Genomic DNA, 53515 nt, shown 5'->3' with positions numbered 1-53515 from the left:
GGCGATTGCGAACTGGTCATCGAAGCGGCGACGGAGCGCGAGGCGATCAAGCGCCAGATCTTCGCCGATGTCAGCAAGGTGCTCCGCGCCGATGCGGTGCTGGCGTCGAACACCTCGTCGATCCCGATCACCCGGCTGGCGCAGGCTGCGCCCGACGCGGCGCGCTTCGTCGGCGTGCATTTCTTCAACCCGGTGCCGGTGATGGGCCTGATCGAACTGATCCGCGGCCTCGCCACGTCGGACGACACGGTGGCGGCGGTGGAGCGCTACGCGCAGGCCCTGGGCAAGCGTGTCGTGCGCGCCAACGATGCACCGGGGTTCATCGTCAACCGCGTGCTGATGCCGATGCTGAACGAGGCATGCTTCGCGCTGGGCGAGGGCGTCGCGACGATCCCGGATATCGATGCCGCCTGCCAGTTGGGCCTTAATCATCCGATGGGGCCGCTGACGCTGGCGGATTTCATCGGTCTGGATACGTGTCTGGAGATCACGCGCGTGTTGTTCGAGGGGACGGGCGATCCCAAGTTCCGGCCCGCGCCGCTGCTGGTGAAATATGTCGAGGCGGGTTGGTATGGGAAGAAGACCGGGCGCGGCTTCTATGACTATTCGGGCGAGACGCCGGTGCCGACGCGCTGATCTTGCGCGCGGGTAACGCACGTTGCCCGTACGCAAAGTTGCTTTGCATCAATAACCATGAGCCGTCCGTATCTCCTCCGCGTCGCTGGACGGCGCGGAGGAGAGCAGCATGAACCGGAATATCCTGAACGCAGTGGCCGTGGTCGCGATGGTCGCGGGCGGCGGAGCGGTCTACGCGCAGAAGAATCCCAAGGTCGGCGGTGCCGCGATGTACCCGACCAAAACCATCGTCGAGAATGCTGCGGCATCGAAGGACCACACGACGCTGGTCGCGGCGGTGAAGGCGGCCGATCTGGTCGGCACGCTGTCCGGCCCCGGACCGTTCACCGTCTTCGCGCCGACCAATGCGGCGTTCGCGAAGCTGCCGGCCGGGACCGTCGACACGCTGGTGAAGCCGGAGAACAAGGCGACGCTGACCGGCATCCTGACCTATCACGTCGTTCCCGGCCGGATCACGGCGAAGGAGATCGCAGCAAAGGCGAAGGCGAACGGCGGCACCGCGACCTACACGACCGTGCAGGGTGAGCCGCTGACGTTCCACAAGGCGGGTGCCGGCTGGGGCATCATGGACGCCAAGGGCAATATGGGCCGGATCACGATCGCCGACGTGTATCAGTCGAACGGCGTCATTCACGTCATCGATACGGTGATGATGCCGTAACAAACGGGGCCTTGGTGGTTCTCCGGCTGGTGCCGAAGAACCACCGAGGGCCGCGGGAGTCTTCGTCCCGTCGCTGAAGCGTCATGGGCGCGTCATCGCCATCCTGTCTGGCCGAACGGTTAACAGGAGTGAACCATGATGCGCCGTATCGCTACGTTACTGATTGCCGTTGCCATTCCGGCCCTGCCGGCCCACGCCGCCAGCTTCGTCTCCAGCCTGTCGATCGCCAATGGCACCGACCTGTCGGGCTTTGCGGGCATCGGTAACAACCGACTGGGCGGGTTCGGGTCGGACCTCGTCTACAACGCCACCGACGGACTATTCTATGGCATCACCGATCGCGGGCCGGGCGGTGGCGTGCTGTCCTATGCACCGCGCATGCAGGCATTTTCGCTCGACATCGATTCGACCGGCGCGATCGGCGGGTTCACGTTGCAGCGGACGACGGTGTTTACCGACATGACCGGTCAGGCGTTCAATGGCTTGAACCCGCGCCTGCTGAACGGGAATAGCGCGACGCTTGGTCGCTCGTTCGATTCCGAGGGGCTGGCGCGGCTGGCGAACGGCAACTTCCTCGTATCCGACGAATATGGTCCGTCCTTGTACGAGTTCGACGCGAATGGCCGGATGATCCGCAGCTTTACGACACCGGCCAACCTGCTGCCGAAAGAGGCGAACGGAACGCCGAACTATGTCGATGGTCGCCCGACGATCACCAGCGGTCGTCAGGACAATCGCGGGTTCGAGGGGCTGACGGTGACGCCGGACGGCAAGACCGCCTATGCGATCCTCCAGGACCCGCTGGTCGAGGAAGGCCGCGCCAACAACGGCACCGCCGACGGTCGCTTCAGCGGCAACGTCCGCATCGTCGCGTTCGATGTCGCGACCGGCCAGTCGACCGGTCAGTTCATTTATCAGCTCGAGGATCGTGCCGACATCAACGCGCGCGTGACGGACACGTTCGGGGCGAACAATCAGGGCCGGTCGATCGGCGTGTCGGCGATCCAATCGCTCGGCAATGGCAAGTTCCTGGTGCTGGAGCGGGACAACCGCGGCCTGAGCGTCGACGATACGGCGTCGACCGAAGTCGCGTCCAAGCGAATCTACCAGATCGACCTGACGGGTGCGACGAACGTGGCCAACATCAGCCTGGCGGGCACCAACACGCTGCCGGCGAACGTAATCGCGGCGAAGAAGGATGCCACGCCGTTCATCGACATCGCCGCCGCGCTGAAGGCGCGTGGATTGCAGGTGCCCGAGAAGATCGAGGGCTTCACCTTCGGACCGCGCACTGCGGATGGCGGCATCACGCTGATCGTCGCAACCGACAACGACTTCTCCGTCACGCAGAACGGCAGCGGCACGCAGTTCGACGTGTGCGTCAATGCGACCAACACGGTGCGGTCGCAGGTGGCGCTGGGCGGCGCATGCCCGACCGGCCAGTCGCTGATCCCCAATCTCGTCTACAGCTTCAAACTGTCGCGCGCCGAGTATCTGTCGCTGACCGGCGCGGTGCCGGAGCCGGCGACGTGGGCGATGATGATCGCGGGCTTCGGTCTGGTCGGCGGGGCGATGCGGCGCCGGCGGACGGCAGTGCTTTTCGCCTGAAGCATAAAGGGGGAGGGCTATGGCCCCTCCCCCCGGTTTCAGCCGATCAGCAGGCCGGCAAGCGCGGCGGACATCAGGTTCGCGAGGCTGCCGGCGACCAGCGCTCGGATGCCCAATTTCGCAATCATCGGCCGCTGATTGGGGGCGAGGCTGCCCGTCACCGCCATCTGGATCGCGATCGACGAGAAATTCGCGAAGCCGCACAGCGCGAAGGTGACGATCGCGACCGTGCGCGGCGACAACGCCGCCGCCTGCTGCCCGAGCGAGATATAGGCGACGAACTCGTTCAGAACTATCTTCTGCCCGAACAGGCCACCCGCGATCCCGGCCTCGCGCCACGGCACGTTGAGCAGGAACAGCACGGGCGAGAAGACGTAGCCGAGCAGCCCCTGGAACGACAGGCCGGTCAGCCCGATGATGTTGCCGAACCCACCGAGCAGCCCGTTGGCGAGCGCCACGAGGGCGACGAACGCCAGCACCATCGCGCCCACCGCCACGGCCAGTTTGACGCCGGTCTGCGCACCCTGCGCGGCGGCCATGATGAGGTTCGCGGGGCGCTCCTCGTCATGCGTGGCGTCGGGTAGCGGCTCGCCCGGCGTTCCTTCGGGCAGCAAAGCGGCGGGGCCGACGCCGCTGATCCGCGCCTCGGCAAGGTGCACGTCGTGCGCGTGGACATCGCCGAGCGGCAGTTCGCCCTGCACCGGGACGCGTGCATCCGGCATGATGATCTTGGCCATCAGGATACCGCCCGGCGCGGCCATGAAGCTGGCGGCGAGCAGATATTCGATCGAGATGCCCATCGAGGCATAGGCCGCCAGGATCGTGCCCGCGACGCCGGCCATGCCGCTGGTCATGACGGTGAACAATTGCGGCGGGGTAAGGCCGGCGAGATAGGGGCGGATGACCAGCGGCGATTCCGACTGGCCGACGAAAATGTTCGCCGCCGCGCAGAGCGACTCGACCTTCGACACGCCGATCACCTTTTCGATGCCGCCGCCGATCCAGCGCACGACCAGCTGCATGACGCCGAGATAATAGAGGATCGACACGAGGCTGGCGAAGAAGATGATGACGGGCAGCGCCGCGATCGCGAAGCTGTTGCCGCCGATCGCCGGCGTCGCGAGGGGGCCGAACAGGAAGTCGGTTCCCGCCTTCGCGTAGCTCAACAAGTCCGCGACGCCGCCTGACAGGAAGGCGAGCACCGACCGGCCCCAGGGAGCATACAGCACCAGCACCGCGATCCCGACCTGAAGCGCGAAGGCCGCACCGACGACGCGCAGCCGGATCGCGCGCCGGTCGCTGGACAGGAGGACGGCGATACCGAGGATGACGACTATGCCGGCGATACCGATCAGGAAGCGGCTCACGAACGGCCCGCCCGGCCGGAAAACGCGCGATTGGTCCCAAACGTCACGGCAAACAGCCCCTTCTTGAGACGTTTCGCACGCCCCGAACCTCGATATTGCCGCACGTTATGGCAATAATCGCGGGCGTAGGACAGCCCCGTGGTGGCGGGCAGCCGGCAATGCAGGAACAGGGAGCGCGCAAAAGCATGAACGGCGATGCCATGGCCGAGATTGTGCCCGTCGACGGTGGACGCTAGCACTCCGGCGATGGATACCGCACTCCGCATCCCCCGCTCGCTGTTCGCTTTTTCGATCTTCTACGGCGGGATGGTGTGCATCGCCGGCGTGCTCGGCAATAAGCAGGTGGCGCTCGGGCCGCTCGCGGTCGAGGCGGGGATCTTCGCCTTCCTGCTGCTGGTTGTGACGTCGTCGGCGGTCGCGGAACTGCACGGGCGCGACATCGCTAACCGGCTGGTGCGGATCGGCTTCGTGCCCTTGGTCGTGTCGATCCTGCTGGCGGTCGTGGTGCTGGCGGTGCCGGCGAGCCCGCAGATGGAGCCGGCCAGGCGTGACGCGTTCGCGCTGATGATGGGCGGCACGCCGCGCATCTGGGTGGGCGGGATCGTCGCCTACGGTATCTCGCAGACGCTGAACGTCACGATCTTTTCGTGGCTGAAGGGGCGGGAGGGATCGACGCTGCTGTGGCTGCGTGCCGGGATCGCCAGTATCCTGAGCCAGATCGTCGACACGCTGCTGTTCGTGTCCATCGCGTTCCTCGGCGTGTTTCCGATCGGCGAGCTGCTGGCGGGTCAGATGCTGGCGAAGGTGGTGCTGTCGGCGGTGTTGGTGCCGCCGGCGATCTACCTGTTCGTTGGATTGGGGCGGCGGCTGGACCGGTAGCGGCGGCGACCTCTCCGGGATGGCCGATCGACGCGGAATCGGCGGTGTGGCGGCTTGTCGCACTGCACGCCTCATATGTCGCCCCTCGAATACCGACATCCGCTTTCGTCTCCTCGTCGCGATCGTTAAGGGCGCAGCATGACCGACCATTCACCCGACGCCGCCCTGCTCGCCAAGGCGGAGACGCTGACCGAGGCGTTGCCGTATCTTCAGCGTTACGCCGGCCAGACCTTCGTCGTGAAATATGGCGGCCACGCGATGGGCGATCCGGAGTTGCAACGCGACTTCGCGGAGGACGTGGTTCTGCTGAAGGCGGTCGGGATCAATCCGGTCGTCGTCCACGGCGGCGGTCCGCAGATTGGCGCGATGCTGAAGCGGCTGGGCGTCGAGTCGCAGTTCGTGAACGGACTGCGCGTGACCGACGCGGAGACCGCGAAGATCGCCGAGATGGTTCTCGCGGGATCGATCAACAAGGATATCGTCGGCTGGATCGGACAGGCGGGCGGACGCGCGGTCGGCATCTCCGGCAAGGATGCCGGGCTGGTGCTGGCGGAGAAGGTCGGCCTGCGCGATCCCGATCCGTTGCAGGGGATCGAGCGGCATGTCGATCTGGGCTTTGTCGGCGAGCCGATTGCGGTCGACCGGCGTATCCTCGACACGCTGTCGCACGCGGGCATCATCCCGGTCGTCGCGCCGGTCGGCGTTGGCGCGGACGGGACGACGTACAACATCAACGCCGATACGATGGCCGGCGCGATCGCAGCGGCGATGGGGGCGTCGCGGTTCTTTCTGCTGACCGATGTCGCCGGGGTGCTCGACAAGCAGGGCGAGTTGCTGACCTCGCTCGACCCGGTCGCGGTGGAGCAACTGCGCGCCGATGGGACGATCACCGGTGGCATGATCCCCAAGATCGAGACGTGCGTGGCGGCGGTGCAGTCCGGCGTCGACGCTGCAGTCATCCTCGACGGCCGCATCCCTCACGCGATGCTGCTGGAGATCTTCACGCGGCAGGGTGCGGGCACGTTGGTGAGCGCGAAGGCGGCGCGATAGCCGACGCTATCGGCCGCCCCTTCACTCCCGCACGCTAGCCGCGAGCGGCTTTGACGGCCTTGATGAAGCTCCACACCTCCGGCGAGAAGGGTGGCTGGCGGTCACCCCGCCATTCCGGCATCGCATCGTAGAGTTTCGTTGCGCCCTTCATCATCTCTGGCGTCGCGACGGCCGTGAACGGCGCGAGCAGCGCCTGCCACGCATCGTAGAGTTCGCCGGCCTGCGGCGAGGCGGGGTCGAGCGGGAGGGCGGCGGCGATGCGGGTACCCAGCGCCTGCCACTGGTCGGCATAGCCCTGCTGGTCGAAGCCGGTCGGCATGCGATCGGCCCAGCGGGCCTGTTCTTCGGGCGTGTAGTAGCGGTCGACGACCTGTTTCCAGTCGGCGTGCGTCATGATCCTGTCTCCTTGTGAAATCAGCAAGCAGAGGGTCGCGGCATCGAGCGGCTCGCCGCGGTCGAGGCGGGACTGGGCGGCGATCAACACCGTGCGGGCGGCGGCGAGATCATCGATCCGCCGGTCGAGCGCTGCGAGTTGTGCGGCGACGATCCCGGCGATCGGGAGCGGACGGTCGGCGAGCACCGCGCCGATCTGGGACAGCGTGAACCCCGCCGCCTTCAGCGCAACGATGCGGCCGAGGCGTTCCAGCTCCGCGGCTCCGAAGATGCGGCGACCGGCGGCGGTGCGCAGCGGGCGGACCAGTCCGCGCGCCTCGTAGAAGCGCAGCGCGCGGGCGCTCAGCCCGGTGCGGCGGACCACGTCGGCGATGTCGAGTGGCGCGATGTCGGGTGGCGTGTGCATGATTCGCCGGGTAGCGGATGACGCTGCGTCAGCTTCAAGCGGTTTTTGCATGGCATCGGGTGTTCGCGCCGCCCGGGACACCCTATAGATGCTGGCGACACCCGTTTCGGAGAGTTCCCGCCTTGATCGCCATCCTCCAGATCGTCCAGCTGCTCCTCAACGTCCTGTGGTGGATCATCGTCGTGCAGGCGATCCTGTCGTGGCTGATCGCGTTCAACGTCATCAACACGTACAGCGACTTCGTGCGGACGGTGTGGAATGCGCTGCAGCGGATCACCGAGCCGCTCTATCGGCCTATCCGGCGCATCCTGCCCGATTTCGGCGCACTCGACCTGTCGCCGATGGTCGTGCTGCTGATCGTGTACATCCTGTCCAACATCGTGCTGCCGAACATCATGATGAACTACATGGCGGCCACGACCGCGGTCTGAACCTCGCACCGGTCGGCATTCGCTACGCTGGCGAAAACGACGCCGGGGCTTTATGGGACGGCCATGACGGCTCCTATTTCTTCCGCCACGATCATCGACGGCAAGGCGCACGCCGCCGCCCTGCGCCAGCGCGTCGCGGAGGGTGTCGCGACCTTCACCGCCGCGACCGGACGCCAGCCGGGACTGGCGGTGGTGCTGGTGGGCGAGGACCCTGCGTCTGCGGTCTATGTCCGCTCCAAGGGCAAGGCGACGGCCGCCGCGGGCATGAACAGCATCGAGCATCGCCTGCCGGTCGACATCGACCAGACCGGGCTGCTGGAACTGGTCGCCGAACTCAATGCCGATGACGGCGTCGACGGCATCCTGGTGCAATTGCCGCTGCCGTCGCACATCGACAGCCATGCGGTGATCGCCGCGATCGATCCGGCGAAGGATGTCGACGGTTTTCATCCCGTCAATGCGGGGCGGCTGGCGACCGGATTGCCGGCACTGGTGCCATGTACGCCGCTGGGCTGCATCATGATGCTGAAGGCGGTGCACGGCCATCTCGCCGGGCTGGACGCCGTAGTGGTGGGACGGTCGAACATCGTTGGCAAGCCGATGGCGCAGCTGCTGCTAGCTGAGAGCTGCACGGTCACGATCGCGCACAGCCGCACGCGCGACCTGTTCGCGGCGGTGCGGCGGGCGGACATCGTCGTCGCGGCGGTCGGGATTCCGAGGATGATCGAGGGCGGCTGGATCAAGCCAGGCGCGACGGTGATCGACGTGGGCATCAACCGCACCGACGACGGGCTGGTCGGCGACGTCGACTTCGACAGCGCGGTGCAGGTCGCAGGGGCGATCACGCCGGTGCCGGGCGGCGTCGGGCCGATGACGATCGCCTGCCTGTTGCGCAACACGCTGGTCGCGGCCAGCCGCCGCGCTGGCGTCGCCGAGCCGGAGTTGTGAGCACGTCCGGCCTGCTCGAGCTGTTCGTCTCGTCGCTGATCACGTTCTTCGTCGTCATCGATCCGCCCGGCTGCGCGCCGATCTATGCCGGCCTGTCGGCGGGCGCGACGCCGATCCACCGGCGTACGATGGCGGTGCGCGCGGTCGGTGTCGCGGCCGCGATCCTCGTCGTGTTCGCGCTGTTCGGCGAGGCGCTGCTGCGCGGGCTGGGGATCAGCCTGGCCAGTTTCCGCATCGCGGGCGGAATCATGCTGTTCCTCATCGCGCTGGAGATGGTGTTCGAAAAGCGGACGCAGCGGCGCGAAGACCGTGCCGCCAACATCTCCTCCGACGAAGCGGAGGACGTGTCGATCTTCCCGATGGCGATGCCGATGATCGCCGGACCGGGATCGATCGCATCCGTCATGCTGCTGATGAGCCGCAACGACGGGCTGGAACGCTCGGCGGTGGTGATGGCTGCCCTGGCGTCGATCCTGCTGCTGACGCTGGTAAGCTTGCTGGCGGCGGGGCCTTTGATGCGGATGCTGGGTGCGAAGATCGAGGCCGTGATCACGCGCCTGCTCGGCGTGTTGCTGGCGGCGCTGGCGGTTCAGTTCGTGATGGACGGGCTGGCGGTCACGCTGCGTTGACGGCGGGCTCGGTCCCCGGCGGGGCGTAGCCAAAGCCGGTCAGCTGTTCGAGCGCGTCGTTCAACCCGATGCCGACGCGGTGCAGCCCAAGCGAATCGGCGAGCGACAGCGACTCGGCAATCATCGCTGCAAGCTGCCTGTGCTGATCGGTGGGGCTGAACGTCTGCATCGGAAAGCGTATACGGAGAAGTCGATGGTTAAGGGCGTCCCGAGGATGAAACGGATCGTTTCCTAGTCGATCCGGTACAGCCGGTAGGGCGACCCGCGCACCAACGGCACGGGCGTCAGCCAGTCGAACGTCCGCCCGTTCGCCAGCCGGTCGTAGAAGCCGCCGGGATTGCGCGCGCGATAGATCGTCGCCTCCGCCATGTTCGGACAGACCAGCAGCATCGTCGCACCGTGGCGCTTCATGATCGCACGCGCCTCCATCGGCGAGCGGCCGAAGGCATGCTGCACGTCGAGGATCGCGTCCCCGTTGCGGTGGTACGGGCCGGCGATGGCATCGTGATGCGTGACGACGATCAGGCGCGGGCCGAGATCGACGAACGTGAACAGCGTCGCTTTCGGAATGCGATCGAGCGTCATCAGCCGCGACGTGCGCAGGCACTCCCCCGTCGCGGCATTGACGCGGCGGGTGTATTTGGTCGGCCGGTCGATCGGCAGATACTGGATCGCGAGGCCGGCGAAGAGCCCCGACACGACCAGAAAGCCGATCACGGTGCCGAACACGCGCACCGGCATCAGGCGGTGGTTGAACAACCACGGCAGCAACAGCCACGCGAGCGCCACCGCACCCGGGATCGCCAGCAACTGCGCGGCGGGGCCGGCCCGTGCCTGCCAGAACAGCATCGCCACCGCGAACGCGCTGAACAGCGCGACCGCGGCCCAGCCGACCGCCTGCGGGCCGCGGCGGGCGCGCCACGCGGCGACGAACGCGCCGATCAGGCCGACCACGGGCAAGGCGACGATCGGGAAGGCGACGCGGAACGGGTGTTTGTAGATCGGCTTCGCCTCGCGGACATTGTCCAGCCAGTTGCGCGCCAGTTCGGGCGAGACGCCCTCTGGACGGCCGAGGCATTGCGGGAAGAAATGCACGAAACCTGCGGCGATCACCGCGCCGGCGGTCAGTGCCAGTCCGAGCCGGATACCCGCCGAACGCGGCGACACCAGCGCGAGCAGCAGCAGCAGCGCGCCCGCCGCGACGACGACGCTGAGCCAGACCGGCGTCAATGCGTCGCAGCGCATCGCGTAATTGGCGTTCGAGGCGAACAGCGCGAAGCCGATCCCGCCGCCGCCGCCCAGCGTCAGCGCGTAGACGGCCAGCCGCCGCGCCTCTCGCGCGTCCCATACCCAGCGCAGCGCGATGATCGCGCCGGCCATCGCCGCATAGGGCAGCAATTCCAGCCCGATCGCGAGCGACATCGCGCTGGCGAGGCCGACGAGCGCACCGCCGCGGGCCCCGCGATGATCGCCGAGGCCGGCGACGGTCACCGCGAGGCAGGCGAGCTGCCAGCCGTGGTGATCGATGCGTTCGGGCATGAACATCAGCATCGTCGCGGTCGCGCCGGTGACGAGGATGACGAGCGCCAGCGTCCACGCCATCGGCGCGACGAGACGGCGGACCATCGCCGACAGGGCGACGAACACGATCGACAGCGGCAGCAGCGGCGCGATGCCGCAAGCCAGCCGTTCGGCCCACGCGTTGCTGGTGAACTGGCGGAAGAACAGGATCAGGCCGGCGATCGGCAGGTCGACGATGCGGCTCCAGTGGATGTCGAAGCCGGCGGGCGGGTTCAGCCGGTACTGGCGAAGGTCGGACCAGTCCTGCCCCGCGAGCCACGCGCGCACCTGTGCAAGGCGCATATTGTCGTCGGTATCGCCCAGCGACAGCCAATGGATGCTGGTCCAGCGATGGAACACATACCATGCGGCGACGACCGCCCATGCCAGCAGCGCGAAGCCGAGCCAGCGCCGTTCGAGGTCCCGGACCAGCGGGCCGGATACGGGGAGGATGCCGGATTGCGGCCGCACCTGCCGGGACCGATCTTCATTGGCGATCAAGACGCTGCTTCCCCGAACCCTGTCCGCCCCCCGCGGTGTGGCCTGTCGCTCTAGGGAGTGTCCGGGCCGGGAGCAACGGGCGGCGGCGAGGTGTCGACGTGCGGCTGCGGGGCCGCGATGTTGCTTCTATCAGGCGGAATGCCCGTGATCGGCTATGTCCCGAAGCGCTCCATGGCGCACATTCAGGCTGCCGATCCGGGCTCCCGATCATGGTCGTCCGCTAAGTGCAACCTTTCCCATTTCTCCGTCCCCAATCGGCCATTTCGGGAAAGAGCAATCGGGAACAGATTTTTAGAAAACGAGGTGATCTCGATGGCTCTCGGAGCAATTGCTCGGGCCACTGTCCCGCCATTCCTGCGTTTTTGGGAAGCAGCGGCTTGCGGGAATAGCAGTCGCCATTAACCTGCATCCATCGCACCCCGGATGATTCTCAACCGCGGGTTGCGCCTTCAGAATTGGAGATCGGATTTGTCGCGCTTCCGGTTTGTCGGGCCGTCGCTCCTCGCACTTGGCCTCGCTGGAGCGGCCTGCGGCCAAGCCAGCAAGAACGACAGTTCGCCAGACAGGATTGAAGTTCCGAAGGTGGAACGAAAGGGCGTGTGGCAACCGACCGCTGGCGGCACGCAGGTGCCGTTATGGCCTGCGAACGTCGCTCTTGCGAAGCCGGACACCGGCGTTGAGGCCGAAGCAACGGGCAACGGCTCACCGCTTGTTGGTGGCAGGAAGTGGCACTGGGCGAGCTACGTCACCCGGCCGACCATGACCATCTACAAGCCAAACGGCCGTAATACCGGCGCGACGATGATGGTTCTGCCAGGCGGCGGCTTCTACGCGGTCGCGACCGACTTGGAAGGCACCGAGATCTGCGATTGGGTAGTCGAGCAGGGCATGACCTGCGTCATGCTGAAATACCGGACGCCGCAGGTATGGCCACAGGAAAACGGAAAGCAGCAGCGGCCTAAGGTGCTGTTGGGACTGGAAGACGCTCAGCGCGCAATGGGGCTACTGCGACAGCAGGCATCGACCCATGGGATCGATCCGCACAAGATCGGCGTGATTGGTTTCTCCGCAGGTGCTTATCTGGTAGCAAACATTAGTAACACCGAAGAGCGTACCTACCCGCTTGCTGATGCAGCAGATCGGCAATCTCCCCGACCCGACTTTGCGATTGTCGCCTATACGGCGCGTATGCTGGACAACAGCAAGAGCAGGAACAATCTCGAACTTAAGCCTTGGGTGAAGATCAGCCCCAAGGCACCCCCCACATTCATCATCCACGCAATGAACGATCCCGTCGACGATATCCGGGAGCCGATGGCTTACGCGCTGGCATTGAACGATGCTGGCGTGCCGGTTGATATGCGCCTGTACGCCAAGGGTGGTCATGCTTTCGGAATGCGGCCGACCGCTGATCCCATCACAAGGGAGTGGCCCGGCCAAGTCAAGCAGTGGCTGCAAAATATCGGCGTGCTGTAGGGCTGCTACCGATCACGACGGCGAGATAATGCTTCTCGTCAAACCAGAGTTTTCCCATTTCACCATCGATTCCGAGAACGCTCATGCCTTCTCGCCCGCCGTTCCTTTGCGAGAAAGACGCCTCGCGCCACGCATCGCGATTTTTTTGATGATTCACTATAGAAGCGCCATCTGGGAATTCCGGCAGGAGCGATATCAAAGACATGGTAGATATCGCGCTGGCAACGTTCCTGTTGATCGGCATCCCTATGCTGGTAGTGTGGCGGGAACGATCCGGTATTCGTCGCTCTCGTATCGCGCGTTATCGTTCCGCAATTTTGATGATCTCAGGCTGTCTGAGCATTTTGGCCTTACGATGGGCTTTCGCGAGAAGAAGTGCATCCTTATTAGGATTAGGACTTCCACCCACAAAGCTGGGATGGATTTGCCTGCTTGGCGCGGCGTTGCTTCTGGCAGTTCTAGCTGTAGCCGCCCGGCGCAAAGAGAACGTGAGCGCGGAAGACGCTGACGATCCGTTTCCGCAAACCACAGTCGAACGTGCCGCCTATATCCTGTTCGCATTTGCAGCGGGGTCGGGTTGGGAAATCCTATATAGGGGGTTCTTGCTGTGGTTCCTGACACCGTTAGTGGGAATCATTGCGGCCGTAGGAGTGGCAGCGCTTGCCTACGGCGTCGCACATGGTGTGAAAGATCGCCGGATGATGATGGCGAGCATCGCATCTGCTCTTGTCTTCACCACCGCTTTTTCGGTGACGCACGAACTTTGGTGGCTAATGCTCATCCACACAGGGTTGCCGCTGATCGCTTTGACAACGTCCCCGCGAGTGACGACTATAAACCCGTAAGTTCGACTTCCCGATTTACCATCCTTGTGAGAAAGCCCGCGCCGTCTCCCTCCCCTTCGTTTTCGGGAAGGCAGGTGACAGCCTGAAGCGGCCAATTGCGGCCGTTCGCCACAGCGAGCAGAGTGGGCGCATGGGCAGCAAACGAGAACTGACTACCGGCGAGCGGCGGCAAACTGGCTGCGGCTGTGCCATACTCGTAGCCTTGGCCGCTTTTGCCGCCCTTGGAACCGTGGAAGGGGCGATGTGTGAAACGACCACATTTGCGCGATCAATCTCGCCGAGCGGCTTTACAGAGGCTCGCGTCCAGATGACCGACTGTGGCGCGGTAAGTGGCTTTTCCCGCGTTGTCTGGGTTCAACCAAGAGGGCTGCCAAGCGACCGTTGGTTGTCCTGCCGAGCTGTGGCTTTTGATGGGATGCAGCCAATCGCTCTTAGCTGGACTGCTGATAGCCTGAGCGTTGCGAGTGCCGTTTCGAAAACCAGCGTCATCGCGGCAGCAAACGCATGCTACGGCTGGAAGATAGACTTACAACTTCAGCGATGAGTATGCGACGGATGTCCGCTTACCACCAAGCCGGCCATTCCCGAAATTCGATCCGTTGCGAGACGGCGAGCGCCTAGCGGGCGCGATTAAACCTTAGTTGCCGGGCGACATCCTTGCGGGCCCTACCGTTATGAATTATTATGAACCGCCTAAGGAGTCGAGTTCGACGATGGGTGAATATGCCAGAATGACCGTCGTGGTCCCCGAGCCGATGGCGGAGACGATCCATGCCGCCATCGCGGCGGGTGAATATGCGTCGGCGAGCGAAGTGGTGCGCGATGCGATGCGCCTGTGGAACGAGCGCCGCGCCTTTCGTGCGGAGGAATTGCGGCTGCTGCGCGACGCATGGGACAAGGGCAAGACCAGCGGTATTGCCGGTCCGCTCGACATGAAGGCAATTATCGCAGAGGCCCGAAGCGAAGCTGACGCCGCGCGCTGAGATGACCGCGATCGTCATATCGCGTCGCGCCCGCGAGGATTTCAAACGAATCTGGACCTACATCTCGCTGGATGACGATCGTGCTGCCGACAGGCTGCTGCTGGCGCTGGACGTCAAGATCGAAAGGTTACGGGATTTCCCCGGTATAGGCACGTCGCGCGACGATATCCGGCCAGGCGCCCGCACGCTTGTTCATGGAACCTATCTGATTCTCTACGAGCATGACGCCGACGCCGATCAGGTCGAGATTGTCGCGGTTGTCGAAGGAATGCGCGACCTCGACCGCCTGTTTTGAAGGCGACGTTGCCCAATAGACGGCACGGCTCCCAGCTATAGTCTCGTTTTACCATCCCATTGGGAAAGCCGCGACCGTCTCGCCGCAGCATCCCAGTCGGGAGGGTGCAATCATCATGGGTTCGTGTGCATCGGCTCCATGCTAGTCGAAGGTTATGCGAACAACCGTCAGGCCCGTTCATGTCGCTGCTGTTCAGATGCCGAACCGCCCCGGTGCTGTTGCCGAAAACCTTGGCAGGGCGGCGGAATTAGTCGCTCAAGCAGCCGGCACAGGCGCCGGGTTGGTCCTGCTGCCCGAGCTGATGGCCACCGGATACCGCATCGCGCCCGATATTTGGGAGACTGCCGAGCCGATCGGAGGTCGAGTATCCACATGGCTGTTCGCGATTGCCGAGCGCCACCGCATCCATGTCGGTACAACGATTTTGGAAGCGCAGGGCGCTGATTTCTACAATACCTTCCTGCTTGCCACTCCAGATGGCAAGCTTGCCGGTAGCGTCCGCAAGAGCGACCCGGCTTGGGTGGAAGCCCGCTACTATCGGGGTGAACCCGGTCCGCACATCATCGACACGGCGATCGGGCGGATCGGCATTGGTATCTGCTACGAAAACTACCGTGCCGAACACGTCCGGTCGCTTGCAGCATCCTCGATCGACCTGCTGCTGCAACCGACTGCGGCGGCTACCCCGCCCCCTGACTGGCCCGTTGGCCGGCGAGGCGCGGATGCCTTCAACACAATGTTGGAGACGCTGGCGTAGCGCCATGCCCTCATGCTTGGCGTCCCTGTCGTCATGGCGAACTTATGCGGCGCGTTGGCGTCACCCCTGCCGGGGAGGCTTGGTTCGCTGAACACCACGTTTCCCGACCTATCTTCGATCGTGGACGGGACGGGCAACACGGTAGCAAGGCTCGCGTCCAAGGAGGGCATCATCGACGGGACAGTCATGTTGGGCCATCGCGCTGGCAACGCCATCCCTTTGCCAGAAGGGGCGTGGTCGGTTCCTATGCCCTGGTACGCGCCGGTCTGGCCTATCGTTCAACGCCTCTCCGCACGGGCATATCAGCGGGATCGTTCGCGCAAAGAGTCCGCCTCTCGCCTATCTGGGTCGCAATCGACACTTCCCGATTGACCATCGAATTTCGGGAATGTCTGGGCCTGGTGGAAAGCCGTCAAACGGACGCGATTTCCGCATGATCGACGCCCGCCCGTTTCAGAATGTCCAATGCCCCGCGTGAAACAACCAATCGGAGATCATTCGCCATTCCAAAATCATCAGTCTCAGGTTGGCCGTGCACAACCAGCCAGTAAAATTGGGGCAACTCTCGTTCGCCATATCGATCTACGAACATTCCCGATCGGGTGATCTCGACGTCACCAAACGAAACGCCAGATAGCTCTGCCTTTTCAATCATTTGGCAAGCCGTATCAGTCACAACGAAACACGGCGTGCTTTCGATTATAGCGTCGCCGAGCCATCTGCTAAATTCATAGTTGAGTCGGGTGACGACTAGCTTACCTTTCTCCCAGTGAGTCTTCGAGTTTGGGCCGATGCCGCCTGCGACCTCTGGTTCGATATAAAAGAACATTGGACCTCCAACTGCTCAGATTAGCGATAAGCAATCTGTCAGCAACTGGAGCGCTTTCTGCCGATCCCGCCTTCCCGAAAAGGAACGATGATCGAGACGGCCGGCGCTGTCTCGCTTGGGACCCCTGTGGGAATGCCGGGCCGCCTATCATACGTTTTTGATCACGCTGTCTACCGGCCCCATCCCGGACGAGGGGAGTATGATCGGCCACTTGGAGCTTGGCGCGGGAAGGAGTATATTGCGGGTATGACGAAGCCCCATGCCACATCAACTAGTACGGTCGTTCGCGACACGAAGACAGGCCGGCTTGTCACGGTTCTAGGCGCCGGTGCGCTCAAGGGTTTGACGCTGAAGAAGGGCGTTGACCTGACCAAACCGATCGCCTCGCAAGCATTGAAAGGCGGCAAACCTCGCCGACTGACTGCGGCCAAGTCGTAATCGCTTGGCAGGCGTCCTTCTCGACACGCACACCCTCTATTGGCTTGTAACCGGCAACGATCCCCTCACAGAAGAGTCGTTGGTGGCGATCGGCGATAGCCAAGAGGCCGGTGCGCTTTTGGCGTCGCCGATAACGGCATGGGAACTGGCGGTCGCTTCGCAGAAAAACCGGGTGGCCGATCGTCCGCACCTTGGCGATGATGCGCCGGATCAGTGGTTTCGCGATGCTGTCGCGGTGACGCGAGCGCGGGTCGTGCCGATCCACCAGCGGATTGCCATAGAGGCAGCCAAGGTCGCCGTCGAAACCGGCCACAGAAACCCCGGTGACTGCTTTCTGATTGCGACAGCTCGGGTTCGGAAGGTGCCTTTGATCACGCGCGACGGAACGATCTGCGCAATATCAGCCGATCGGCCCGATTATCTGGCTGTCATCGTCTGCTGATCCACACGATGCCGCGATCGGCCCAGGCCCCTCGCCCGTCTCGATAGACGATCCCAATCGGGAAAAGCTGGGATGCTAGCGTCAGTCGTTCCATGTTGTGATATGGCTAAGCCATGAAAGCATCGTGCCAGTGCGGACAGCTTAAGGCCGAAGTCCCAGGCCCTACGATGGCGGTCGTCGCCTGCCACTGCTTGGCCTGTCAGAAGCGGTCCGGATCACCATTCGGTGAAGCCGCGTACTGGCCGCACGCCGAGGTCTTGATCGAGGGCGAGGCGAAGCAATTTGATCGTCCCACCGACCTCGGTGGAGTGTTTAGCCAGTTCTTCTGTCCGGACTGCGGCACTACTGTATATATGCGCGGGACGAAGAACCCCACCATGCCCGGGGTGCCGATCGGTCTGTTCGACGATGCCCACTCGATGCAGCCTATCCGATCGGTGTGGGAAGAAAGGCGCCACGCGTGGGTAGAGATACCGACGTCCGTTCAGCGTTTTGCGCGAGCTCGGATCGACTAACGGGCTGTTCGCCGTTGCCCTGGTGCCCCGTCTCTATCTCCGTTTCTCGATCCCAATGGGATTGGCTCGACCGTCTCGCTGGCCGTTCCTAATCGGGAGAGCAGCATCCCGGACGACCACGCGAATTCCACCGTTTCCTACGGCGGTCGGCAACGATAGCATTGCCGGATGGATGCTGCTTCACAGGTCATCGCGGTGTTGCGGGCCGATCCGATCCGCTGGCATCTTCTCGGCGTGGTTGGTGCCTTGAACCTGCCTGACGGTTGGATCAGCGCCGGTTTCGTCAGGAACGCTATCTGGGACCATCTTCACGGCCGCTCCCCCGCCGCGCCAGCGGGCGATGTCGATGTAATCTGGTACGATCCGCTCTGCCCCGATGCGGTGGAAGACAGAAAGCGTGAAGCGGCGCTGTGTGCCATAGAGCCGGGGATCGAATGGTCCGTTAAGAACCAAGCGAGAATGCACGATCGCAATAACGATCGGCCGTATTCCTCGGCAACTGACGCGATGCGATACTGGCCCGAGACGGCAACCACCGTAGCCGTTCGCCGCGTCGGCAAAGATGACTGCGAAGTGGCCGCCCCCTTGGGCCTAGGCGACCTGATGCGCCTTGTCCTGCGGCCCACTTCGCGCTTCGCTGGCGAGAAGCGCCACATCTACGAGGAACGAGTGCGATCAAAAGGTTGGCTGAATTCCTGGCCTCTTTTGCGGGAAGAGGCGAATTAGACAGCGTGCGGACGCCGGCATCGGCCCAATGCCGAAATTCCGGATCCAGCATCGTTTAAGGGAAGGGCGGAAAAACAGCTTTCGCCCTAATTCCCTTGAAGTTACTCTAGAACCCTTGAGGGCAGGCACGCTCGTGCGTAGGCGAAATGGTCATACAATCGGAGGGCATCATGGGGGAAGCCAAACGCAAGGCCGATGGTCTGAAGGGATTCCTCTCTAACCTGACCGCGGGCGCGAAGACGACCCACGATCTTACCCAACGCCTGCTTAATGGCCTGATCAAGCCGAAGGGCATGTACGGGGCTTGCTACCGAGTATCGATGCTTCTCAACCGCATCCTTGCGAAAGAATATGGTGTCGCGTCGACCGTCGTGTTGGGCTGGATTAACAATGGCGACGACATCTTCATTTCGCACGCTTGGCTGGAGACTGAGGGCAAGAAGACTGATTTGATGGCCGAGCGGCCAATGTACGAAAAGTCGAACCGTGGTCCGACGATCATCCTCGATCATGTCATCAAGGGCAGCAGCAACATTACCTACAGCTACCACCTCGACAAGACGCCAGCAGCGCTTGCCGTCGACACCAGGATGGCTGCGGACGACCCAGATTACCGGGATATGCTACGCGTCAAAGACGCTGAACACATCAGAATTGCAGCGGCGATCGAGTCGGACAGCGCAAAAGACGCCTTTCGCGACGAATGCGCTCACGGCTCAGGCGACGGCTACATCTATGCTCGCGTTCTGTCGGCGATCGGGAATTGAGGCGCCTTTGCGTCGGGATCCTACAGGCGGCCACTTCTATAATTCTAGGTCTACAATGCGGCTGCGCGATCCGGTCGCGCACTTCCCAGCGCAGCGCGACGGCGACTTGGTAAAGAATGGCGTGTGCGGTCAGTTCATCGCCGACAAGCTGGGCGTCGACGCCTCCACCCTGAGCGAGCATATGCGTGTCGCCCCATGATCTCACTGCGTACGAGCCGGTTTCGTGGATCGACGCCTGCGTGCTACCGCCAGCAGTGCAGCCGTTGCAGCGGTGGCAACAGCGAAATGCACCGTGCCCGCCTCGGCGGACCAGCGGCTGGTCCACAGGCGGTGGTCGAACGCGACGCCCCCAACGGCATTCACCAGCCCGTGCAGCCAGATGCACGGGATCAGGCTGCCTCCGCCGATGACCCATACCCGCGACATGCAAAACGACAGGCCGATGATTCCCGCGGTGTAGAGCGGGACATAGGTCAGGAAGGGAACCCCGCTCCGCCAGTCTCCGAACATGGCCATGATCGGCAGGTGCCACAGCGCCCAAATGACTCCGATGATAAGCGAGGCGCGCGCCTCGCCGCCCTGCTCCAGGAGGCGAGGCAACAAATAGCCGCGCCAGCCGCCTTCTTCACCCAGAGGTCCGGCGCCCATCAGCGCAGTCGCAAGACCGTTGAAAATCGAAACCGGGAAGGTGGTCAGGTAGAGGAGAACGACTGGCTGGCCATGCAGCCCTTCGAGGCGCGGCTCGTAGTCAAGGACGAACGTCAACAGGAGCAGCGCCAGAGGAAGCGGCAGCAGTGCAGCCGCGTAGGCACGCCAGCCGCACCGGGCGCGGACGAACCCGCGCAACCATTCCTTGAGCGATCCGACCGGCGACATAGCTGACAGCAGAGCCGCAGCAATGCCGGGGGCGAACGCCCCGGCATACACCGCCCCGACCATTCCCGTCGATGCGGTCGTCGTGGCCGGACGGCCTGTCACCAACCACGCGACGATCCAGATCGACCAACTCAATGCCAGCGTCAGCAAGACAAACGCCACCGCACCCGGCCGCGCACGGCCGGCTGTAAGATCAGCCATCACTATTCCTTGTTATGCAAGGTTTTCGCGTAAATGATTACCGTCGATGACGGAGAACTCGCAGGCCCATCGTCAAGGCGATGTAGAGCAACCCCGTCAGCAGCAGCGCGATCGGGATCGACCACCAGCCAAGCAGTTCCTGCGAACCGGCGGAGCGCACGACGATACCGGCACTGACCGTACCGTCGGCGTTACGGAACAGGCCGACATGCTCGCCCCACAGCGGTTTAAGGATGGCCATACCCGCAAAGATGGCGAGCAGCAGGTAGCCAAGACCGAAGCCAAGCGCGATTGCGGTGCGGCGCGAGCCGGCCAGGACGGAATGGGAAAGGCCGCGAGCGATCGTGGATGGGCTGTAGCTCCGCGTTCCACGCTCGATTAGCTGGTCGGCGATCAGTGGGCGGAGGTAGTGTGCGGGCTCTCCGAGACGGGACAGAGCCAGGTCCAGCCGCTCCAGTTCGCTGCCGCCCGATCCAGCCACCATGCTTTCCGCGACATGCGCCTCTAGCTCACCCCGCAACTCGGCCGTCTCGGAACCAGCGCGTGCAAGCATGCGACCCACCTCGGCAAAGTACGCATCCCAGCGACGTCGTGCGGCAGGATCAGCGAAAGCGGGGGTCATGCGGACTCTCCTGGCAGAAGACGATCGACGGAGGTGGCGAGCTTCGACCATGACGGGATCATTCCTCGCAAAAGCTGCCGGCCCTGGATCGTCAGGGTGTAGTATTTGCGTGGCGCACCGCCATCACCTCCGGCGAGGCGGGACGAGATCAACCCGTCCTTCGCCAAGCGCAGAAGGAGTGGGTAGAGAGTCCCTTCCGGCACGTCGATCGCAGCGCGCTTGGCAATGCCGGAGATCAGCTCGAAGCCGTATTGCTCCCGTTCACTGAGCGAAAGCAGGATGACGAACTCTAGTACGCCTTTGCGTAGCTGGACCTCCCATTTGCTGATCGCATCTCGCGAATCGTCTGATTGCCTTGTCATGCAAGGGTACTGGAGCAGCTTGGCTTGTAATGCAAGGGTACCGTGATCGTCGGACGGCCACATAACATATCGCGTCAACCGATCGGCACGGCAACGTTCTCGATTGCGGACCGCAAAGGAGAATGTCCTGACCTTCTCTCAGACGGTTCCTAATCGGGAATGGCCAGCAATTGCACCGACGGTTGTGATCGATCCCAGTTGACTGTCATTGTCTACATAGGTAGATATAGAGTATGGCACGGCGTCCTCATTCATCGAAGCAAGCGCACTCTGTCTTCGAGGCGTTAATCGCGCGGCCGGAAGCATGGCGGCACGGCTACGACCTGCTTCAGGAAACGCAGCTCAAATCCGGCACGCTATACCCGCTGCTGATGCGTCTGGCTGATGACGGACTACTTGAATCCGAGTGGTGTCCGCCTGTCCCCCCGGCCCGCGCTCCCCGCCATGCGTATCGGCTTACCCAAGCGGGTCGCGCCTTTGCTCGGTCAATGCTTGCCCCGATGAACGTCAACGGCCCCCTTTCGATCGGAGCAACGGCATGAATGCGTTCAGTCGCTCCCTCGCACTCATGCTCATCGGCTGGTGCGCTGCACTGCTTCCCGCCGATCGCGCATCGTGGGCGGCCGCGATGAAGGCCGAAGTGGATGTGATAGAAGACGGTAGTGCGGCGCTCTCGTTTGCGTTCGGATGCATCTGCGGCTCCATCAAGGACAGGACATTCACTTGGGCCTTCGCGGCGCGATCAGTGCAGTTTGCCACGATCGGCGGAATGGTGGCGCTCTCGCTGCTATCGGCAATGATAACGAAACGGATGATCGACGCCCACGCAGAGAGCGCGTTGATTTTCGGCCTGACGTCCGCCCTTTTCGGAGCAGCGGCAATGTGGAGCTACCTGCGGGGGCCGATAGCCGTGGTGCAAACCGCCTGTCTGGTGATCCCCATCTACATCTTGGCCTATGCCCTCGTATCGTCGGAGCAAGGCATGGCCAGCGGGTGGGTTAATGAACGACTGTATCAAGCCCTCGCGATCGAAGGCGTCGTCATCTGGGCTACCCTCCTGACGGCGGCTATCTTCATGCTTCGTGTCGAGGCCCTTCCGATTACTAAGCGGATGTGAGTTGAACCGATGAGAAACGGCTGGCTGGTCACGGCAGGGCTTTTGAGCGCCGCTGCATCATTATTGCATTTCGCCACGATCATCGGCGGTCCGGACCGGTATCGGTTCTTCGGAGCCGGAGAAGAGATGGCACGGGCAGCCGAGCGCGGCTCTGTGATGCCCGGCCTAGTCACCGCCGCGATTGCTACGATCCTGGCGGTATGGGCGTTGTACGCGTTCTCCGCCGTCGGCGTCGTTCGACGCCTGCCGCTAATACGGACCGCCTTGGTTCTCATCACGGGCGTCTATATGCTTCGCGGTTTAGCGCTCGTTCCGTTGCTCGCGTTCAAGCCGCAACTGGTCGATACTTTCGCCATCGTCAGCTCTCTCATTGTTCTCAGCTATGGCGTGACATACGCCGTAGGCACGTGGTTGGCGTGGCCGACGCTCCGTTCACCCGCATCTTCCCATCCGGCATAGAGGCTTGCCGTCGGTCGACGGACGTTCTCAAAATATCCATTCGACAGGTTTCGGGAAAGCCGGCGCGTTCCCTTTTCCCGATCGGCGGGAAAGGCTGACGGGCGTGATCGACCACGCCCGTCGCCGCTGTTAGCCGGGTGAAGCAGCAGAACCGGCGAGTAGCCCACCGTCGATGCTCACCTCCGTGCCGGTGACGTAAGTCGCTTCATCCGAAGCTAGCATTACCGCAATCGCCGCGACTTCGTCGGGCATCCCGAACCGCTTGAGCGGCGTATCCGCAACGAACGCCCGCATCTTGGCGTCCCGATCGGGACGATTGCCAAGCATCGGCTCCCAGATCGACGTGAGGATAGCGGCCGGGTGGACCGAGTTGCAGCGTATCTTCCAACCCTGTTGCGCGCAGTAGAGCGCGACTGTCTTACTGTGGTTGCGGATCGCCGCTTTGGACGAGGCATAAGCCGCAGCGCCGGGGATGCCGACCAGCCCCGAGCGGGAGGATATGTTGATGATCGAACCCGCCCCCGCAGTCTTCATCGCGCCGATCGCGTAGCGACAACCAAGGAACGTCCCGTCGAGGTTGACCCGGTGAACCTCGCGCCAATCCGCGAGGCTGGCGTGTTCCGGGTCGTGCGGAGCCATGCCGGCTTCGAATCCCGTCACGCCAGCATTGTTGACCATCACGTCGGCTACGGGAATGACGCCGGCTAACCGCCGCCAGTCGGATTCCTCGCGCACATCGAGCGGTTCGAACCGACACCCGATTTCAGCAGCCGTTTCCGCTCCTTTCGCCTCGTCAATGTCGGTGACGATGACCATGGCACCTTCGTCATGGAAACGGGCTGCGATTGCGCGCCCGATGCCACGCGCAGCGCCAGTGACGACGCACGTCTTGTTATTCAGTCTTTGCATGATGTTCTCGAAAACAGAGTCCAGGCGGCGGATTACTCCGCTGGCGTATGCTTTGCTGCTTTAGCGGTGACGCTGGATCATTTCGAAAGACTCCCGAGAACGTCACGATGCTACGTCAACGATCGATCGGCGGCAATTCCCGAAACTCGATGCTTTGCGGGGAGGACGGTCGCGTCGCGCAATGACGGCTAGCGGGAGGAGGGGCGGCCTTCAGGCAGCGTTCACCGGCCGGATTCGACCTTGCCCCGTCATCGTCCCCGGCCATCGCGGAGTCCGAACATGCTTGGCGCGTCTCTACTGATCCTGTTGCAGGCGGCGTCCGGCGCTGCGCCGTCGGCGTGCGGTAGTCCACAGCGTGAACTGAAGATGGACATGCAGCTCGATGCCGCGTTCCTCGCGTCGGCGGATGCGAACCGCGACGGGGCGTTGAGCCTGAGCGAGTTTCAGGCGGAACTGGATCGACGACTGGACGCGAAGATCGCCGGGGATCCCGCCGCGCAGAAAAAGATCGGCGCGGAGCAGCGGGTGGCGATCAGGGAAAGGATGATGGCCCCCGGTTTCAGGGGGATGCACAAGAATTCGGATGGTCTGCTGACCGGGGACGAGGTCAAGAGTTTCGCGCAATAGGGATCGGGGAGGCACCTCCGATTTCCGCTCCGGATGCCGGTGGATCGGAGCGGCACCAGCGGTCCGCCCGTGACGCTGGCCGCGTGCGGCCACCCCACCATTGCCCCCGCCCCCTCCACCCCCTAGGGCGGGCAACCCAACAGGCAGGCGAGCGTGGCATCCAGGATCGAGCAATGGCGGACGAGCGGCGTGCTGGGCCAGTTGGTCCGGTTCGGCGTGACCGGCGTGGCCGTGACGTTGTTCTATGCCGCGGTGTATTGGCCGCTTGCCACCTATGTGATGAACCCCAATCTGGCGGTGCTGGTCGCGTTCGTGCTGGCGACTGCGGTCGGCCGGTTCGCGCATGGCGCGGTCAGTTTCCGCGGGCACGGCACGCGCGATCGCGGCACGGCGGTGCGCTTCACGATCGTGCAGGCGCTGGGCTTCCTGCTCAACCAGGGATTTACCTGGGCGCTGGTAACGGGGCCGTTCGTGCATGGGCCGACATGGTGGCCGCTGGTACCGGCGGTGTTCGTGGTGCCGCTGGTGACGTTCGGGCTGCAACGCAATTGGGTGTTCAGGTGATATGGACCGCATAGTCTACGACCGCATGGCGGCGCATGATTCCACCCATTGGTGGTACCGGGCGCGGCGCGACATCCTGGCCGACTACCTGACGCGGTACGGCGACGTGCCGGCGGGTGCACGCATCCTCGAGATCGGGTGCGGCACCGGGCACAACCTGCCGATGCTGGCGAAGTTCGGCTCGGTCGAGGCGATCGAGATCGATCCGGCGGCGCGCCGGATCGCGAGCGAGCGGCTGGGGCAACCGGTCGGCGATGCGCCGCTGCCCGAACTGCCGGGCGTGGAGCGGGGCGCGTACGACCTGGTCGCGGTGCTCGATGTGGTCGAGCATATCGAGGACGATGTCGCCGCGCTGGCGGCGATGAAGTCGCTGTTGAAGCCGGGCGGCAAGATCCTGATCGCGGTGCCCGCACACCAGTGGATGTGGAGCGCGCACGACGTGGTGAACCACCACCACCGTCGCTATTCGAAGGCGACGCTGAAGACGGCGATCGAGCGGGCCGGGCTGAAGCCGGACAAGCTCGGCTATTTCAACACGCTGCTGTTCCCGCTGGCGGCGGCGGCGCGGATCGCGGGGCGGATGACGGGGCGCGACGACAGCGATGATTCGCCGCCGGCCAAGCCGCTAAATACGATGTTCGAGGCCATTTTCCGGCTGGAGCGGCATCTGGTCGGCCGCTTGCCGATGCCGCCCGGCGTCTCCCTCGTCACGCTCGCCAAGCCCTGACGTCGCCGGGTCGGCAGGTAGCGGGGCGGGCGCGGCGGTGAAGCCCAGCGTCGCATGGCCCCGCACCGGGCCGGCGACATCGGCGACGAGGTAGAGCGGGCGGCGCTTTGACTCGATATACAGTCGGCCGAGATATTCGCCGATCATGCCGAGCACGAACATCTGCACCGCGCCGAGGAAGACGGTGACGAGCATCGTCGAGGTCCAGCCCTGCACCGCCGACCCCGACAGCCAGCCGACGGCGATATAGACGAACAGCAGCAGCGACACGCCGGTCAGCGCGAGGCCGACATGGCTCGCCCAGCGCAGGGGCGCGGTCGAGAAGCCGGTGACCGCGTCGAAGGCGAGGCGGATCATCTTGCCGAGCGGGTAATGCGTCTCCCCCGCCAGCCGTTCGGCGCGATCATAGGGGAACGGCACCTGACGAAAGCCGACCCAGGCGACCATGCCGCGGATGAAGCGGGCCTGTTCGGGCAGCGACAGCAACGCGTCGAGCGCGCGGCGGCTCATGAGCCGGAAATCGCCGGTGTCGAGCGGGATGTCGGTATCGGTGACACGGTCGAGCACGCGGTAGAAGAGCTTGGCGGTAGCCTTTTTGAACAGCGTCTCCCCTTCGCGCTTGCGACGGACGGCGTAGACCACGTCGGCCTCCAGATCGGCCATCATGCGGCGCATGTCGGACAGGAGTTCGGGCGGGTCCTGAAGATCGGCGTCGATGATGAGAATCTGTCGGCCGGCGCACAGGTCCAGCCCGGCGGTCAGCGCCAGTTGGTGACCGTGGTTGCGCGACAGGTTGATCGCGACGAGGTGCGGGTCGGTCGCGCTCAACCGCTGCATCGCGGGCCAGCTGTCGTCGCGCGATCCGTCGTTGATGAGGACGACCTCGTAATCGTCGCCGACCGCCGCGCGCGCCGCCGCCGACACGCGCGCGTGCAGGATGTCGAGGCACGCCGCCTCGTTGTAGCAGGGGATGACGATCGACAGGGCGGGCGAGGTGGCGGGCATCCGACCGTCATAGCCGCCGCGGCGTGGGGCGTCATCGGCGTTGTTGCGGGGGTGGCGGGGGCTTGCTCCCCTCCCCTTCATGTGAGGGGAGCAGAAGCCGGTAGGGTCAGCCTGTCACCACCAGTTTCACGAGGCGGCCGGGTTGCAGGCGGTCGTTCGCCGACAGACCGTTGAGTGTCAGGAAGCGTTCGCGGCGATAGTCCGGATAGGCCATGCGCGCCGACAGCGATTCGATCGTGTCGCCAGCCTTGACCGCGACGACGCGGACGATCTTGCCCTTGATCGCCGCCGCCTGAGTTGGGGTCAGCGCGGCGACGCTGGCGAGCAGCGGCTGGAATGGGCCGATGCCGGCACCCGCGGGCGTCACCAGCGTGAAGGTGTAGATCGCCGACGGGAAGCGATAGGCGACGACGGTCGCGTCGACGGCGCGGTTGTTCGCGGCCGCGCGGATCGTGCGGTATGTGTAGGACAGGCCGTTGGCGGTACCGGACTGCGACTCGCTCTCGCCGACATCGGCCCCGAGCGCGCGGAATCGGGCGGTGATCGCCGCGTCCGGGCTGGATGACTGGCTGCCCTGAAACATCGCCTGACCGCCGCTGCCGGCGATCGTCACCGCGTCCGTGCCGTTGGCGATCGTGTAGCCGGTGGGTGCCGAGAAGCGGACGCGCAGTTCGGGGTGGCGAAAGGTTTGGCCATCAACCACGCCCTGCGCGGGATCGTCGTCATAGGGCAGGCCATCGAGCATGCGCAGAAAGGCGGTGTCCTGAGCGCCGGTAGCGGGCGGACGACCGGTGTCCTGCGCCAGTTTGCGCGCGCGGGCGATCCGGTCCGCGCCGTTGGGGTGGGTGGAGGCCCAGCTGGGCGTGCCCTTCGCGTCGCGGCCGGCGATACGCGCAGTCAGCGTCGTCTCGGCGTCGAGCTGCGTTAGCATCGCGGCGGCGGCATAAGGGTCGTAGCCGGCGGCGGTGATGTAGCGAACGCCGAGGCCGTCGGCCTGATATTCCTGGCTGCGGCCATAGCCCAGCGTGTACAATTGCGCGCCGGTGCCGGCGAGCTGGCCGACCGCGCTGCTGCCGGTGACGGCGCCGAGAATGGCGGCGCCGATCGAGCCGATCTTCGAGCGTGTGTTGCGGCTGGCGGAGTGACGGGCGGCGACGTGGCCGACTTCGTGTCCGAGGACGGAGGCGAGTTCGGCCTCCGAGTTCATCAGCGCGAGCAGCTGCCGCGTGACGTAGACATAGCCGCCGGGATTCGCGAAGGCGTTTTCGACCGGCGAGTTCAGCGTCGTGATCGTGAAGTCGCCGGTCGCGTTCGACAGGCCGGACTGGACCGCGACGCGGCGGCCGATGCGTTCGACATAGGCCGCCTGCGGTCCCCGGTATGCGCCGCCATATTCGGCGACGAGCTGCGGGTTCGCCTGCGCGCCCTGTTGCTTGTCCGAGGCGGAGATCGCGCGGGTCTGCTGGGCCGTTACCGGTGCGGCGAGCGGCCCGGCGAGTGGGGCGGCGATGCCGGCGAGCAGCAGCGCACAGTGGGTAGGCCGGATCATGCTGGAATCTCCCTTTGCGGACAGAAAGCGCCGATCCGGCCAGAGTTCCGCTCCGGTCGGGGTTCCCCCTAGGCCATCCGGCGCGCTGCCTGTTCGGTAAGCTGTTCGAGCATCACCAGCGGCACCGCGCCCGCGTCGAGCACGTCGTGGAATTTTTTCAGGTCGAAACGCTGACCGGCGATGGCCTGCGCCTTCGCGCGCGCGCGCAGCCAGCTGGCGTGACCGATCTTGTAGCTGCACGCCTGACCCGGCATCGTGCAGTAGCGCTCGATCTCGCGCTGCGACCGGGGACGCGCGAAGCCGACGGTGTCGACGAAATACTGCGTCCCCTGATCGCGGGTCCAGCGCTTGGTGTGGATGCCAGTGTCGGCGACCAGCCGGGCGGCGCGGAACAGGAAGGACTGAAGGTAGCCGGCACGCTCGATCGGGCCGGCATAGCCGCCGAGTTCGTCGGCGAGTTGCTCGGCGTACAGCGCCCAACCCTCCAGATACGCGCCGAAGAAGCTGATCTTGCGCAGCGTATGCACGTCGGCGCGCTGCGCGGTCGAGATCTGGAGGTGATGGCCGGGCACGCCCTCGTGATAGGTGAGCGAGGGCAATGTGTATTTCGGCCAGTCGGCGACGGATTTCAGGTTGATCCAGTAGATCGCCGGGCGGGAACCGTCGAGCGGGGCGCGGTAGTAGTAACCGTTCGACGCGCCGTCCTGGATCTCGACCGGTACCGCCTTGATCTCCAGCGGCGCGTCGGGGGCGTTGGTGAACGCCTGCGGCAGTTTCGCCTGCATCGCGCGGGCGCTGGCGTTCAGGCTCGCGATCAGGTCGGTGCGGCCGGCGGCGGTATCGGGGTAGAGCTGCGCCGGCAACGCGTTGAGCGCGGCGAGGCGAGCGCCGACGCTGCCCTTGGTCATGCCCTGCTGCTTCAGGATGACGTCGAGCTGCGACGAGAGGTCGGCAACCTGTTCGACGCCCATCGCGTGGACTTCGGAGGGCGACAGGGTCGTCGTGGTCGCGGATGCGAGGGCGGCGGCGTAGATCGCTTCCCCCTGCGGGATCGCCCACAGGCCGGCGTCGCTGCGGGCCTTGACGCGCAGGGCCTTCATCGCGGCGATCTGGCGGTCGAGCGCCGGATAGACCTTCGTCTCGACGATCTTTGCGGCGCGGGCGGCATAGTCGCCCTGGAGCTTGGCGGCGGCGGCGCGGCGCTCCACCGAGGTGACGAGCATGTTCGCGGACGCCGCCGGGCTGCGCAGCTTCGCCATCTGGCCGAGCGCGAGGTCGAGCGAGAAGTCGGGCGCGACATAGCCGCGGGCGGCGTCGGCGCGCTGCACCTCCGTATCGTTGTCGAGCGCGGTGCCCATCTGGTCGAGGCGGGCGATATAGGCCTCCGCATCGGCGGCATTGGCGATGCTGTGCGTCGAATCGAGGAAGTCGGGCAGGCTGAAATAGACGCCGCGCTGCTGCGTGATGCGATAGGGCTGGGTCGCCGCGTCGATGCCGAAGCGTTCGGGGGCAAGGATGCCCTGATCGGTGGAGTAGAGCACGACGTCGCGGTCGATCGCAGCCTGTGGCGACAGCGTCTTGGGATCGATCGCGGTCAGCGTCGCGCGCTGCGCCTTGGCGCGGGCGAGATCCCTGGCGCGGGCGGCGAGCGAGTTGTCGCCAAGCTGGGAGCGGAGGTCGGCGTTCGCGCCCTTGTCGAAGCCGAGCGAGGTGGCGAATTGCGGCGATTCGCGGACGCGTTCGGCAAGGATGGCGTCGAAGGCCGTCTTCAGCGCGGCGTCGCCCGGCGCGGCTGGTGCGGCCGTCTGCGCCGCGGCGCGGGCGAGCGGCGACAGCGCAAGGGCGCTGGCGGCGGTGCCACCGGCGATGAAATGACGACGGTTCATGAAGCTCTCCCGCAAATGACGCGAGGGAGGACTAACCGGTGGCGGCGGCAGGGGAAAGCCCGTCAGCGTGGCGACGGAAAAGCCGGCGATCAGGCCGCGGCGTTGTCGATCCCGAGCTCGCCGAGCTTGCGGTACAGCGTCGAGCGGCCGATCCCGAGGCGACGCGCGACCTCCGTCATCCGGCCGCGATAGTGGCCGATCGCCAGCCGGATCACGTCCGCCTCGATATCCTCGAGCGGGCGCATGTTGCCGTCGGGATAGAAGAGGGTGACGCCGCCCCCCTCCGGCGCGGTCCGCATCGCGCTGCCGCGACGGCCCATCGCGGCGATCTGTGGGAAGTCGGCGCTGGTCAGCGCGTCGCCCTCGCAGAGGATGGCGGCGCGGAAGAGCGCGTTCTGAAGCTGGCGGACATTGCCCGGCCATTCGTAATCGCCGAGCAGTTGCAGCGCGTCGTCGGTGATGCCGAGCGGGCGCAGACCGGGTTGCTTGGCGATCCGCGCGAGCAGATGGCGGGCGAGGGCCGGAATGTCGCCGGTGCGTTCGCGCAGGGGCGGGATCGTCACCTGCACGACGTTGAGGCGGTAATACAGGTCCTCGCGGAAGCGCCCCGCCTCGACCTCGTCGATCAGGCGGCGGTTGGTCGCGGCGATGACGCGCACATCGACCTCGCGCGGGTGGCGGCTGCCGAGCGGCTGGACCTCTCCCGTCTGAAGGACGCGGAGCAGCTTGACCTGCGCCTCCAGTGGCATCTCGCCGACTTCGTCGAGCAGCAGCGTGCCGCCGTCCGCTTCCTGGAAACGCCCGATCTTGCGTTCGAAGGCGCCGGTGAACGCGCCCTTCTCGTGGCCGAACAGCTCCGATTCCACGAGGTTGGCGGGGATCGCGCCGCAATTGACCGCGACGAGCGGCTTCTTCGCGCGCGGCGACGCGGCGTGGATCGCCTCCGCCACGACCTCCTTGCCGACGCCGCTTTCGCCTTCCAGCAACACGGGCACGCGGGCGCGCGCGGCCTTGGCGGCGATCGCCAAGGCGGTGCGGAAATCGGGTGCGGACCCGACGATCTCGTCGAAGGCGAGCAGCGCCGGGATCTTCTCGGTCAGCGGGCGCAATTCGCCCGCGGTGGTGCCGCCGACCGCGGTGTCGAGCGCGGCGAGCAGCCGTTCGGGGGCGAGCGGCTTGACGAGGAAGTCGGTCGCGCCGGCGCGCATCGCTGCGACGGCGTGGGCAACCGACCCGTTCGCGGTCAGCACGAGGATTGGCAGGGCGGGACGGCGCGACCGCAATTCGGCGAGCAGCGCGTCGGATTCGGCATCGGTGCCCCAGTGATCCAGCAGGATCGCGTCCAACTGCATCCCGTCCTGAGTCCCCAGCGTGGCGATCGCCATCTCCGCATCGCTGGCGAAGACCGAGCGCCACCCCGCGCGGGCGGCGAGCGCCGACACCAGCCGGCGCTGGGCCGGTTCGTCATCGATCAGCAGAAGCAGTCGCTGCCCATTTCGCGTCATGCGTGTCGTCCGTCCCCGTTCGGTACGCGGCATAGTCCTTGACGGGTAAAGGCGGGCTTAAGTCCGGAATGGGCACGTCAAGGGGCTTGAGGGTAACGGATCGCGTGATTAGGGTCCGAATTCGAAACATCCTTCTTCGGGACTTGGGTAGAGGTACTATGGCCGGCAACACCGACTTGAACGCGCACGTCGCCAGCTATGATCGGATGATCGGCATGATGAAGTGGGGCTCCGTCGGCGTCGCGATCATCGTCGCGATCGTCATCTGGCTGATCGCGGCCTGATCCGGTCATGAAGATTGCCGTCCTCAAGGAAACTGCGGACGGCGAAAAACGCGTCGCCGCGACGCCCGAAACCGCGAAGAAGTTCGCCGCGCTGGGCGCGACCGTTGCGGTCGAGTCGGGCGCCGGCGAGGCGGCGGGCTTTGCGGACGGCGGCTATGCCGATGCGGGTGCGAGCGTGGGCGACCGCGCGGCGGCGCTGGCCGGTGCGGACATCGTACTGGGCGTGCAGGGGCCGGACGCATCCACGCTGACCGGGGCCACGCCGGGCGCATGGCTGGTGGCGTCGCTGAACCCCGTGGCGGAGCGGGCGCGGATCGACGGATATGCCGCGGCCGGGATCGAGGCGCTGGCGATGGAATGGATGCCGCGCATCACGCGCGCCCAGTCGATGGACATATTGTCGTCGCAGTCGAACCTGTCCGGGTACAAGGCGGTGCTGGACGCGGCGGCGGAATATGGCCGCGCCTTTCCGATGATGATGACGGCGGCGGGCACGGTCAGCGCGGCGAAATGCTTCGTGATGGGGGTCGGCGTCGCGGGGCTTCAGGCGATCGCGACCGCGCGGCGGCTGGGTGCGCAGGTGTCGGCGACCGACGTGCGCTCCGCGACGAAGGAGCAGATCCAGTCGCTGGGCGCCAAACCGATCTTCGTCGAGAAGGTCGCCGGCATCGAGGGCGAGGGCGCAGGCGGCTATGCCGGCGAGATGAGCCCGGAATATCAGGCAGCGCAGGCGGAGCTGGTGTCCGGCCATATCGCCAAGCAGGACATCGTCATCACCACCGCGTTGATCCCCGGCCGAGCCGCACCACGCCTGGTTACCGACGCGCAGGTCGCGACGATGCGACCGGGCAGCGTGATCGTCGATCTGGCGGTGGAGCAGGGCGGCAATGTCGAGGGATCGCGGCCGGGCGAGGTCGTGGTGCGCCACGGCGTCAAGCTCGTCGGCCACCGTAACGTACCGAGCCGGCTGGCGGCGGACTCGTCGGCGCTGTTCAGCCGCAACCTGTACAATTTCCTGAGCGCATTCTGGGACAAGGAGGCCGGACGGCCGGTGCTGGACGCGGAGATCGGCGATGCGATCCGCCTGACGCAGGGTGGCGCGGTGGTGCATGCGAGGCTGACCGCATGATCCTCCCCGGCACGGGGAGGGGGACCGGCGAAGCCGGTGGAGGGGGCGTGCCGCGCATGCTCCGCCCCGAAGTCGCTATCGCACGCAAGATGCGTCGGACGATGAGCTTGCCCGAGGTGATTCTCTGGGAGAGACTGCGGGCGGGCCGAGCGGGCTTCAAGGTGCGCCGACAGCACCCGATCGGGCCCTATGTGGTCGATTTCTTTTGTCGCGATGCTCTGACGGTCATCGAGATCGATGGCGAGGCGCATGGCCGTGGTGATCGGCCCGTCCGCGATGCCGTTCGATCAACCTATCTGCAAGACAATGGGTGCGGCGTGATCCGCTTTACCGCGGGTGAAGTGTTGGAGGATATCGAGGCGGTCGTCACGGCGATCGTCTCGCGGGTGGCACGCCCCCTCCACCACTCGCCTGCGGCGAGCGGTCCCCCTCCCCGTTCCGGGGAGGATTTTGAATCATGACCTTCATCGCGATCCTGTCGATCTTCGTCATGGCGTGTTTCGTCGGCTATTACGTCGTGTGGTCGGTGACGCCGGCGTTGCACACGCCGTTGATGGCGGTGACCAACGCCATCTCGTCCGTCATCATCGTCGGCGCGCTGGTCGCGTCGGCGGCGGCCGGGTCGCCGGTGGCGAAGTGGCTGGGGCTGGGGGCGGTGGTGCTGGCGAGCGTCAATATCTTCGGCGGCTTCGCGGTCACCGCGCGGATGCTGGCGATGTACAAGAAAAAAGAGCGTCCGTCCGCGTGACGGGGGCGAGAGGGGGCCGCCATGCATGAAGTCGCCGTAAATCCGTGGGTGGCGCTCGCCTATCTCGCGGCGGGGGTGTGCTTCATCCTCGCGCTCAGGGGATTGTCGAGCCCGGCGACCAGCCAGCGGGGCAACCGGCTGGGTATGATCGGCATGGGCATCGCCGTCGTGACGACGCTGGTGACGCACGAGATCGCCAGCCTGCCGGAGATCCTCGTCGCGATCGCGGTGGGCGGCGGGATCGGCTTCGTCATCGCGCGCCGGATCGCGATGACCGCGATGCCGCAGCTGGTCGCGGCGTTCCACTCGCTGGTCGGGCTGGCGGCGGTGCTGGTCGGCGTGGCGGCGTATCTGAACCCGACCGCATTCGGAATCGCCGAGCTGGTGGTGCCGATGATCGGCGAGCCGTTCGCGGTGATTCATCCCGCCAGCCGGATCGAGCTGGGGCTGGGCGTGGCCATCGGCGCGATCACGTTTTCGGGGTCGATCATCGCGTTCCTGAAGCTGAACGGCAACATGGGCGGCAAGCCGATCCTGTTGCCGGGGCGGCACATGCTGAACCTGGGCGTGCTGGGGTCGATCGTCGGGCTCGTCATGTATTTCACGCAGGATCAGGCGCCGTGGGTGTTCTGGACCGTGACCCTGTTGTCGTTCGCGATCGGGTTCCTGCTCATCATCCCGATCGGCGGTGCCGACATGCCCGTCGTGGTGTCGATGCTGAACAGCTATTCGGGCTGGGCGGCGGCGGCGATGGGCTTCACGCTGGGCAATACGGCGATGATCATCACCGGCGCGCTGGTCGGATCGTCGGGCGCGATCCTGAGCTATATCATGTGCCGGGCGATGAACCGCAGCTTCATCAGCGTGATCGCCGGCGGCTTCGGCGCGGTGGCGGACACGAGCGGCGGCGGCGACAAGGTCGACCGCCCGTGGAAACGCGGATCGGCGGAGGATGCGGCGTTCCTGATGCAACAGGCCGAACAGGTCATCATCGTGCCGGGATACGGCATGGCGGTGGCGCAGGCGCAGCACGTGCTGCGCGAAATGGGCGATAAGCTCAAAGAGCACGGGGTGCGCGTGAAATACGCGATCCACCCGGTCGCGGGGCGGATGCCGGGGCATATGAACGTGCTGCTGGCGGAGGCGAACGTGCCGTATGACGAGGTGTTCGAACTGGAGGACATCAACTCCGAATTCGCGCAGACCGACGTGGCGTTCGTGATCGGCGCGAACGACGTGACCAATCCCGCCGCGAAAACCGACAAGACGTCGCCGATCTACGGCATGCCGGTGCTGGACGTGGAGAAGGCGAAGACGGTGCTGTTCATCAAGCGCAGCATGGGCGGGGTCGGCTATGCCGGCGTCGACAACGACGTGTTCTACATGGACAATACGATGATGCTGCTCGCCGATGCGAAGAAGATGGTCGAAGAGATCGTCAAGGCGATCGGCTGACCGTGGCAACCGGGTGGGGCGCCGCGCCCGCCAGCTTCGCGGCGCTGGCGATCGGGGATTCCGATCGCGGCTACGAGGCGGCGGTGACGCGGTGCGGCGGGCGGATGCTCGCGACGCTGGGCTGGGATGTCCTGGCGGTGGAACTGGGGCGACATGCCGGGCGGCCGATGCTGCTGGTCGAGGCGGAGGGGGTTCAGGAGGCGGTGCTGCTCGGTACGCTGCCGCGGATCGATGCGGTGGCGACCGCGCTGGGGTTGCCGCTGGTGGTGGCGCTGGGCACCGCGCAGATCGATCTCGTTGCGGCGCTGCTGCTGACGCGGGATCAGGCGCTGCTGGTGGAGCCGGACGCGTTCGACCGGCTGGCGGCGGTTGCGGCGGCGGCGGGGCGGCTGGGCGACCCGATGCTCCGCGACCACGTCCGCGAGGGCGAGCCGTCGCCGCTGGCGCGTCTGAACGAGGAGGTCGCGCGGATCGCCGACCTGCTCGCGCGACTGGCGCGAGAGGGTGATGCGCGCGCGAACGGGGTGGAGCCGCCGCGGAACGATGCCAGCGTGGTCGCGGACCGGCGCAACGGCTTCGGCATCGAACCGGGCGCGGAGCAGGCCGGGATCGACGCCGCCGAGGTGGCCGCGCTGGTCCGCCAGACGATCCGCGCGCGGCGATTGCGGGACGGTTTCCTGGGCGAGGGGCTGTTCGAGGATCCGGCGTGGGACATGGTGCTGGACCTGTATGCCGCGCATCTGGAGGGCGAACGCGTGTCGGTGTCGAGCCTGTGCATCGCGTCCGCGGTGGCGTCGACGACGGCGTTGCGCTGGATCGGGAAGCTGACCGCGATCGGGTTGCTGGTGCGCGAACCCGATCCGAGCGATCGCCGCCGCGCCTTTGTTGCATTGTCCGAAAAAGCGCGGCAGGGGATGCATGCCTATGTGGCGGCGGTCCGGCGAGCCGGCCTGCCGATCGCGTAGCAGGACTGGTCCACCCGGACACACCGGGGGCGCTTAGCTCAGTTGGTAGAGCATCTCGTTTACACCGAGAGGGTCGGCGGTTCGAGCCCGTCAGCGCCCACCAGACCGTTGCCGCTGCGCCTGAAAGACGCAAAGCTTGATGACCAGCGACTTTGCGGGCGGGCCGTTCTTCGCACCGCCGGCGGTGCCCTTGTACGACCGCTGGATGAAATCCTTGTCAAACCACGCGACGAAGAAATCCTGAAACTGTTGCGCGGTCGCGAACGTCACCGAGCCGAAATTGGGGTCGTAGAAGCTGAAGGTCCGGCCGACCGCCGCCGCCATCGAGTGATTGGGAGAATTGACGAGCGCGTAGCCGGTGCCGATCGAAACCAGCCCCTTGGCGACCTTCCCGAACCGGCCGAAATAATCCGAATATTCGGTATTCCACTCGGACGTAATGAGACCCGCCTGGCCGACATCTTCCGACACCTGATATTCCGCGTGCTGGCGACTGTGGTAGTTTCGGATGTTGCCGGTCCACTGCCCGATGCGGGTCTGATCGGTTTTACCGGCGGCGAAACCGGCAGCCTGATACCCGTTGCCGATGATCGACGCGGCGCTGTCGCCGCGGGCCATGCCAATGATGTATGCCATCGACAATCCGAAACACCAGCCACCAGAATCCGGACTAAGTTCAGCAAGAATAAGGGCTTGCGAGGTAGGTACGATATCTGTCGCGTTGAACTTGCGCGCAAGGGCGATGAATTCCGGCAGCTTGTCCCGAACCTTGTTCCAAGACTTGTCCATATCCGGCATGTCAGATCCCCTTGAATCCCGAACGATACGCATCGCGTCGCCACGCCCGTTCGTCAATCAATTTGGACAGCATCGTCGCGGCGGAACGCAGCTCCATCAAAATTGCTGCACCGGCTGTCCTACAGGAGCCGGATCATGTCATCCGCCACATCGAGAGCGAAGGACGGTGTGATGCAGGAATTGCGGCGGGAAATTACGGCGGCGACGTTCGGGGGCAGGCGGGTGGCGGTGAACGTCGCCGAGTCGCCCTTGTCGTGGCTGGCGGCGCGGGGGCTGGTCACGCCGCGGCAGGTTGCGGCGGGGGAGCGGTTGCGGATGGATCACGAGCGGGCGGCGATGGCGCCGTCGGTAACGATGCGGTGGAGCGAGCGGGTGGATGGCGGCGGGGGCGACGGGCTGGACACGGCGACCGCGCAACTGGCGGCGAAACGGCGGTTCGATGCGGCGATTGCGGGCGTGGGACCGGGGCTGTGCGACGTGCTGTGGCGGGTGGTGTGTGCGGGCGAGGCGTTGCCGGCAGCGGAGAAGAAACTGGGGTGGCCGACGCGGTCCGGGCGGCTGGTGCTGACGATGGCGCTGGACCGGCTGGCGAGCCATTACCGGATCGGCTGAACTTTGATCGGTTGGGGGCATCCGCCGCGTGGCATCCGCCGCCCCGCGCCCCTAGATAGGGAAGCATGCGGTTTGCGATCACCAAATGCCACGGGTCCGGCAACGATTTCCCGATGATCGACGCGCGGGACATCGCGCTGTCGGATGCCGAGTGGGCGCGGGTCGCGCGGGTGCTGGCGGATCGGGCCGGGCCGGTCGGCGGCGACGGGCTGTTGCTGATGACCCCCGGCACGACGGAGCGGCCGATCGGGTTCCGGATGTTCAACGTCGACGGGTCGGAAGCGGAGACGTGCCTGAACGGACTGCGCTGCGTCGCGCGGATGGGGTTCGAGGCGCTGGGGATCGACCGCGGCGGCGTGCAATTGAACGGCTCGATCGCGTGGGCCGAGCGTGACGGCGACATCGCGCCGGGCGTCTACACGGTGTCGGAGCGGGCCGGCCCTGCGTCGCTGGATGCCAGTGCGTGGCCGCTCGGCGATCTGGCGCGGGCGGTCGAGCAGCCGGTGCCGATGCTGAGCAGCGAGCGGGCGTTCACGGCGGTGGCGATCCCCAATCCACACCTCGTCAGCTTCGTCGATACGATCGACGATGCGGAACTGTCGGCGATCGGCGATATCTGCGAGGCCGCGCCCGACTGGTTGCCGCGGCGGGCGAACGTCAGTTTCGTGCAGGTGCGCGGCGACAGCCTGTTCGTGCGGACGTTCGAGCGCGGCGTCGGCCTGACCAACAGTTGCGGCAGCGCGATGGCGGCATCGACCTATGCGGCGGGGCTGACCGGGCGGATCGGCTGGGACGTGCCCGTCACCGTCTTCAACCGCGGCGGGCTGGTCCGCGCGGTGGCGGGCGAGGACGCGATGGTCACGCTGTCGGGCAACGCGACGTTCGAGTGGGTCGGCGAGGTCGTGATCGGTACGGACGATGTCTGCGAACTGACGGTGACCGACCGGTACGACTCGGAAATCGCGGCATGGGACGGCATAGTGCGGACGGCGGCGCGGTGGCATTGAAAGAACGGGCGTGGAAAAAACGGGCGCTGACAGACCGGGCGTTGACAGACCGGGCGTTGACAGACCGGGCGCTGGGCGAACGCGTCCGCACCGTGCTGGGCGATCGGATGCGGGCGATGGTCGGATCGACCGAACTCGACCTGTCGCGGCCCGAGGGTGACGACGGTCTGTTCGGGCCGGACTCCGCGACATGGGCGGTACATGGCGACTTCCCGAGCATGCTGATCGGCGGCACGGCGTCGCTGCTGATGCAGATGTTGCATCCCGGCGCGCTGGCAGGCGTCTGGGATCATAGCGATTTCCGGCGCGGCATGGCGGGGCGGCTGAAGCGGACGGCGCAGTTCGTGACCGTGACCACCTATGGATCGACGGCGGCGGCGAACGCGTCGATCGCCCGTGTGCGCGGCATCCACCGGCACGTCGTGGGGACGCTGCCCGATGGCCGACCCTATGCCGCGGACGATCCGGCGTTGCTGACCTGGGTCCATGCGGCGGAGGTCGAGTGTTTCCTGCGCGCGCATCTGGCGTATCGCGATCCGGCGATGCCGATGGCGCGGCAGGACGCCTATATCTCCGAAATGGCGCAAATCGCCCAAGCTTTAGGTGCAGAAAATGTTCCGACCAGCCGGGCGATGTTGTCGGCGTATCTGGAGGGAATGCGACCGGCCCTGCGCGTCGATCACCGCACGCGCGACGTGGCGCGCCGACTGCTGAACCAGCCGGTCGGCGGGATGATAGGTGGGCCGGCTAACACCTTGATGTTGAAGGCTGCCGTCGATCTATTGCCGCTTTGGGCGAAGCGGCTACATGGCTGGGATGCGCCGGCCCAGGCGCGGGCCGGGGCCGGCATCCGAGTGGGTGCAGCGGGCATCGGGCACGTCCTGCGCTGGGCGTTGAAGCCGACCTCTTGATCTATGTTGGCGTTTCGCTAGTGGACCATGTTAGCGAGCGGAAATCGGCGTTCGGCTAACGCGCTGGGTTCAGGCGACAGAGACAGACTTGCGCTCCCGCCCCAGGGAGTAGGCCAGTGTCCGATGTTGCCGCAATCGTCGTCCGGAAGCTGGAAATGCGGGCGCGGCTCAGCGCCGCCGATCGGACGGCTGTCGCGGCGATGGTTGTTCAGCACCGTCAGTACGAAGCCGGCAGCTATCTGGTCCGCGAAGGCGAGCCGCCACGCCCGACCTGCGCCTTCATCATCTCCGGCATCGCCTATCGCCAGAAGCTGACGCGGGAGGGTGCGCGGCAGATCGTGGCGCTGGAGATGCAGGGTGATTTCATCGACGTGCAGCACCTGTTCCTGCGATGCGCGGATCATAACGTCCAGTCGCTGACGCGGATGGAGACGGCGGAGGTCAGCCGCGAAGGGCTGCGACAGTTGGCACTGACGCACCCCGCGATCGGCGAGGCCTTGTGGGTCGATGCGCTGGTAGCGGGATCGGTGTATCGCGAATGGATCACCAATCTCGGCCGGCGCGACGCCAAGACGCGGGTGGCGCACCTGCTGTGCGAGTTCACGTTGCGCGCGCGGGCGGCCGGGATCGCCGGGCATCTCCAGTATGAATTGCCGATGACGCAGGAACAACTGGGCGATGCGACCGGGCTGACCAGCGTGCACGTCAATCGCACGCTGAAGGCGCTGGAAGTCGATGGACTGATCGCGCGCGACCGGCGACACGTCCGCCTGATCGACTGGGATCGGATCGTCGACGTGGCCGATTTCAACTCACGCTACCTGCATCTGGATCAGGTCGGCGCCGAATAGGCGCGCTTGCGAGGCGTGGGCCGAGCAGGATAGTTCCCGGCCAAAGACCGCCCGGTCCGGATGTCCCTGCGGCAGCATTGCTCCCAGCCGCGAGCGTTTGCACCAGCGGACCGGTGGATGCCGGGACGAGCCCGGCATGACGGCAGGGCGAAAACGCGCCGTCGGCTTGCGTCGGCCTGACGGGCGCGGCAGCATGATGGCGAGAGGATCATCATGCGCGAAGCCGTCATCGTATCGACCGCCCGTACCGGGATCGGCAAAGCCTATCGCGGCGCCTTCAACGCCACCGAAGCGCCGGTGCTGGCCGGGCATGTCATGGCCGCCGCCGTGGAACGCGCCGGGATCGATCCGGCGCGGATCGACGACGTGTTCTGGGGCGTCGGGAATCAGTGGGGGACGCAAGGGGGGAATGCGGGGCGGATGGCGGTGTTCGCCGCCGGCCTGCCGATCACCGTGCCGGCCTTCACGCTCGACCGGAAATGCGGGTCGGGGCTGACGGCGGCGGCGCTGGCGGCGCGGTCGATCATCGCGGGCGACCTCGACGTGGCGCTGGCGGGCGGGATGGAGTCGATCAGCCTGTCCGTGACCAAGGACGCGCCGCGATACGTCAACCAAAGCGTCGTCGAACGCGTGCCGGGCGCGTACGTGCCGATGATCGAGACGGCGGAGATCGTCGCCGAACGGTACGGCATCCCGCGGGAGGCGCAGGACGCCTACGCCGCGCAGAGCCAGCAGCGCGCGGCGGCGGGGCTGGCGAACGGGGCCTTTGCGGAGGAGATCGTGCCGATCACGGTCGAGAAGGCGCTGTTCGACAAGAGCGGCGCGCGGATCGGCAGCGAGACGGTCACGGTAACGCAGGATGAGGGCATCCGGCCCGGCACGACTGCGGAGGCGCTGGCGGGCCTGAAGACGGTGTGGCCGGGCGGCGATTTCAGTGGGCCGGGCAGCCACGTCACGGCGGGCAACGCCAGCCAGTTGTCGGACGGCGCGGCGGCGCAGATCGTGATGGACCGGGCGATGGCGGAGGCCGAGGGGCTGACGATCCTGGGCGTGTATCGCGGGTTTCAGGCGGCGGGCTGCGCGCCCGAGGAGATGGGCATCGGGCCGGTCTTCGCGATCCCGAAGCTGTTGGAGCGGGCCGGATTGTCGGTCGCGGACATCGGGTTGTGGGAGCTGAACGAGGCGTTTGCGTCGCAATGCCTGTATTGCCGCGACACGCTGGGCATCGATCCCGACCGGTACAACGTCAATGGCGGCGCGATCGCGATCGGGCACCCGTTCGGCATGACCGGCAGCCGGCTGCTGGGTCACGCGCTGATCGAGGGGCGCAAGCGCGGCGTCCGATACGTCGTGGCATCGATGTGCACGGCGGGCGGCATGGGCGCGGCCGGGCTGTTCGAGATCATCTGAGGGAGGAGCATGGGATGACGCCGGAACCGCTGGAACTGTCCGTGACGCGTCACATCGCCGCGCCGGTCGACACGGTATGGCGGATCGCGACGGAGCGGATGGTCGATTACTGGTGCCCGCGACCGTGGCGGGTCGAGATCGTCGAGCAGGAATGGCGCGCGGGCGGGCGGTCGGCGATGGTGATGCATGGCCCGAACGGAGAAGCGATGCCGCAGGAGGGTGTGTTCCTGGAGGTGACGCCGGGCGTCCGCTTCGTGTTCACGGATGCGTTCGCGGCGGGGTGGCGACCACAGGGGCCGTTCATCGTCGGGATCGTCGCGCTGGCCGCGGAGGATGGCGGCACGCGCTACACCGCGACGGCGCGCCACTGGACCGCGGAGGCGTGCGAGCAGCACCGCGCGATGGGGTTCGAACAGGGTTGGCGCACGGTGGCGGATCAGCTGGCCGAACTGGCGGAGGCGAACTCGAGGTAGCGTCAGGCGCCGGTTTCGGGGCGATCTCTCCACAGGCGGGGCGCTCGTGGGGGGAGCGCGTTCGTGCTAACCGCCCGGGCGACCGTGCCACTGCGGTTCCTGCCCCGACGATGAGCGTTGCTCATCGTTGCGTGGACGGCGCGGCGGGTACTCCATGCTGATGCACGCGCCATATCCCACTCTACGGAAACGAGGAGTTGGACAGATGGACATTCCACCGAAGGTCGAGATGGCGACGGTCGCGGGGCCGGCCGAGTATTTTACCGGCCGCGTTACGATCACCGGGCAGTTCCAGCGGCCCGAACCCTCGCGTGTCAGCGGCGCGATCGTGCGCTTCGAACCGGGCGCGCGGACTGCGTGGCATAGTCATCCGCTGGGCCAGACGCTGATCGTGACGGAGGGGGTCGGCTGGACCCAGATCGAGGGTGGACCGAAGTTCGAGTTCCACGCCGGCGAGCAGCTCTGGTGTCCGGCGAACCGCCGCCACTGGCACGGGGCGACGGCGACGACGGCGATGACGCACGTGGCGATCCAGGAGTCGCTCGACGGCTCCCCCGTCACCTGGATGGAGCATGTCAGCGACGCCGACTACCTCGCCGAGCCCAAAGGCTGATTTCTCTATTATCGAAAGGTATTGCCATGTCCGTAGGGCAACGATTCACCGGCAAGGTGGCATTCGTCACCGGGGCCGCGAGCGGCATCGGCCGCGCCACCGCCGTCGCCTTTGCGCAAGAGGGCGCGCGCGTCGCGATCCTGGACCTTACCGAAGAGGCACTCGCCACGACCGCCGAGGCGGTGCGGGCGACCGGTGCGGAGGTGCTGGTCCTCGCCTGCGACGTCGCGAAGCCGGAGCAGGTGGAGGCTGCGATCGCCGAAGTGGTCGCGACGTTCGGGCGGCTCGACGTCGCGTTCAATAATGCCGGCGTCGAGAACAAGGCCGCGCCGGTGGCGGAGATCGCGCTGGAGGAATGGGATCACATCCTGAATATCAACCTGCGCGGGACCTTCGTGTGCATGAAATACGAACTGGCGCAGATGGTGCGGCAGGGTAGCGGCGTGGTCGTCAACACCTCGTCCGGCGCGGGCGTGCGCGGCGTCGCGGGCGGCGCGTCCTATGCCGCGTCGAAACATGCGATCATCGGGCTGACGAAGTCCGCCGCGCTGGATTACGCAAAGGCGAACATCCGCGTGAATGCGGTGCTGCCGGGCAATATCGAGACGCCGATGATGGATCGCTTCACCGGCGGCGATATCCAGAAGGCGATCGATCTGGAACCGGTCGGGCGGCTGGGCAAGCCGGAGGAGATCGCCGACGCGGTGTTGTGGATGAGTGCCGATCTGGGCGCCTTCGTCACCGGGGCGGCGATCGCCGTCGATGGCGGCTGGTCGCTATAGGGGTTGGGACAATCCGTCCAATCGACGCCGCGCGGCGGCGGGCCCATGTGGGCGGGATGACAGAGCATCCCGACATGTCGCCGCCGCCGGCTGCGACTCCCGCCGCGTCCGACGGCGACAAGTTCCGCTGGATCCTGCGGTGCGGATGGAAGGGGCTGTGTCCACGCTGCGGCGAGGGCAGGATGTTCGCGTCGTGGCTGAAGGTGACCGACCGGTGCGACGCGTGCGGGCTGGATTACCGGTTCGCCGCGCCCGACGACGGACCGGCCTTTTTCTCGCTGTGCATCGTCGCGTTTCCGCTCGCGTTCTTCATCGTGTGGATCCAGGTCGCGTTCGATCCGGCATGGTGGGTGCATCTGTTCACGTCGGTGCCGGTGATGCTGATCGGCACGCTGTTGCCGCTGCGCCCGATCAAGGGGTGGCTGGTCGCATCGCAATACGTCAACCGTGCGCAGGAACACGGGACGGGCGCGCTGTGGTCGCAGCTGCACGGGACCGAACCGGGGCGGAGCGATTTCGACCAGTAACGTGCGGCAGTAGCGGTCCGGTTCGCGTTTCGGTACGGTGGCTTGGTGAAGAACGGGGCATGGTGAAGAACGCGGACGAACTGGCGCTGATGCGGGCATCCGGGCGGTTGCTGGCGTCGGTATTCGCGATGCTCGACGGGCTGGAACTGGCGGGGCTGTCGACGCTGGCGGTGAACGACCGGGTCGAGCGGTTCATTACCGACGATCTCGGCGCGCGGCCCGCCAGCAAGGGGCAGTATGGTTTCGCGTACGTCCTGAATTCATCGATCAACGGCGTGGTCTGTCACGGCGTGCCGAGCGCGGACGAGATCATCCGCAACGGCGACATCGTTAATCTGGACATCACGCTGGAGAAGGACGGCTTCATCACCGATTCCAGCAAGACCTACATGGTCGGCGAGGTCGCTCCCGCCGCGCGCCGACTGGTGAGGGTGGCGCAGGAGGCGATGTGGAAGGGGATCGCGCAGGTGCGGCCGGGCGCGCGGCTGGGCGACATCGGCGCGGCGATCGACCGGCATGCGAAGAAGGCCGGTTATGCGGTGGTGCGCGAGTTTTGCGGCCACGGGATCGGCCGCGACATGCACGAAGCACCGGAGGTGATGAATTTCGGCAAGCCGGGCACGGGCGCGATGCTGCGCGAGGGCATGACCTTTACGATCGAACCGATGGTGAATCAGGGCAGCCGCAAGGTCGTGACCGGGGACGACGAGTGGACGGTGACGACGGCGGACGGGAAGCTGTCGGCGCAATTCGAGCATACGGTGGCGGTGACCAAGGACGGGGTCGAGGTGCTGACGCTGCGGGCCGGCGAGCACGTGGGTCGGGGTTGAGGTGCTGACGTTGAGGGCCGACGAGCACGTGGGACGGTGTCCGATCGCTAATTTTTGAAACGGCGGGCGTGGTTCTTCAAGGGATTAGCCGACGCGCGTCCCAATGCGAAACGTGGCATGCTTAAAAGTTGGTTTCCGGTCGTCACGGAAGCCTGAACCTCAGCTAAACGGGCCGCAGCATCTGCCCCGACGGCGATGCATCGGGGACGAGAGACATGATGAAGACGATGATCGCAGCCGGTTTCACGGCAGCATTGATGATGGCCGCGCCGGCCACGGCGCAGTCGCTGACGACCACGTTCGCGGGCGGCAATTCGCAGAACGGCAACATTTTCGACGTGCTGGTGGGGAACCAGGCCATCAGCCTGAATTCGCTGGGGCTGAACGTGAACACGAACGCGGGCACGACTGGTACGTTCGAGTTCTACTTCCGTCAGGGCACCTCGACCGGTTTCCAGAGCGATGCGGCCGGCTGGACGTTGTTTTCGACCAATACGGCGGTTTCGGCCGGATCGGGCGTCGTGACCGCGATCGACATCACCAACCTGATGCTCGACGCCAACACGCGCTATGGCCTGTATTTCACGCAGACCGCGGGTTCGTTGAGCTACACCAACGGCACCGGCGTCGGTAACGTCGCCGCCACGAACGGCGACCTGACGGTGTTCGAGGGCTATGGCGCGGCGTACCGGTTCGGATCGAGCTTCCAGCCGCGCGTCGTCAATGCGACGTTCGAGTACACCGTCGCAGGCGCTGGCGCAGTGCCGGAGCCGGCGACGTGGGCAATGATGATCGGTGGCATCGGCATGGTCGGTGGCGCGATGCGCCGCCGCAAGGTCAGCACGACGGTTTCCTTCGCCTGATCCTGCCGATCCGTTCGGATCGGTCAAAGCCGCCGGTTGCCCAGCAACCGGCGGCTTTTTCGTGTCGCGTCGAGGCTCGGCGTGCGGGAGGTGGCAACCTGCGGCAGGCCGCCAAGGCGCAGGACGGGTTCAATCTATCCTGCTCTCCTTTTCTCGGGGAGTGTTGCGACACAGTTCTGCTGCCTGTTACATAAGCACTACCCCGGCGAAGGCCCGCGCTCAGTCGGGTAGCGGTCTCAGTCGATTACCGCCGGCATCCCAACTGGACCCCGGCCTTCGCCGGGGTGGCAGAGGAGTTTCGCAACGACCTTCTTGAGAGAGGGACGGGATGGATTTCTTCGCCAGCGATGGGCTGGCGGCGAGGCCACACCTCCGAACCGACACGGGTGAAGACGCGAATATTGGATGTTTACGCCCTTCGAACAGGCGCGCGCGAGCGGCCCAGCACTGGGTCCCCGCCTTCGCGGGGACACAGGACCGGTTCCTGTCCGAGGGGGATCAGCGTCGAATTTTACGCCCCGGCCACGCGCAGCAACGGTGTCCGGCGTCGGCGTAGCGCGCCGCCGGCGAGGCCGATGCCGGCGATCATCATCGCCCAGCTCGCGGGTTCGGGGACGGCGCCGGCGAGCGGGGTGACGGAGAAATTGTCGCCCGCGACGTCGAAGACCGTGAAGCCGTAGAAATAGTCGGGTTCGTAGGTGGTGAATTCGATCTGGTCGACGTTCGCGAGGACGCTGGCGAAGGTACGGCCGGCGGGCAGGTTCAGGAATCCGTCGCCGTCGACACCGCCCCAGCCGGACGGGAAGGCGGCGGCGCTGGTGTCGTCGATCGTCACCGACAGCGTCTGCCAGCCGTCGATCGCGGCGGAGAGCGTGCCGAGCCGGTAATAGACGGTGGCGTTGTCGGCGCTGTTGGCGGGATCGAGGTCGGTCAGCTTTACGAACAGGCCGCGGGTCACCTCGGTACCGAGATAGGTGATCGAGTTGGTCAGCACGTCGAGGCTGATCGTCACGCCGGCGCTGCGCGTGTAATCGCCGAGAAAGCCGGCATTGCTGTCGTTGCGCCACGAGATGCCGAAGCTCTCGGCCTGCGTGTGGAAGGACGGGGCGGTGTTGCCGAGACTGGTGTCGACGACCGCGTTGCCGATCCACCCCTCCGCGCCGTTCGAGAAGTCCGTCGTTTCCGCGGTGGCCGCGGATGCCGTCCAAAGGGCGGCGGGAATCAACAGATGTGCGAGCTTCATGATCGTACTCCCCGTTTGGTGGCGCCTGGGCGCATCCCCCCCGTCGATCGGGGCCGACGCGCCTCCCTGTTGGGAGTTCGCGCGCAACCCTCTGTATAAGTGTCGTTAACCATAGGCTCGCATGCGGGTCGGGGGCCGGCAAGCGGGCGTTTTGGGCAGCAATCGATGCTTGCGCCGAGACGGTGCTTGACAGCGTCACGCTGTTTGTGTACAAAACAGGAACATCGAGAATTAGCAAGTCGGGCCGGCGCGGTTCGGGGGCGGGGGCCCTCGGATTTGCGACCGGCCCTTCTGGCGTTCGGAACGGTCGAGGCGGATTTGTCGGGGTCGGGTCCTTCTGGGTCGCGCCCATCAAAGGAGCGGCTCGGGAGGGGGCGGTCTGCGGGTCTGGCCCCGTGGGTTCCGGCCGACGGGTTCTACGATGGGGACGCGACCGCCTGCGGGGGCGGCGGGCGCGGGGGGCGACGTGGGTGGGGTCGTCACCGGTAGCGGCAGCAGGGGAGGACGCGGGATATGGCGCGGAACGAAACGGCGAGGGGACCGACACCAGGAACACAGCGCGTCGGAGAGGACGCGATGATCGCGGACGCTGCGTTGGGACGCGAAGAAGAGTACACGATCGGTGCATTGGTGCCGGTCACCGCAGGACGCGCCGCCGCCGGGGTCGCCCGCGCGGAGAAAAGGCTGTTTACCCGGCGAAGTCTGGTGCGCTATCCGCGCCGTGACGGCTGGACGGTGGAGCGGCGACGATTGTTCCTCGAATGCCTATCGGCGACGTGTTGCGTGACGCTGTCCGCCAAGCGCGCCGGGATGAGTCCGAGTGGCGCGCGGCAGTTGCGCGAGCGGGATGCGGAATTCTCCGGGCTTTGGGAGACCGCGCTGGCCTTCGGCAAGGCGCGGCTTCGGGAGGATTTGCTGGCGTACGCACTGGGTCGTCGATCCAGCGGTGATAACCCGGCCGACATCGATTTCGATGCGCCGCGTGCAGAGCCGTTCGATCCCGAACTGGCCATCAAGGTGCTGACGTACCTTGATGGCCGCCCGGAGCCGGGATCGCAGCGGCGGGCGGCCGCGCCGACACAGGGACAGGTGGATGCGGCGCTGCTCGCGCGGCTGGACGAACTGGTGAAGCGGGGGCGCGGATGACCGAGGAGGGCGAGGTGCTGGCGCGGCTGGCGGCGGTCGCGCCGGAGCACCGCGAGGAGGCTTTGTTCATCCTGCCGCCGGGACTGCGGATGCGGCTGATGCAGGATTGGGGAAGCTGGGCGCATGCCGGGCAGGTCGCGCCATTGGGCGACTGGCGGGTGTGGCTGATCCGCGCCGGGCGCGGCTTCGGCAAGACGCGGGCGGGGGCGGAGTGGGTGGCGGCCTATGCGCGGGAGAATGCGAAGGCGCGGATCGCGCTGGTCGGCGACACCGCGGGCGAAGTGCGCAAGATCATGATCGAGGGAGCGAGCGGCCTGATCGCGGTGGCGGGCGCGACCGACAAGATCGAGTGGCGCGCCTCTGCCGGGGAAGTGACGTTCGGATCGGGGGCGAAGGCGTATGTCTATTCGGCGAACGCACCGGAGGCGTTGCGCGGGCCGGAGCATCATATCGCGTGGTGCGACGAACTGGCGAAATGGCGATACGGCGACGCGGCTTGGGACAATCTGATGCTGGGGCTGCGCATCGGTGACCGGCCGCGGGCGCTGGTGACGACGACGCCGCGCCCGACGATGCTGATGCGGCGCGTGATGGCGTTGCCCGACTGTATCGAGACGCGGGGCGGCACGCGCGACAATCCGTACCTGCCGACGAGCTTCGTGCGCGACATGGAGGCGCGGTACGGCGGATCGCGGCTGGGGCGGCAGGAACTGGACGGCGAACTGATCGAGGACATCGAGGCGGCTTTGTGGACGCGCGACCTGATCGAGCGGCAGCGGGTGGCGAGAGCGCCGGAGCTGGTGCGGGTGGTGATCGGCGTCGATCCGCCCGCGACCGCAGACGGCGATGCGTGCGGGATCGTGGCGGTGGCGCTGGGGCGGGACGGGCACGGCTATGTCGTGGCGGACGCGTCGGTGCGGGGACTGGGGCCGGAGGGCTGGGCGCGCGCCGTCGCGGACTGCGCCGCGACGTGGGAGGCGGACCGCGTCGTGGCGGAGGTCAACCAGGGCGGCGACATGGTCGAAAGCGTGCTGCGTGCGGCCGACGCCGGCATGCCGGTGACGAAGGTGCGCGCGGCGCGCGGCAAGGTCGCGCGGGCGGAACCGGTGGCGGCGCTCTACGCGGCGGGCCGGATGTTCCACGCGGGTGCGTTCAGGGCGCTGGAGGACGAGCTGGCCGGGCTGGCGGTCGGCGGCGGGTATCAGGGACCGGGCCGGTCGCCGGATCGCGCCGATGCGCTGGTGTGGGCGGCGACGTTCCTGATGCTGGGCGGGCGGACGGGCGAGGTGGGGTTGCGGGTGGTTTAGGGGTGCTGTCGCCGGTGCGCCTGCGCTGGCGGGGTGCTGGTGGCCAGACCCGCCCCCGGCCCCTCCCAGGGGAGGGAGGCTGACGGGTTTGGGGCGGGGTGGATTCCTTCTTCTGCGCCCCTCTCTTTGCGAGGGGTTGGGGGCGGGCGGTGCCGCGGGTGGGGCGGCTGCAATTACAGGAGCAACAACATGAAATGGTTCGGCTTCGGGGCCGGTCGCGCGGAGGCGCGGCCGGCCCTTTCTGGTTCGGTATCGCGGACGGGTATTCCGATCGTGGGTGCGGCGGGGGGTGAGTGGCCGCGCAATTACGAGGCGCGGGTGCGGGCGGCGTATCTGGAGAATGCGGTGGCGCAGCGCGCGGTGCGGCTGGTCGCGGAAAGCCTGGGGGAAGCGCCGCTGTCGGCGTCGGACCCGAAACTGGCGGCGCTGGTGACCGCGCGGTCGGGCGGGCAGCCGTTGCTGGCGACGGTGGCGGCGCAGTTGCTGCTGCACGGCAACGCGTATCTGCAGATGCTGTGCGATGCGGAGGGGCGGCTGGCGGAGATCTATGCGCTGCGGCCCGAACGGGTCAGCGTGGTGTGCGATGCGGGCGGGTGGCCGGCGGCGTACCGGTACCGGGTGGGCGCGCGGACGACCGATCTGCCCGCCGGGCCGGTCAAGCCGGCGGTGGTGCATATCCGCAGCTTCGACCCGCTCGACGATCATTACGGGCTGGGCTGTCTGGGCGCGGCATCGGGGGCGGTGGCGATCCACAATGCGGCGGCGCGCTGGTCGAAGGCCTTGCTCGACAATGCGGCGCGTCCGTCGGGGGCGCTGGTGTACGAGGCGGGTGACGGATCGGCGCTGTCGGCGGAGCAGTTCGAGCGGTTGCGGCGCGAGATGGATGCGTTCGTCGGCAGCGGCAATGCGGGACGGCCGCTGCTGCTGGAGGGTGGATTGAAGTGGCAGGCGATGAGCCTGTCGCCCGCCGACATGGATTTCGCCGGGTGCAAGGCGGCGGCGGCGCGGGAGATCGCGCTGGCTTTCGGGGTGCCGTCGATGCTGCTCGGGCTGCCCGGCGATGCGACGTACGCCAATTATCGCGAGGCGAACAAGGCGCTGTGGCGATCGACGGTGCTGCCGCTGGCGGCGACGATCCTGACGAGCATCGCGCAAGGGGTGGAGGGCTGGTTCGAGGGCGCGGCCCTGACGGTCGACCTCAATCAGGTGACGGCGCTGGCCGAGGATCGCGAGCGGTTGTGGGCAAGCGTGTCGGCGGCGTCGTTCCTGGAGGTGGAGGAGAAGCGCGCGCTTCTCGGGCTGGCATGAGCGGGGGTTCGGTGCTGGCCGAACTGATGGCGCAGGGGGTTCGGGAGGGCACCGACCTCGTGACGTTGCGGGCGATCGCGGAAGAGGCTGGGGAGCTGGGCGCGACACGTGCGCTGGCTCGGATGGGCCTGTCCGACGAGCGCGCGCAGGCGGACGTGAAGGAATTGCGCGAGCTGCTGACGGCGTGGCGCGAGGCGAAGTCGTCGGCGTGGAAGGCGGTGGTCGGCTGGGTGATGCGGCTGGGCTGTGCGCTGCTGCTGGCGGGGCTGGCGATGCGGCTGGGGTTTCAGGAGTGGCTGAAGTGAGCGCGCCGGGGGAGCCTGCAAGGGCAGGCGTGTGGTTCGAGGGGTACGCGGCGGTGTTCGGGCGGGTGGACCGGGCGGGCGACGTGTTCCGGGCGGGAGCCTTCGGTACGCCGGGGCCGGTGCCGCTGCTGTTCATGCACGCGGGCGCGCCGGTGGGCGAGATCGAGACGCTGGCGGAGGACGCGACCGGGTTGCGGATCGTGGCGCGGGTCGATGCAGAGGAACTCGCGGGGCTGGTGCGGCGCGGAACGGTGGCGGGGCTGTCGGTCGGGTACCGGCCGGTCGAGGTGCGGAGCGGCGCACGGCGGGAACTGCTGCGGGTGGCGCTGGCGGAGGTGAGCCTCGTCGTCGTGCCGATGCAGGCCGCGGCGCGGGTGACGCGGGTGTTCTGAGCGATGCGATCCTCCCCTTGCAGGGGAGGAATTCTTGAGGGGCAGCGCGGGTGCCGCGTGTGGCTGCCCCTCCACCGCTTTGCGGTCCCCCTCCCCGTTCCGGGGAGGATTTGGTTTTCAACGGGAGAATGACATGGTGGACGTGGTGGAACGGCCGGCGCTGGACGGGGCGCGGGTCGAGCGGAGTGGTGCGTTTTCGGGGTTCGTGCGGACGGGCGCGGCGCTGGAGATGAAGGCGTTTACCGGCGTGACGGGCGGGGAGGGCGGCTTCGCCATCCCGCGCGAGATCGACGCGACGCTGAAAGGGGTGTCGCCGATCCGCAGCATCGCCAACGTGGTGCAGGTGGGGAGCGCCGGATACCGCAAGCTGGTGACGACCGGCGGCGCACCGTCCGGCTGGGCAAGCGAGGTGGCGGCGCGGCCGGTAACGGCGTCGCCCAACTTCGTGGAGATCGCGCCGCCATCGGGCGAACTCTACGCCAACCCCAGCGCAAGCCAGGCGATGCTGGACGACGCAGCGTTCGACGTGGAGGAATGGCTGGCGGGCGAGATCGCCAACGAATTCGCCAAGGCGGAGGGCGCGGCGTTCGTGTCCGGCAACGGCGTCAACCGGCCGAGGGGGTTCCTGGCCAATCCGGTCGCGGCGGATGGCGACGCGACGCGCACGTTTGGGGCGCTGCAGTACCTGGCGAGCGGGGCGGCGGGCGATTTCGCGGCGAACGGTCAGGAGCGGCTGATCGATCTGGTGCAGGCGCTGCGGTCGCCATACCGGCAGGGGGCGAGCTTCGTGATGAACGCCAGCGTGCTGGCGCGTATCCGCAAGTTCAAGACGAGCGACGGCGCGTTCCTGTGGCAGCCGAGTCTGGCGGCGGGAATGCCGGCGACGTTGCTGGGCTACCCGGTCGTCGAGGCGGAGGACATGCCCGACCTGGCGGCGGGATCCCTGTCGGTCGCGTTCGGCAACTTCAAGGCCGGATACCTGATCGCGGAACGCCGCGAGACCGCGATCCTGCGCGATCCGTACAGCAACAAGCCGTTCGTCAGCTTCTACGCGACGAAGCGGATCGGCGGGTGCGTCAGCAATTCGGAAGCGATCAAGCTGATGCGCTTCTCCGCGACCTGATCCGGCGGGCCTCCCGCGCGGTGCGGGAGGCCCCACTCAAGCGAGGGAACGACATGACGGAAGCGGCGATGCCGCCGGCCGTGATCGCGGAGGCGGTCGCGGCGGCGAAGGAGATGCTGCGCCTGACGCACGAGAGCGAGGATGCGCTGCTCGCGCGGCTGGCGGCGACCGCGTTCGCGCTGGCGGAGGCTTTTTGCGGGGTGGCGCTGGTGACGCGCGAGTTCGTGGAGACGGTGGAGGGCGACGGGAGTTGGGCGCGGCTGGCGCGGGCGCCGGTCGCGGCGGTGACGCGGGTCGAAGGCGCGGGCGGCGTCCTGTCGGTGTCGGCCTATGCGGTGGATATCGATGGCGACGGCGACGGCTGGGTGCGCGCGGCCGAGCGCGTGACAGTGACGTACCGCGCGGGGGCTTCGGCGGGGTTTGCGGTGCTGCCGGCGGGGGTGGCGCACGGCGTCGTGCTGCTGGCGGTGCATCTGTTCGAGAACCGGCAGGGCGAGGTCGCGCCGCCGGCGGCGGTGGCGGCGCTGTGGCGGCCGTTCCGGCGGCTGCGGCTGGATGTGGGCCTGCATCGGGAACGGCACGCGTGAGTGCGGGCGCGCTGTTGCGGGCGGCGGTCGTCGCCGATCTGGGCGCGGTCGCGGGCATGACGGTGTTCGATGCGCCGCCGGTGCGCGGCGCCGTGCCCTTCGCGGTGGTCGGGGAGGCGATGCTGACCGACTGGAGCGGGGCGGCGTTTACTGGGCGCGAGGGGCGTTTCGCGGTGACGCTGACCGACGAGGGCGAGGTGCCGGTGCGGCTGCGCACGCTGGTGGCGGCGGTCGAGGACCGGTTGCCGGAGATGGCGCGCGATCTGGGGCAGGGGTGGCGGATCGCGGCGCTGCG

Annotated in this window: 64 protein-coding genes, 1 tRNA gene and 2 pseudogenes (2 of these 67 running past the window's edge); 52 read left to right on the top strand and 15 right to left on the bottom strand. The window is 66.3% G+C overall.

Features of this window, described 5'->3' with window-relative positions:
• The 4 genes and pseudogenes from ILT43_RS10670 to ILT43_RS19515 form a co-directional block, all read left to right on the top strand.
• Positions 1-636 carry the 3' portion of a 3-hydroxybutyryl-CoA dehydrogenase gene (locus tag ILT43_RS10670; protein ID WP_204198954.1) on the top strand. Its footprint begins 234 nt before the window's first position, so only the last 636 of its 870 coding nucleotides appear in the window; its start codon lies beyond the left edge, outside the window; it ends in the stop codon at positions 634-636.
• A gap of 109 nt (positions 637-745) precedes the next feature.
• Positions 746-1297 (top strand): fasciclin domain-containing protein, encoded by a 552-nt coding sequence (locus ILT43_RS10665; protein WP_204198953.1) that lies wholly within the window; start codon positions 746-748, stop codon positions 1295-1297.
• A 135-nt stretch (positions 1298-1432) separates the two neighbouring features.
• Positions 1433-2623: pseudogene (locus tag ILT43_RS10660) on the top strand (esterase-like activity of phytase family protein); the annotation flags it as partial.
• A 180-nt stretch (positions 2624-2803) separates the two neighbouring features.
• A pseudogene (locus ILT43_RS19515) lies at positions 2804-2905 on the top strand (PEPxxWA-CTERM sorting domain-containing protein); the annotation flags it as partial.
• A 38-nt stretch (positions 2906-2943) separates the two neighbouring features.
• Here ILT43_RS19515 and ILT43_RS10655 read toward each other — a convergent pair.
• Entirely contained in the window at positions 2944-4272 is a 1329-nt protein-coding gene (locus tag ILT43_RS10655) for a nucleoside transporter C-terminal domain-containing protein (RefSeq protein WP_204198951.1), read from the bottom strand.
• A 246-nt stretch (positions 4273-4518) separates the two neighbouring features.
• On the opposite strand from ILT43_RS10655, the gene ILT43_RS10650 reads away from it, so the two are divergent.
• Positions 4519-5151: a queuosine precursor transporter gene (locus tag ILT43_RS10650; protein ID WP_204198950.1), complete on the top strand. Its 633-nt coding sequence runs from the start codon at positions 4519-4521 to the stop codon at positions 5149-5151.
• Between the two features lie 138 nt (positions 5152-5289).
• Positions 5290-6201: an acetylglutamate kinase gene (gene argB, locus ILT43_RS10645; RefSeq protein WP_204198949.1), complete on the top strand. Its 912-nt coding sequence runs from the start codon at positions 5290-5292 to the stop codon at positions 6199-6201.
• A 34-nt stretch (positions 6202-6235) separates the two neighbouring features.
• On the opposite strand, the gene ILT43_RS10640 is transcribed toward argB, so the two are convergent.
• A complete protein-coding gene (locus ILT43_RS10640) occupies positions 6236-7000 on the bottom strand; it encodes a MerR family transcriptional regulator (RefSeq protein WP_204198948.1) in 765 nt (254 codons plus the stop codon).
• A gap of 122 nt (positions 7001-7122) precedes the next feature.
• On the opposite strand from ILT43_RS10640, the gene ILT43_RS10635 reads away from it, so the two are divergent.
• The 3 genes from ILT43_RS10635 to ILT43_RS10625 all read left to right on the top strand — a co-directional run bounded on the left by ILT43_RS10635 (position 7123) and on the right by ILT43_RS10625 (position 9008).
• Entirely contained in the window at positions 7123-7431 is a 309-nt protein-coding gene (locus tag ILT43_RS10635) for a YggT family protein (RefSeq protein WP_204198947.1), read from the top strand.
• A gap of 63 nt (positions 7432-7494) precedes the next feature.
• Positions 7495-8379, top strand: coding sequence for a bifunctional methylenetetrahydrofolate dehydrogenase/methenyltetrahydrofolate cyclohydrolase FolD (gene folD / locus ILT43_RS10630; RefSeq protein WP_204198946.1), 885 nt, complete (start codon positions 7495-7497; stop codon positions 8377-8379).
• 11 nt (positions 8380-8390) lie between these two features.
• Positions 8391-9008 (top strand): MarC family protein, encoded by a 618-nt coding sequence (locus ILT43_RS10625; protein ID WP_055845006.1) that lies wholly within the window; start codon positions 8391-8393, stop codon positions 9006-9008.
• Here the strand turns inward: ILT43_RS10625 and ILT43_RS10620 are convergent.
• Both ILT43_RS10620 and ILT43_RS10615 read right to left on the bottom strand, forming a co-directional pair.
• Complete coding sequence (locus ILT43_RS10620) at positions 8995-9177, bottom strand: hypothetical protein (RefSeq protein WP_204198944.1); 183 nt, start codon at positions 9175-9177, stop codon at positions 8995-8997. The two genes, ILT43_RS10625 and ILT43_RS10620, sit on opposite strands and share 14 nt — an antisense overlap.
• A 62-nt stretch (positions 9178-9239) precedes the next feature.
• Positions 9240-11021, bottom strand: a complete 1782-nt coding sequence (locus ILT43_RS10615) for an AcrB/AcrD/AcrF family protein (protein ID WP_425530302.1) — start codon at positions 11019-11021, stop codon at positions 9240-9242.
• A 471-nt stretch (positions 11022-11492) separates the two neighbouring features.
• Here ILT43_RS10615 and ILT43_RS10610 point away from each other — a divergent pair, with 471 nt between their 5' ends.
• From ILT43_RS10610 to ILT43_RS10590, 5 genes are all read left to right on the top strand, one after another.
• Positions 11493-12545, top strand: a complete 1053-nt coding sequence (locus ILT43_RS10610; RefSeq protein WP_204198942.1) for an alpha/beta hydrolase — start codon at positions 11493-11495, stop codon at positions 12543-12545.
• A gap of 203 nt (positions 12546-12748) precedes the next feature.
• A complete protein-coding gene (locus ILT43_RS10605; protein WP_204198941.1) occupies positions 12749-13390 on the top strand; it encodes a CPBP family intramembrane glutamic endopeptidase in 642 nt (213 codons plus the stop codon).
• 731 nt (positions 13391-14121) lie between these two features.
• The gene (locus ILT43_RS10600; RefSeq protein ID WP_204198940.1) at positions 14122-14373 is read left to right on the top strand and encodes a ribbon-helix-helix domain-containing protein; all 252 of its coding nucleotides are present in this window, start codon (positions 14122-14124) and stop codon (positions 14371-14373) included.
• Position 14374: 1 nt separating this feature from the next.
• Entirely contained in the window at positions 14375-14668 is a 294-nt protein-coding gene (locus ILT43_RS10595; protein ID WP_204198939.1) for a type II toxin-antitoxin system RelE/ParE family toxin, read from the top strand.
• A 154-nt stretch (positions 14669-14822) separates the two neighbouring features.
• The gene (locus ILT43_RS10590) at positions 14823-15425 is read left to right on the top strand and encodes a carbon-nitrogen hydrolase family protein (RefSeq protein WP_204198938.1); all 603 of its coding nucleotides are present in this window, start codon (positions 14823-14825) and stop codon (positions 15423-15425) included.
• Between the two features lie 412 nt (positions 15426-15837).
• Here the strand turns inward: ILT43_RS10590 and ILT43_RS10585 are convergent, their stop codons facing one another.
• Entirely contained in the window at positions 15838-16254 is a 417-nt protein-coding gene (locus ILT43_RS10585) for a hypothetical protein (protein WP_204198937.1), read from the bottom strand.
• A 246-nt stretch (positions 16255-16500) separates the two neighbouring features.
• Between ILT43_RS10585 and ILT43_RS10580 the strand changes: the two genes are divergently transcribed.
• The 6 genes from ILT43_RS10580 (at position 16501) to ILT43_RS10555 (ending at position 19341) form a co-directional block, all read left to right on the top strand.
• The gene (locus ILT43_RS10580) at positions 16501-16692 is read left to right on the top strand and encodes a hypothetical protein (RefSeq protein ID WP_204198936.1); all 192 of its coding nucleotides are present in this window, start codon (positions 16501-16503) and stop codon (positions 16690-16692) included.
• 4 nt (positions 16693-16696) lie between these two features.
• Positions 16697-17134, top strand: coding sequence for a type II toxin-antitoxin system VapC family toxin (locus ILT43_RS10575; protein WP_204198935.1), 438 nt, complete (start codon positions 16697-16699; stop codon positions 17132-17134).
• A gap of 113 nt (positions 17135-17247) precedes the next feature.
• Positions 17248-17649 carry a GFA family protein gene (locus ILT43_RS10570; protein WP_211534455.1) on the top strand — a complete coding sequence of 134 codons (402 nt, stop codon included), beginning with the start codon at positions 17248-17250 and terminating at the stop codon, positions 17647-17649.
• A gap of 168 nt (positions 17650-17817) precedes the next feature.
• A complete protein-coding gene (locus ILT43_RS10565) occupies positions 17818-18375 on the top strand; it encodes a nucleotidyltransferase family protein (RefSeq protein WP_204198933.1) in 558 nt (185 codons plus the stop codon).
• A 170-nt stretch (positions 18376-18545) separates the two neighbouring features.
• The gene (locus ILT43_RS10560) at positions 18546-19142 is read left to right on the top strand and encodes a hypothetical protein (RefSeq protein ID WP_204198932.1); all 597 of its coding nucleotides are present in this window, start codon (positions 18546-18548) and stop codon (positions 19140-19142) included.
• Between the two features lie 55 nt (positions 19143-19197).
• A complete protein-coding gene (locus ILT43_RS10555) occupies positions 19198-19341 on the top strand; it encodes a hypothetical protein (protein WP_204198931.1) in 144 nt (47 codons plus the stop codon).
• Positions 19342-19343: 2 nt separating this feature from the next.
• On the opposite strand, the gene ILT43_RS10550 is transcribed toward ILT43_RS10555, so the two are convergent.
• The 3 genes from ILT43_RS10550 to ILT43_RS10540 form a co-directional block, all read right to left on the bottom strand.
• The gene (locus tag ILT43_RS10550; RefSeq protein WP_204198930.1) at positions 19344-20168 is read right to left on the bottom strand and encodes a CPBP family intramembrane glutamic endopeptidase; all 825 of its coding nucleotides are present in this window, start codon (positions 20166-20168) and stop codon (positions 19344-19346) included.
• An 88-nt stretch (positions 20169-20256) separates the two neighbouring features.
• On the bottom strand, positions 20257-20841 hold the full coding sequence (locus tag ILT43_RS10545) for a hypothetical protein (protein WP_204198929.1): 585 nt from the start codon (positions 20839-20841) through the stop codon (positions 20257-20259).
• Positions 20838-21266 (bottom strand): PadR family transcriptional regulator, encoded by a 429-nt coding sequence (locus ILT43_RS10540; protein WP_204198928.1) that lies wholly within the window; start codon positions 21264-21266, stop codon positions 20838-20840. Before ILT43_RS10540 ends, ILT43_RS10545 begins: the two co-directional genes overlap by 4 nt.
• A 170-nt stretch (positions 21267-21436) precedes the next feature.
• Here ILT43_RS10540 and ILT43_RS10535 point away from each other — a divergent pair, with 170 nt between their 5' ends.
• From ILT43_RS10535 to ILT43_RS10525, 3 genes are read left to right on the top strand one after another with little or no spacing between them, the layout of a single operon-like run.
• Positions 21437-21745 carry a PadR family transcriptional regulator gene (locus tag ILT43_RS10535; protein WP_204198927.1) on the top strand — a complete coding sequence of 103 codons (309 nt, stop codon included), beginning with the start codon at positions 21437-21439 and terminating at the stop codon, positions 21743-21745.
• On the top strand, positions 21742-22320 hold the full coding sequence (locus ILT43_RS10530; protein ID WP_204198926.1) for a hypothetical protein: 579 nt from the start codon (positions 21742-21744) through the stop codon (positions 22318-22320). The genes ILT43_RS10535 and ILT43_RS10530 overlap by 4 nt, the downstream gene beginning before the upstream one ends.
• Before the next feature lie 9 nt (positions 22321-22329).
• Positions 22330-22779, top strand: coding sequence for a hypothetical protein (locus ILT43_RS10525; protein ID WP_204198925.1), 450 nt, complete (start codon positions 22330-22332; stop codon positions 22777-22779).
• A gap of 129 nt (positions 22780-22908) precedes the next feature.
• On the opposite strand, the gene ILT43_RS10520 is transcribed toward ILT43_RS10525, so the two are convergent.
• Entirely contained in the window at positions 22909-23688 is a 780-nt protein-coding gene (locus ILT43_RS10520; RefSeq protein ID WP_204198924.1) for an SDR family oxidoreductase, read from the bottom strand.
• 372 nt (positions 23689-24060) lie between these two features.
• Here ILT43_RS10520 and ILT43_RS10515 point away from each other — a divergent pair, with 372 nt between their 5' ends.
• From ILT43_RS10515 to ILT43_RS10505, 3 genes are all read left to right on the top strand, one after another.
• The gene (locus ILT43_RS10515; RefSeq protein WP_204198923.1) at positions 24061-24315 is read left to right on the top strand and encodes an EF-hand domain-containing protein; all 255 of its coding nucleotides are present in this window, start codon (positions 24061-24063) and stop codon (positions 24313-24315) included.
• A 153-nt stretch (positions 24316-24468) separates the two neighbouring features.
• Entirely contained in the window at positions 24469-24879 is a 411-nt protein-coding gene (locus ILT43_RS10510; protein ID WP_204198922.1) for a GtrA family protein, read from the top strand.
• Between the two features lies 1 nt (position 24880).
• The gene (locus ILT43_RS10505) at positions 24881-25606 is read left to right on the top strand and encodes a class I SAM-dependent methyltransferase (RefSeq protein WP_204198921.1); all 726 of its coding nucleotides are present in this window, start codon (positions 24881-24883) and stop codon (positions 25604-25606) included.
• Here ILT43_RS10505 and ILT43_RS10500 read toward each other — a convergent pair.
• The 4 genes from ILT43_RS10500 to ILT43_RS10485 form a co-directional block, all read right to left on the bottom strand.
• Complete coding sequence (locus ILT43_RS10500; protein WP_204198920.1) at positions 25505-26611, bottom strand: glycosyltransferase family 2 protein; 1107 nt, start codon at positions 26609-26611, stop codon at positions 25505-25507. The two genes, ILT43_RS10505 and ILT43_RS10500, sit on opposite strands and share 102 nt — an antisense overlap.
• A gap of 106 nt (positions 26612-26717) precedes the next feature.
• Positions 26718-28160, bottom strand: a complete 1443-nt coding sequence (locus tag ILT43_RS10495; RefSeq protein WP_204198919.1) for a M48 family metalloprotease — start codon at positions 28158-28160, stop codon at positions 26718-26720.
• A 68-nt stretch (positions 28161-28228) separates the two neighbouring features.
• The gene (locus tag ILT43_RS10490) at positions 28229-30046 is read right to left on the bottom strand and encodes a DUF885 domain-containing protein (protein WP_204198918.1); all 1818 of its coding nucleotides are present in this window, start codon (positions 30044-30046) and stop codon (positions 28229-28231) included.
• Positions 30047-30135: 89 nt separating this feature from the next.
• Positions 30136-31551 (bottom strand): sigma-54-dependent transcriptional regulator, encoded by a 1416-nt coding sequence (locus ILT43_RS10485; RefSeq protein WP_204198917.1) that lies wholly within the window; start codon positions 31549-31551, stop codon positions 30136-30138.
• Between the two features lie 158 nt (positions 31552-31709).
• On the opposite strand from ILT43_RS10485, the gene ILT43_RS10480 reads away from it, so the two are divergent.
• The 7 genes from ILT43_RS10480 (at position 31710) to ILT43_RS10450 (ending at position 36235) form a co-directional block, all read left to right on the top strand.
• Entirely contained in the window at positions 31710-31835 is a 126-nt protein-coding gene (locus tag ILT43_RS10480; RefSeq protein WP_204198916.1) for an aa3-type cytochrome c oxidase subunit IV, read from the top strand.
• A 7-nt stretch (positions 31836-31842) separates the two neighbouring features.
• Positions 31843-32964, top strand: coding sequence for an NAD(P) transhydrogenase subunit alpha (locus tag ILT43_RS10475; RefSeq protein ID WP_204198915.1), 1122 nt, complete (start codon positions 31843-31845; stop codon positions 32962-32964).
• A 56-nt stretch (positions 32965-33020) separates the two neighbouring features.
• Positions 33021-33425 carry an endonuclease domain-containing protein gene (locus ILT43_RS10470; RefSeq protein WP_239474627.1) on the top strand — a complete coding sequence of 135 codons (405 nt, stop codon included), beginning with the start codon at positions 33021-33023 and terminating at the stop codon, positions 33423-33425.
• Entirely contained in the window at positions 33422-33712 is a 291-nt protein-coding gene (locus ILT43_RS10465; protein WP_055844357.1) for an NAD(P) transhydrogenase subunit alpha part 2, read from the top strand. Before ILT43_RS10470 ends, ILT43_RS10465 begins: the two co-directional genes overlap by 4 nt.
• A gap of 21 nt (positions 33713-33733) precedes the next feature.
• Positions 33734-35167 (top strand): NAD(P)(+) transhydrogenase (Re/Si-specific) subunit beta, encoded by a 1434-nt coding sequence (locus ILT43_RS10460; RefSeq protein WP_204198913.1) that lies wholly within the window; start codon positions 33734-33736, stop codon positions 35165-35167.
• Between the two features lie 2 nt (positions 35168-35169).
• Positions 35170-36132 carry a winged helix DNA-binding protein gene (locus tag ILT43_RS19785; protein WP_204198912.1) on the top strand — a complete coding sequence of 321 codons (963 nt, stop codon included), beginning with the start codon at positions 35170-35172 and terminating at the stop codon, positions 36130-36132.
• Between the two features lie 27 nt (positions 36133-36159).
• A tRNA-Val gene (locus ILT43_RS10450) sits at positions 36160-36235 on the top strand.
• Here ILT43_RS10450 and ILT43_RS10445 read toward each other — a convergent pair.
• On the bottom strand, positions 36223-36768 hold the full coding sequence (locus ILT43_RS10445) for a YopT-type cysteine protease domain-containing protein (protein ID WP_239474538.1): 546 nt from the start codon (positions 36766-36768) through the stop codon (positions 36223-36225). The genes ILT43_RS10450 and ILT43_RS10445 overlap by 13 nt on opposite strands.
• A 333-nt stretch (positions 36769-37101) precedes the next feature.
• Between ILT43_RS10445 and ILT43_RS10440 the strand changes: the two genes are divergently transcribed.
• The 11 genes from ILT43_RS10440 to ILT43_RS10390 all read left to right on the top strand — a co-directional run bounded on the left by ILT43_RS10440 (position 37102) and on the right by ILT43_RS10390 (position 45809).
• Positions 37102-37542 (top strand): DUF6456 domain-containing protein, encoded by a 441-nt coding sequence (locus ILT43_RS10440; RefSeq protein WP_239474622.1) that lies wholly within the window; start codon positions 37102-37104, stop codon positions 37540-37542.
• A gap of 65 nt (positions 37543-37607) precedes the next feature.
• Complete coding sequence (gene dapF / locus ILT43_RS10435) at positions 37608-38549, top strand: diaminopimelate epimerase (RefSeq protein WP_204198909.1); 942 nt, start codon at positions 37608-37610, stop codon at positions 38547-38549.
• Positions 38550-38605: 56 nt separating this feature from the next.
• A complete protein-coding gene (locus ILT43_RS10430) occupies positions 38606-39460 on the top strand; it encodes an oxygenase MpaB family protein (protein ID WP_204198908.1) in 855 nt (284 codons plus the stop codon).
• 116 nt (positions 39461-39576) lie between these two features.
• A complete protein-coding gene (locus tag ILT43_RS10425; protein ID WP_204198907.1) occupies positions 39577-40311 on the top strand; it encodes a helix-turn-helix domain-containing protein in 735 nt (244 codons plus the stop codon).
• 213 nt (positions 40312-40524) lie between these two features.
• Positions 40525-41721 carry an acetyl-CoA C-acyltransferase gene (locus ILT43_RS10420; protein ID WP_204198906.1) on the top strand — a complete coding sequence of 399 codons (1197 nt, stop codon included), beginning with the start codon at positions 40525-40527 and terminating at the stop codon, positions 41719-41721.
• 14 nt (positions 41722-41735) lie between these two features.
• Complete coding sequence (locus tag ILT43_RS10415) at positions 41736-42194, top strand: SRPBCC family protein (RefSeq protein WP_204198905.1); 459 nt, start codon at positions 41736-41738, stop codon at positions 42192-42194.
• Positions 42195-42399: 205 nt separating this feature from the next.
• Positions 42400-42807, top strand: a complete 408-nt coding sequence (locus tag ILT43_RS10410; protein WP_204198904.1) for a (R)-mandelonitrile lyase — start codon at positions 42400-42402, stop codon at positions 42805-42807.
• A 26-nt stretch (positions 42808-42833) separates the two neighbouring features.
• Complete coding sequence (locus ILT43_RS10405; protein ID WP_204198903.1) at positions 42834-43589, top strand: SDR family NAD(P)-dependent oxidoreductase; 756 nt, start codon at positions 42834-42836, stop codon at positions 43587-43589.
• 56 nt (positions 43590-43645) lie between these two features.
• Positions 43646-44116, top strand: coding sequence for a DUF983 domain-containing protein (locus tag ILT43_RS10400; RefSeq protein WP_318293486.1), 471 nt, complete (start codon positions 43646-43648; stop codon positions 44114-44116).
• Between the two features lie 59 nt (positions 44117-44175).
• Positions 44176-44946, top strand: coding sequence for a type I methionyl aminopeptidase (gene map / locus ILT43_RS10395; RefSeq protein ID WP_204198902.1), 771 nt, complete (start codon positions 44176-44178; stop codon positions 44944-44946).
• A 215-nt stretch (positions 44947-45161) separates the two neighbouring features.
• Complete coding sequence (locus ILT43_RS10390; RefSeq protein ID WP_204198901.1) at positions 45162-45809, top strand: PEPxxWA-CTERM sorting domain-containing protein; 648 nt, start codon at positions 45162-45164, stop codon at positions 45807-45809.
• A gap of 511 nt (positions 45810-46320) precedes the next feature.
• Here the strand turns inward: ILT43_RS10390 and ILT43_RS10385 are convergent.
• Complete coding sequence (locus ILT43_RS10385; RefSeq protein ID WP_204198900.1) at positions 46321-47052, bottom strand: PEPxxWA-CTERM sorting domain-containing protein; 732 nt, start codon at positions 47050-47052, stop codon at positions 46321-46323.
• 576 nt (positions 47053-47628) lie between these two features.
• Between ILT43_RS10385 and ILT43_RS10380 the strand changes: the two genes are divergently transcribed.
• The 8 genes from ILT43_RS10380 to gp17 form a co-directional block, all read left to right on the top strand.
• Complete coding sequence (locus ILT43_RS10380) at positions 47629-48198, top strand: hypothetical protein (protein WP_204198899.1); 570 nt, start codon at positions 47629-47631, stop codon at positions 48196-48198.
• Complete coding sequence (locus tag ILT43_RS10375) at positions 48195-49505, top strand: DNA-packaging protein (protein WP_204198898.1); 1311 nt, start codon at positions 48195-48197, stop codon at positions 49503-49505. The genes ILT43_RS10380 and ILT43_RS10375 overlap by 4 nt, the downstream gene beginning before the upstream one ends.
• A gap of 189 nt (positions 49506-49694) precedes the next feature.
• Positions 49695-50813: a phage portal protein gene (locus ILT43_RS10370; protein ID WP_204198897.1), complete on the top strand. Its 1119-nt coding sequence runs from the start codon at positions 49695-49697 to the stop codon at positions 50811-50813.
• Positions 50810-51118, top strand: a complete 309-nt coding sequence (locus ILT43_RS10365; RefSeq protein WP_204198896.1) for a DUF6127 family protein — start codon at positions 50810-50812, stop codon at positions 51116-51118. Before ILT43_RS10370 ends, ILT43_RS10365 begins: the two co-directional genes overlap by 4 nt.
• A complete protein-coding gene (locus ILT43_RS10360) occupies positions 51115-51510 on the top strand; it encodes an HK97 family phage prohead protease (protein WP_204198895.1) in 396 nt (131 codons plus the stop codon). The genes ILT43_RS10365 and ILT43_RS10360 overlap by 4 nt, the downstream gene beginning before the upstream one ends.
• A 133-nt stretch (positions 51511-51643) precedes the next feature.
• Entirely contained in the window at positions 51644-52633 is a 990-nt protein-coding gene (locus ILT43_RS10355; protein WP_204198894.1) for a phage major capsid protein, read from the top strand.
• Between the two features lie 53 nt (positions 52634-52686).
• Entirely contained in the window at positions 52687-53220 is a 534-nt protein-coding gene (locus ILT43_RS10350; RefSeq protein ID WP_204198893.1) for a head-tail connector protein, read from the top strand.
• Positions 53217-53515: the 5' portion of a tail completion protein gp17 gene (gene gp17 / locus ILT43_RS10345; RefSeq protein ID WP_204198892.1), read on the top strand. It continues 85 nt past the right edge of the window; only the first 299 of its 384 coding nucleotides appear in the window; it begins with the start codon at positions 53217-53219; its stop codon lies beyond the right edge, outside the window. Before ILT43_RS10350 ends, gp17 begins: the two co-directional genes overlap by 4 nt.

Origin of the sequence: Sphingomonas longa, assembly GCF_016892685.1 — a bacterium.
Classification (GTDB): Bacteria; Pseudomonadota; Alphaproteobacteria; order Sphingomonadales; family Sphingomonadaceae; genus Sphingomonas; species Sphingomonas longa.
This window is presented reverse-complemented; position numbering and strand designations above follow the sequence as displayed.

Excerpts from the sequence above, each read along its gene's own strand:
- ILT43_RS10665 (WP_204198953.1), top strand. The coding sequence starts at position 746 with ATGAACCGGAATATCCTGAACGCAGTGGCCGTGGTCGCGATGGTCGCG.
- ILT43_RS10650 (WP_204198950.1), top strand. The coding sequence starts at position 4,519 with ATGGATACCGCACTCCGCATCCCCCGCTCGCTGTTCGCTTTTTCGATC.
- argB (WP_204198949.1), top strand. The coding sequence starts at position 5,290 with ATGACCGACCATTCACCCGACGCCGCCCTGCTCGCCAAGGCGGAGACG.
- ILT43_RS10640 (WP_204198948.1), bottom strand. The coding sequence starts at position 7,000 with ATGCACACGCCACCCGACATCGCGCCACTCGACATCGCCGACGTGGTC.
- folD (WP_204198946.1), top strand. The coding sequence starts at position 7,495 with ATGACGGCTCCTATTTCTTCCGCCACGATCATCGACGGCAAGGCGCAC.
- ILT43_RS10620 (WP_204198944.1), bottom strand. The coding sequence starts at position 9,177 with ATGCAGACGTTCAGCCCCACCGATCAGCACAGGCAGCTTGCAGCGATG.
- ILT43_RS10610 (WP_204198942.1), top strand. The coding sequence starts at position 11,493 with ATGATTCTCAACCGCGGGTTGCGCCTTCAGAATTGGAGATCGGATTTG.
- ILT43_RS10605 (WP_204198941.1), top strand. The coding sequence starts at position 12,749 with ATGGTAGATATCGCGCTGGCAACGTTCCTGTTGATCGGCATCCCTATG.
- ILT43_RS10600 (WP_204198940.1), top strand. The coding sequence starts at position 14,122 with ATGACCGTCGTGGTCCCCGAGCCGATGGCGGAGACGATCCATGCCGCC.
- ILT43_RS10595 (WP_204198939.1), top strand. The coding sequence starts at position 14,375 with ATGACCGCGATCGTCATATCGCGTCGCGCCCGCGAGGATTTCAAACGA.
- ILT43_RS10590 (WP_204198938.1), top strand. The coding sequence starts at position 14,823 with ATGCGAACAACCGTCAGGCCCGTTCATGTCGCTGCTGTTCAGATGCCG.
- ILT43_RS10585 (WP_204198937.1), bottom strand. The coding sequence starts at position 16,254 with ATGTTCTTTTATATCGAACCAGAGGTCGCAGGCGGCATCGGCCCAAAC.
- ILT43_RS10580 (WP_204198936.1), top strand. The coding sequence starts at position 16,501 with ATGACGAAGCCCCATGCCACATCAACTAGTACGGTCGTTCGCGACACG.
- ILT43_RS10570 (WP_211534455.1), top strand. The coding sequence starts at position 17,248 with ATGAAAGCATCGTGCCAGTGCGGACAGCTTAAGGCCGAAGTCCCAGGC.
- ILT43_RS10565 (WP_204198933.1), top strand. The coding sequence starts at position 17,818 with ATGGATGCTGCTTCACAGGTCATCGCGGTGTTGCGGGCCGATCCGATC.
- ILT43_RS10560 (WP_204198932.1), top strand. The coding sequence starts at position 18,546 with ATGGGGGAAGCCAAACGCAAGGCCGATGGTCTGAAGGGATTCCTCTCT.
- ILT43_RS10555 (WP_204198931.1), top strand. The coding sequence starts at position 19,198 with ATGCGGCTGCGCGATCCGGTCGCGCACTTCCCAGCGCAGCGCGACGGC.
- ILT43_RS10545 (WP_204198929.1), bottom strand. The coding sequence starts at position 20,841 with ATGACCCCCGCTTTCGCTGATCCTGCCGCACGACGTCGCTGGGATGCG.
- ILT43_RS10540 (WP_204198928.1), bottom strand. The coding sequence starts at position 21,266 with ATGTGGCCGTCCGACGATCACGGTACCCTTGCATTACAAGCCAAGCTG.
- ILT43_RS10535 (WP_204198927.1), top strand. The coding sequence starts at position 21,437 with ATGGCACGGCGTCCTCATTCATCGAAGCAAGCGCACTCTGTCTTCGAG.
- ILT43_RS10530 (WP_204198926.1), top strand. The coding sequence starts at position 21,742 with ATGAATGCGTTCAGTCGCTCCCTCGCACTCATGCTCATCGGCTGGTGC.
- ILT43_RS10525 (WP_204198925.1), top strand. The coding sequence starts at position 22,330 with ATGAGAAACGGCTGGCTGGTCACGGCAGGGCTTTTGAGCGCCGCTGCA.
- ILT43_RS10520 (WP_204198924.1), bottom strand. The coding sequence starts at position 23,688 with ATGCAAAGACTGAATAACAAGACGTGCGTCGTCACTGGCGCTGCGCGT.
- ILT43_RS10515 (WP_204198923.1), top strand. The coding sequence starts at position 24,061 with ATGCAGCTCGATGCCGCGTTCCTCGCGTCGGCGGATGCGAACCGCGAC.
- ILT43_RS10505 (WP_204198921.1), top strand. The coding sequence starts at position 24,881 with ATGGACCGCATAGTCTACGACCGCATGGCGGCGCATGATTCCACCCAT.
- ILT43_RS10500 (WP_204198920.1), bottom strand. The coding sequence starts at position 26,611 with ATGCCCGCCACCTCGCCCGCCCTGTCGATCGTCATCCCCTGCTACAAC.
- ILT43_RS10495 (WP_204198919.1), bottom strand. The coding sequence starts at position 28,160 with ATGATCCGGCCTACCCACTGTGCGCTGCTGCTCGCCGGCATCGCCGCC.
- ILT43_RS10490 (WP_204198918.1), bottom strand. The coding sequence starts at position 30,046 with ATGAACCGTCGTCATTTCATCGCCGGTGGCACCGCCGCCAGCGCCCTT.
- ILT43_RS10485 (WP_204198917.1), bottom strand. The coding sequence starts at position 31,551 with ATGACGCGAAATGGGCAGCGACTGCTTCTGCTGATCGATGACGAACCG.
- ILT43_RS10480 (WP_204198916.1), top strand. The coding sequence starts at position 31,710 with ATGGCCGGCAACACCGACTTGAACGCGCACGTCGCCAGCTATGATCGG.
- ILT43_RS10475 (WP_204198915.1), top strand. The coding sequence starts at position 31,843 with ATGAAGATTGCCGTCCTCAAGGAAACTGCGGACGGCGAAAAACGCGTC.
- ILT43_RS10470 (WP_239474627.1), top strand. The coding sequence starts at position 33,021 with ATGCTCCGCCCCGAAGTCGCTATCGCACGCAAGATGCGTCGGACGATG.
- ILT43_RS10465 (WP_055844357.1), top strand. The coding sequence starts at position 33,422 with ATGACCTTCATCGCGATCCTGTCGATCTTCGTCATGGCGTGTTTCGTC.
- ILT43_RS10460 (WP_204198913.1), top strand. The coding sequence starts at position 33,734 with ATGCATGAAGTCGCCGTAAATCCGTGGGTGGCGCTCGCCTATCTCGCG.
- ILT43_RS10445 (WP_239474538.1), bottom strand. The coding sequence starts at position 36,768 with ATGGCATACATCATTGGCATGGCCCGCGGCGACAGCGCCGCGTCGATC.
- ILT43_RS10440 (WP_239474622.1), top strand. The coding sequence starts at position 37,102 with ATGCAGGAATTGCGGCGGGAAATTACGGCGGCGACGTTCGGGGGCAGG.
- dapF (WP_204198909.1), top strand. The coding sequence starts at position 37,608 with ATGCGGTTTGCGATCACCAAATGCCACGGGTCCGGCAACGATTTCCCG.
- ILT43_RS10420 (WP_204198906.1), top strand. The coding sequence starts at position 40,525 with ATGCGCGAAGCCGTCATCGTATCGACCGCCCGTACCGGGATCGGCAAA.
- ILT43_RS10415 (WP_204198905.1), top strand. The coding sequence starts at position 41,736 with ATGACGCCGGAACCGCTGGAACTGTCCGTGACGCGTCACATCGCCGCG.
- ILT43_RS10410 (WP_204198904.1), top strand. The coding sequence starts at position 42,400 with ATGGACATTCCACCGAAGGTCGAGATGGCGACGGTCGCGGGGCCGGCC.
- ILT43_RS10405 (WP_204198903.1), top strand. The coding sequence starts at position 42,834 with ATGTCCGTAGGGCAACGATTCACCGGCAAGGTGGCATTCGTCACCGGG.
- ILT43_RS10400 (WP_318293486.1), top strand. The coding sequence starts at position 43,646 with ATGACAGAGCATCCCGACATGTCGCCGCCGCCGGCTGCGACTCCCGCC.
- map (WP_204198902.1), top strand. The coding sequence starts at position 44,176 with ATGGTGAAGAACGCGGACGAACTGGCGCTGATGCGGGCATCCGGGCGG.
- ILT43_RS10390 (WP_204198901.1), top strand. The coding sequence starts at position 45,162 with ATGATGAAGACGATGATCGCAGCCGGTTTCACGGCAGCATTGATGATG.
- ILT43_RS10385 (WP_204198900.1), bottom strand. The coding sequence starts at position 47,052 with ATGAAGCTCGCACATCTGTTGATTCCCGCCGCCCTTTGGACGGCATCC.
- ILT43_RS10380 (WP_204198899.1), top strand. The coding sequence starts at position 47,629 with ATGATCGCGGACGCTGCGTTGGGACGCGAAGAAGAGTACACGATCGGT.
- ILT43_RS10375 (WP_204198898.1), top strand. The coding sequence starts at position 48,195 with ATGACCGAGGAGGGCGAGGTGCTGGCGCGGCTGGCGGCGGTCGCGCCG.
- ILT43_RS10370 (WP_204198897.1), top strand. The coding sequence starts at position 49,695 with ATGAAATGGTTCGGCTTCGGGGCCGGTCGCGCGGAGGCGCGGCCGGCC.
- ILT43_RS10365 (WP_204198896.1), top strand. The coding sequence starts at position 50,810 with ATGAGCGGGGGTTCGGTGCTGGCCGAACTGATGGCGCAGGGGGTTCGG.
- ILT43_RS10355 (WP_204198894.1), top strand. The coding sequence starts at position 51,644 with ATGGTGGACGTGGTGGAACGGCCGGCGCTGGACGGGGCGCGGGTCGAG.
- ILT43_RS10350 (WP_204198893.1), top strand. The coding sequence starts at position 52,687 with ATGACGGAAGCGGCGATGCCGCCGGCCGTGATCGCGGAGGCGGTCGCG.